At 64.6% G+C, this 55236-nt stretch carries 46 protein-coding genes; 32 read left to right on the top strand and 14 right to left on the bottom strand.

Translation table 11 applies throughout. The features are described from left to right. Window positions 1-80: 80 nt before the first annotated feature. Both N7422_RS25235 and N7422_RS25230 read right to left on the bottom strand, forming a co-directional pair. A complete protein-coding gene (locus N7422_RS25235) occupies window positions 81-815 on the bottom strand; it encodes a VacJ family lipoprotein (RefSeq protein ID WP_279809067.1) in 735 nt (244 codons plus the stop codon). Between the two features lie 73 nt (window positions 816-888). Further along, window positions 889-2187: a serine/threonine protein kinase gene (locus N7422_RS25230; RefSeq protein ID WP_279809064.1), complete on the bottom strand. Its 1299-nt coding sequence runs from the start codon at window positions 2185-2187 to the stop codon at window positions 889-891. 216 nt (window positions 2188-2403) lie between these two features. Between N7422_RS25230 and N7422_RS25225 the strand changes: the two genes are divergently transcribed. Beyond that, complete coding sequence (locus N7422_RS25225; protein WP_279809063.1) at window positions 2404-2757, top strand: hypothetical protein; 354 nt, start codon at window positions 2404-2406, stop codon at window positions 2755-2757. Between the two features lie 86 nt (window positions 2758-2843). Here N7422_RS25225 and N7422_RS25220 read toward each other — a convergent pair whose 3' ends face one another. Next, window positions 2844-4409: a beta (1-6) glucans synthase gene (locus N7422_RS25220; RefSeq protein WP_279809062.1), complete on the bottom strand. Its 1566-nt coding sequence runs from the start codon at window positions 4407-4409 to the stop codon at window positions 2844-2846. A 205-nt stretch (window positions 4410-4614) separates the two neighbouring features. Here N7422_RS25220 and N7422_RS25215 point away from each other — a divergent pair, with 205 nt between their 5' ends. The 10 genes from N7422_RS25215 (at window position 4615) to N7422_RS25170 (ending at window position 17082) form a co-directional block, all read left to right on the top strand. Beyond that, window positions 4615-5475: a glycine betaine ABC transporter substrate-binding protein gene (locus tag N7422_RS25215; RefSeq protein WP_279809061.1), complete on the top strand. Its 861-nt coding sequence runs from the start codon at window positions 4615-4617 to the stop codon at window positions 5473-5475. Window positions 5476-5690: 215 nt separating this feature from the next. Continuing rightward, complete coding sequence (locus N7422_RS25210) at window positions 5691-6002, top strand: DUF485 domain-containing protein (RefSeq protein ID WP_279809060.1); 312 nt, start codon at window positions 5691-5693, stop codon at window positions 6000-6002. After that, window positions 5999-7663 carry a cation acetate symporter gene (locus tag N7422_RS25205; protein ID WP_279809059.1) on the top strand — a complete coding sequence of 555 codons (1665 nt, stop codon included), beginning with the start codon at window positions 5999-6001 and terminating at the stop codon, window positions 7661-7663. Before N7422_RS25210 ends, N7422_RS25205 begins: the two co-directional genes overlap by 4 nt. 197 nt (window positions 7664-7860) lie before the next feature. Then, window positions 7861-8346, top strand: a complete 486-nt coding sequence (locus tag N7422_RS25200) for a CS1 type fimbrial major subunit (RefSeq protein WP_279809058.1) — start codon at window positions 7861-7863, stop codon at window positions 8344-8346. Window positions 8347-8437: 91 nt separating this feature from the next. Continuing rightward, window positions 8438-10939, top strand: coding sequence for a TcfC E-set like domain-containing protein (locus N7422_RS25195; RefSeq protein WP_279809057.1), 2502 nt, complete (start codon window positions 8438-8440; stop codon window positions 10937-10939). 173 nt (window positions 10940-11112) lie between these two features. Continuing rightward, window positions 11113-12216, top strand: coding sequence for a hypothetical protein (locus tag N7422_RS25190; RefSeq protein WP_279809056.1), 1104 nt, complete (start codon window positions 11113-11115; stop codon window positions 12214-12216). A gap of 122 nt (window positions 12217-12338) precedes the next feature. Beyond that, window positions 12339-13073 (top strand): molecular chaperone, encoded by a 735-nt coding sequence (locus N7422_RS25185; protein WP_279809055.1) that lies wholly within the window; start codon window positions 12339-12341, stop codon window positions 13071-13073. Window positions 13074-13087: 14 nt separating this feature from the next. Continuing rightward, complete coding sequence (locus tag N7422_RS25180; RefSeq protein WP_279809066.1) at window positions 13088-13714, top strand: response regulator transcription factor; 627 nt, start codon at window positions 13088-13090, stop codon at window positions 13712-13714. A gap of 313 nt (window positions 13715-14027) precedes the next feature. Further along, a complete protein-coding gene (locus N7422_RS25175) occupies window positions 14028-15803 on the top strand; it encodes a response regulator (protein ID WP_279809054.1) in 1776 nt (591 codons plus the stop codon). 97 nt (window positions 15804-15900) lie between these two features. Next, window positions 15901-17082: an EAL domain-containing protein gene (locus N7422_RS25170; RefSeq protein ID WP_279809065.1), complete on the top strand. Its 1182-nt coding sequence runs from the start codon at window positions 15901-15903 to the stop codon at window positions 17080-17082. A 14-nt stretch (window positions 17083-17096) separates the two neighbouring features. Here N7422_RS25170 and N7422_RS25165 read toward each other — a convergent pair whose 3' ends face one another. Further along, window positions 17097-17249 (bottom strand): DUF3309 family protein, encoded by a 153-nt coding sequence (locus N7422_RS25165; protein WP_110736482.1) that lies wholly within the window; start codon window positions 17247-17249, stop codon window positions 17097-17099. 203 nt (window positions 17250-17452) lie between these two features. Between N7422_RS25165 and N7422_RS25160 the strand changes: the two genes are divergently transcribed. Continuing rightward, window positions 17453-18268 carry an SDR family oxidoreductase gene (locus N7422_RS25160; protein ID WP_279809053.1) on the top strand — a complete coding sequence of 272 codons (816 nt, stop codon included), beginning with the start codon at window positions 17453-17455 and terminating at the stop codon, window positions 18266-18268. Between the two features lie 125 nt (window positions 18269-18393). Next, on the top strand, window positions 18394-18579 hold the full coding sequence (locus tag N7422_RS25155; protein ID WP_279809052.1) for a carbon storage regulator: 186 nt from the start codon (window positions 18394-18396) through the stop codon (window positions 18577-18579). Between the two features lie 14 nt (window positions 18580-18593). On the opposite strand, the gene N7422_RS25150 is transcribed toward N7422_RS25155, so the two are convergent. The 5 genes from N7422_RS25150 to mnmC form a co-directional block, all read right to left on the bottom strand. Further along, window positions 18594-18821, bottom strand: coding sequence for a YheU family protein (locus N7422_RS25150; RefSeq protein WP_279809051.1), 228 nt, complete (start codon window positions 18819-18821; stop codon window positions 18594-18596). A gap of 79 nt (window positions 18822-18900) precedes the next feature. Then, window positions 18901-20085 carry an osmoprotectant NAGGN system M42 family peptidase gene (locus N7422_RS25145; protein ID WP_279809050.1) on the bottom strand — a complete coding sequence of 395 codons (1185 nt, stop codon included), beginning with the start codon at window positions 20083-20085 and terminating at the stop codon, window positions 18901-18903. 124 nt (window positions 20086-20209) lie between these two features. After that, complete coding sequence (ngg, locus tag N7422_RS25140; RefSeq protein ID WP_279809049.1) at window positions 20210-21955, bottom strand: N-acetylglutaminylglutamine synthetase; 1746 nt, start codon at window positions 21953-21955, stop codon at window positions 20210-20212. Between the two features lie 3 nt (window positions 21956-21958). Further along, complete coding sequence (locus tag N7422_RS25135; protein ID WP_279809048.1) at window positions 21959-23746, bottom strand: N-acetylglutaminylglutamine amidotransferase; 1788 nt, start codon at window positions 23744-23746, stop codon at window positions 21959-21961. Between the two features lie 160 nt (window positions 23747-23906). Next, window positions 23907-25877: a bifunctional tRNA (5-methylaminomethyl-2-thiouridine)(34)-methyltransferase MnmD/FAD-dependent 5-carboxymethylaminomethyl-2-thiouridine(34) oxidoreductase MnmC gene (gene mnmC / locus N7422_RS25130; protein ID WP_279809047.1), complete on the bottom strand. Its 1971-nt coding sequence runs from the start codon at window positions 25875-25877 to the stop codon at window positions 23907-23909. A 124-nt stretch (window positions 25878-26001) separates the two neighbouring features. Between mnmC and pap the strand changes: the two genes are divergently transcribed. Beyond that, on the top strand, window positions 26002-27495 hold the full coding sequence (gene pap, locus N7422_RS25125; RefSeq protein ID WP_279809046.1) for a polyphosphate:AMP phosphotransferase: 1494 nt from the start codon (window positions 26002-26004) through the stop codon (window positions 27493-27495). A 222-nt stretch (window positions 27496-27717) separates the two neighbouring features. After that, the gene (locus N7422_RS25120) at window positions 27718-28677 is read left to right on the top strand and encodes a DMT family transporter (RefSeq protein ID WP_279809045.1); all 960 of its coding nucleotides are present in this window, start codon (window positions 27718-27720) and stop codon (window positions 28675-28677) included. 62 nt (window positions 28678-28739) lie between these two features. On the opposite strand, the gene N7422_RS25115 is transcribed toward N7422_RS25120, so the two are convergent. Next, window positions 28740-30134 carry a class II fumarate hydratase gene (locus N7422_RS25115; RefSeq protein ID WP_279809044.1) on the bottom strand — a complete coding sequence of 465 codons (1395 nt, stop codon included), beginning with the start codon at window positions 30132-30134 and terminating at the stop codon, window positions 28740-28742. Between the two features lie 154 nt (window positions 30135-30288). Between N7422_RS25115 and N7422_RS25110 the strand changes: the two genes are divergently transcribed. The 7 genes from N7422_RS25110 (at window position 30289) to N7422_RS25080 (ending at window position 38068) form a co-directional block, all read left to right on the top strand. Next, on the top strand, window positions 30289-30813 hold the full coding sequence (locus N7422_RS25110) for a DUF2059 domain-containing protein (RefSeq protein WP_279809043.1): 525 nt from the start codon (window positions 30289-30291) through the stop codon (window positions 30811-30813). A 10-nt stretch (window positions 30814-30823) separates the two neighbouring features. Continuing rightward, window positions 30824-31120 carry a BolA family transcriptional regulator gene (locus N7422_RS25105; protein WP_279809042.1) on the top strand — a complete coding sequence of 99 codons (297 nt, stop codon included), beginning with the start codon at window positions 30824-30826 and terminating at the stop codon, window positions 31118-31120. 119 nt (window positions 31121-31239) lie between these two features. After that, window positions 31240-32172, top strand: coding sequence for a rhodanese-related sulfurtransferase (locus N7422_RS25100; RefSeq protein WP_279809041.1), 933 nt, complete (start codon window positions 31240-31242; stop codon window positions 32170-32172). A 3-nt stretch (window positions 32173-32175) separates the two neighbouring features. Continuing rightward, the gene (locus N7422_RS25095; protein ID WP_279809040.1) at window positions 32176-32808 is read left to right on the top strand and encodes a DsbA family protein; all 633 of its coding nucleotides are present in this window, start codon (window positions 32176-32178) and stop codon (window positions 32806-32808) included. Further along, on the top strand, window positions 32801-34633 hold the full coding sequence (locus N7422_RS25090) for an ABC transporter ATP-binding protein (RefSeq protein ID WP_279809039.1): 1833 nt from the start codon (window positions 32801-32803) through the stop codon (window positions 34631-34633). Before N7422_RS25095 ends, N7422_RS25090 begins: the two co-directional genes overlap by 8 nt. 154 nt (window positions 34634-34787) lie before the next feature. Further along, the gene (locus N7422_RS25085) at window positions 34788-37244 is read left to right on the top strand and encodes an EAL domain-containing protein (protein WP_279809038.1); all 2457 of its coding nucleotides are present in this window, start codon (window positions 34788-34790) and stop codon (window positions 37242-37244) included. A 38-nt stretch (window positions 37245-37282) separates the two neighbouring features. Beyond that, window positions 37283-38068, top strand: a complete 786-nt coding sequence (locus N7422_RS25080; protein WP_279809037.1) for an iron-containing redox enzyme family protein — start codon at window positions 37283-37285, stop codon at window positions 38066-38068. An 83-nt stretch (window positions 38069-38151) separates the two neighbouring features. Here N7422_RS25080 and N7422_RS25075 read toward each other — a convergent pair whose 3' ends face one another. The 4 genes from N7422_RS25075 to N7422_RS25060 form a co-directional block, all read right to left on the bottom strand. After that, complete coding sequence (locus tag N7422_RS25075; protein ID WP_279809036.1) at window positions 38152-38892, bottom strand: YciK family oxidoreductase; 741 nt, start codon at window positions 38890-38892, stop codon at window positions 38152-38154. A 132-nt stretch (window positions 38893-39024) separates the two neighbouring features. Continuing rightward, window positions 39025-39696: an N-acetylmuramic acid 6-phosphate phosphatase MupP gene (gene mupP / locus N7422_RS25070; RefSeq protein ID WP_279809035.1), complete on the bottom strand. Its 672-nt coding sequence runs from the start codon at window positions 39694-39696 to the stop codon at window positions 39025-39027. A 2-nt stretch (window positions 39697-39698) separates the two neighbouring features. Further along, window positions 39699-40397 carry a bifunctional 2-polyprenyl-6-hydroxyphenol methylase/3-demethylubiquinol 3-O-methyltransferase UbiG gene (ubiG, locus tag N7422_RS25065; protein WP_023630595.1) on the bottom strand — a complete coding sequence of 233 codons (699 nt, stop codon included), beginning with the start codon at window positions 40395-40397 and terminating at the stop codon, window positions 39699-39701. Between the two features lie 63 nt (window positions 40398-40460). Further along, complete coding sequence (locus N7422_RS25060) at window positions 40461-41795, bottom strand: TRZ/ATZ family hydrolase (RefSeq protein ID WP_279809034.1); 1335 nt, start codon at window positions 41793-41795, stop codon at window positions 40461-40463. A 102-nt stretch (window positions 41796-41897) separates the two neighbouring features. Here N7422_RS25060 and mtnA point away from each other — a divergent pair, with 102 nt between their 5' ends. The 10 genes from mtnA to N7422_RS25010 form a co-directional block, all read left to right on the top strand. After that, the gene (gene mtnA / locus N7422_RS25055; protein ID WP_279809033.1) at window positions 41898-42974 is read left to right on the top strand and encodes an S-methyl-5-thioribose-1-phosphate isomerase; all 1077 of its coding nucleotides are present in this window, start codon (window positions 41898-41900) and stop codon (window positions 42972-42974) included. 247 nt (window positions 42975-43221) lie between these two features. Further along, the gene (gyrA, locus tag N7422_RS25050; protein ID WP_279809032.1) at window positions 43222-45984 is read left to right on the top strand and encodes a DNA gyrase subunit A; all 2763 of its coding nucleotides are present in this window, start codon (window positions 43222-43224) and stop codon (window positions 45982-45984) included. Between the two features lie 257 nt (window positions 45985-46241). Beyond that, window positions 46242-47327, top strand: coding sequence for a 3-phosphoserine/phosphohydroxythreonine transaminase (gene serC, locus N7422_RS25045; protein ID WP_279809031.1), 1086 nt, complete (start codon window positions 46242-46244; stop codon window positions 47325-47327). Then, the gene (pheA, locus tag N7422_RS25040) at window positions 47327-48421 is read left to right on the top strand and encodes a prephenate dehydratase (protein ID WP_279809030.1); all 1095 of its coding nucleotides are present in this window, start codon (window positions 47327-47329) and stop codon (window positions 48419-48421) included. Before serC ends, pheA begins: the two co-directional genes overlap by 1 nt. A gap of 177 nt (window positions 48422-48598) precedes the next feature. Next, window positions 48599-50839 carry a bifunctional prephenate dehydrogenase/3-phosphoshikimate 1-carboxyvinyltransferase gene (locus N7422_RS25035; RefSeq protein WP_279809029.1) on the top strand — a complete coding sequence of 747 codons (2241 nt, stop codon included), beginning with the start codon at window positions 48599-48601 and terminating at the stop codon, window positions 50837-50839. Continuing rightward, window positions 50836-51522: a (d)CMP kinase gene (gene cmk / locus N7422_RS25030; RefSeq protein ID WP_279809028.1), complete on the top strand. Its 687-nt coding sequence runs from the start codon at window positions 50836-50838 to the stop codon at window positions 51520-51522. The genes N7422_RS25035 and cmk overlap by 4 nt, the downstream gene beginning before the upstream one ends. A 124-nt stretch (window positions 51523-51646) precedes the next feature. Beyond that, complete coding sequence (rpsA, locus tag N7422_RS25025; RefSeq protein WP_028690822.1) at window positions 51647-53323, top strand: 30S ribosomal protein S1; 1677 nt, start codon at window positions 51647-51649, stop codon at window positions 53321-53323. 239 nt (window positions 53324-53562) lie between these two features. Beyond that, window positions 53563-53859: an integration host factor subunit beta gene (gene ihfB / locus N7422_RS25020; protein WP_279809027.1), complete on the top strand. Its 297-nt coding sequence runs from the start codon at window positions 53563-53565 to the stop codon at window positions 53857-53859. A gap of 16 nt (window positions 53860-53875) precedes the next feature. After that, complete coding sequence (locus tag N7422_RS25015; protein WP_279809026.1) at window positions 53876-54118, top strand: lipopolysaccharide assembly protein LapA domain-containing protein; 243 nt, start codon at window positions 53876-53878, stop codon at window positions 54116-54118. Between the two features lie 693 nt (window positions 54119-54811). Continuing rightward, a partial coding sequence (locus tag N7422_RS25010) for a Wzz/FepE/Etk N-terminal domain-containing protein (RefSeq protein WP_279809025.1) occupies window positions 54812-55236 on the top strand: 425 nt, incomplete at its 3' end.

Genomic DNA, 55236 nt, shown 5'->3' with positions numbered 1-55236 from the left:
TGAGGTGGGCACACATCCTGGGGCTGCTCTGCAGCCCTTTCGCGACACAAGGCCGCTCCTACAGGGGATCGGGGTTGCCGTTATTCGGCGATCTGCAGCTTGCGCGCCTGGGTGTACACGTACCGCACCTTCTCGTACTCGAATGGCGAGTTGGTCTGGCCATAACGGAAGTTGGTGGTGTAGCGCTTGTCCACCGCCCGCAGCACGGTGATTTCCGGGTGATCGCTGGCGGTGTCGGGCACATCCAGGTAGTTGATCTCCTTCTCCCCCACGTAGTCCACCACCAGCCCGGTGGTGTCACGCAGGTTCGACGGCCCGAGGATCGGCAGCATCAGGTATGGCCCGTCCGGCACCCCGTAGAAGCCCAGGGTCTGGCCGAAGTCCTCGCTCTGGCGCGGCAGGCCCATTTTCGTCGCCGGGTCCCACAGGCCGCCGACACCGATGATCGTGTTGAACATCAGCCGTGCGGTGATTTGCGCCGAGCGCTTGGCCTTGAGCTGCAGCACGCTGTTGAACAGGTTGGGCACGTCGCCCAGGTTGTTGAAGAAGTTGCTCACCCCGGTGCGCACGAAGCCGGGCGTGATGTAGCGGTAGCCATCGACCACCGGCAGGAACACCCACTGGTCGAAGCGGTAGTTGAAGTGATAGATGCGCCGGTTCATCGACTCCAGCGGGTCGTAGATGTTGAGCGCGGCCAAGGTCGAGCGTTCGAACTCGCGCTGGTCCAGGCCAGGGTTGAACTTGAGCTCGCGCAGCGGATCGAGGAAGCCGTCGGACTCCACGGTGAGCGTTTCGGTCTTGTCGGCCTCGACCACGCTGGCACGCGGTGCGACTTCCTCGGCCAGGGCGTGGCCACTGGCGAGCAGGGCGGTGACGAGCAGCAGTCGATTAACCACGGAAGAACTCCAGCATGGCGTCGCTGTTGACGCGGTAATTGAGGTTGCCGCAGTGGCCGCCATGGGGGTAGAGCGTCAGGCGCTCGCCGAACACCCGGCGCAGGAAACCGATGTCGCCGGGGCCGAGGATCACGTCGTCGGCGTTGTGCATCACGGCGATCTTCGGACTGCCGCGCAGGTAGTCCTCCAGGGCGTACAGGCTCACCTGGTCGACCAGTTGCAGCAGGCTGTTGCCATCGGTGCGCGCCCGCCACATGGGGATCACCTGCTCGGTCAGGTAGCAGTCGAAGTCGCATTGCAGGGCACGTTTGAAGAAGGGCTCCAGGCTGCTGCCCTCGGTGATCGGGAACTTCGGCGGAATGATCAGGCCGCGGCGGTTGATCAGGTCGGAGGTAAAGGCGATGTCGGCGGCCGAAAAGCGGAACGAGGTACCGATGAGCATGGCCATCTGTTCGTTGGACAGGTGCTGGCGGGACTTCTGGAAGTCGTACAGCAGTGCTTCGTTGAGGTCGATGTAGCCCTTGTCCTGGAAGTAGCGGGTGAGTTTCTCCAGCATCAGCTCGTAGAACGTGGTGCTGCGGTCGATACCCTTGACCCGGGTCTGCACCAGTTTGTCCAGGTTGGTGATCGAGGTGTACAGGTTGACCGGCGGGTTGAGCAGCAGCACGCGCTTGAAGTTGAAGCTCTTGCGGGTCTCGTCCAGCTTGCTGACGAACGCGGCGTCCAGCGCCCCCAGGCTGTAGCCGGTGAGGTAGAACTCGCTGACCGGCAGGCGGGCCTGTTGGGCGCGCACCGCCTGCATGACCCGATACAGGTCCTTGGCGTCCTCGCTCGACACGCCCGGGGTGGCATAGCGCGACGCGGCGCTCATGAAGTCCCAGCTGGTGGGCGAGGACAGTTGCACCACGTGGTAGCCGGCCTGGTAGAACAGCTTCTTCAGGTATTCGTTGATGCTGCTGGAGTAGGGCGCGCCAGTGCCGGCGATCAGGAAGATCAGCGGCGCCTCATGGTCCTGCCGGGCCAGGCGGTAGCGCAGTTTCTTCACCGACCAGAAATTGTCGGGCAGGGTGAATTCGCGTTCCGGGCGCAGGTTGAGGCTGTAGTCGGCCTGGTCGATGTCATCGTCGCTGGGCAGCGTTGGGCGCTGGTCCGGCGGCGTGGTGGCGATGGTCGCCTCGAACGGGTTGGTCAGTGGATAGCCGTAGCTCGCGGCATCGATATCCCGCGCCGATGCGGCCGCAGCCAGAAACAGGCCGCCGAACAGGGCGGCGAGGCGCAAAGATCGAAGCATGTAGTCCCCCAAGGAAAACGCAAGGTCGTGCAGTACGCAGGCTAGGACCATGGCAGGCGGGACAAAGTTGCCCGGCGCCCTGTCGTTTGTCGCACCAGATGTTGCCGCGCAGGACAACGTAAGTCTTGTGCAACATAGCTGCAAGGCCATGATTTTGCCTTACCGCGGCGGCTGAGTGATCATGCTGCGTTTCGATTACCGCTCGTGGAGACCCGGATGACGCGTTGGTGGCCGGTCGTTGCCTTGCTGCTGTTGCTGCCCTTGTGGCTGGCGGCCAGTTATGGCGTGCGCTATGGATTGATGGAGGCCCCCCAGTGGGTCGGACTGTGCAGCGTGCCGGGGGGGACCTGGCAATGCCAGGCACGTTCGCTGCTGGGGTTGGGCATCCATTTCCAGGTCATTGCCTGGGGGGCATTGGCGTTGGCGCTGGTCTGCCAGCTGGTGCCTGCTCGTGGTGGGTGGTGGCTGGCGGTGCTGGCGCTGGTGTTGGGGATTCCGGCGCTGGTGCTGTATACCGCGAGCATCGCGGTGTTCGCGGTGGTGCTGGCGGGATTGCGGCTGGTGCGGTGATCGCGGGGCCGCTGTGCGCCCCATCGCCGGCAAGCCGGCTCCCACAGGGGATGACGCCAGGTCTGTGGGAGCTGGCTCGCTCGGTTTCACGCCGAGCGCATCTTCAGGCTCCTCCACAACGCGCCGACCATCATCACGCTGACCACGGCCCATCCCCACGCCTGCTGATTGCGCAGCCCTTCCTGGAACAGCTGCGGTGCGACACCCGCCCCGACGATGAAGGCGAGCAACGCCACTTCCGCCCGCCGTGCCGGTACCGGCCGCAGCAGGTAGACCACCGCCGGCAGCAACAATGCCGCGCTGGGGAAGCTGCGATAACGCGGGTCGAACACCATCGCCAGCATGCTCACCGCCGCTGCGAACCCCGCCGCCAGCAGCCACTTGCCGGCGTGCGCCTCGAGCCAGGCGAACCAGCGCTGGCGCCAGCCCTCGCGACGGGCCAGGGCCAACGCGCCATGGGCCAGCACCAGCAGGTTCAGCCCGGCCAGCGCCACTGCCCATAGCCATTCCCCGGCAAAGCGCGCGTTGGTACGCATCAGTTCACCCCACAACCCCAGGCTGCCGGCGCCCAGGGCGGCCAGCAGCGGCAGCAGCAGGGCGGCGCGGGTGTCCCGTGGGCGACCGGCCAGGGCCAGGGTCGCCAGCATCAGCATCGCACTGGCCAGCAGCCATTGCGGCCACAGCGCCAGATTGCTCACCGGCCCTTCGAGCACGCCTTTGTCCTGGCGGTCGGCGTCGTACAGCCCCCAGTAACCACCCACCGCGCCTTCGCTGGCGCGTTTCCAGGGCTGGTCGAATGCCTCGATCAGGTTGTAGTGCCAGCCGTTGGCCTCGGCCAGGGCGACGAAACCACGGATGAAGCGTGCCTCGTTGACCCGGCTCGGCACCGCGGTCTCGCGCTGTCGGCCTTCGCTGGGCCAGCCGGTTTCGCCGATCAGGATGTCCTTGGGCGCGAAGCGGTTGCCGAACACCTGGCGGACCTCGGCGACATGCGCCAGCGCCGCGTCGATGCCGCGCGGGTCATCCTCCCAGTACGGCAGCAGGTGGACGGTGAGAAAGTCCACCGCAGGCGCCACCTGCGGGTGTTGCAGCCAGAATTCCCAGACATCGGCATAGGTCACGGGCACCTTCACCTGGCTTTTCACCTTTGCGATCAGCTGCGTCAGGCGCTCGCCGGTGACCTCCTTGCGCAGCAGGGCCTCGTTGCCGACGATCACCGCGCTGACCACGTCGGGGTTGGCGTTGGCCGCGGCGATCAGCAGGTCGACTTCCTGGTCGGTGTCGACGGGGTTGGCATTGACCCAGGCGCCGAGCATCACTTTCAGGCCATGCTTGCGGGCCAGCGCCGGGATCGCCTCAAGGCCGGTCATCGAATAGGTGCGGATGCACTGGAATCGCTCGCTCAGCAGCGCCAGGTCGGCGTCCATGCGCGCCGGACGCAGACGGAAAGGCTGGTCGAACGGCGACTGGTCCTTGTCGAAGGGCGTGTAGGAAGCGCACTGCAGCTTGTGCGTCGGGCTCGCCGCATCGGGCAGGTGTACCGGCTTGCCGAGGCCGTACCAGAGCGTCCATAACCCAGCCAGGGCCAACAGGCAGGCGAGCAGGTAGAGGGGCAGCAGCTGGCGGGCGGTACGGGGCATCGGGCGGTCCATCGTCGGGCACAAAGGGCTAGATGATAGCCGCAAATGGCCGGCGCCAAGCCTTTGGCATGCAAGGATCGCGCAGGCCGGCGCCCCTCGATGGCGCTAATGGCACGGTGCTGTCGCTGATCGTTCGCTGAAGGTCGCTGACAGAGCAGGTCGCAGGGTGAGGCAGGCCGATGATGCAATCTCCAAGACCTGACGAGGGAATGCTTTGATGGCTACTTTTACAAGAATGCGACGTTTCCTGGGGGTGGGCGCCGCCTTGGTACTGGGCATGAGCGCTGCGCAGGCAATGGCCAAAGAAGTGAGCATCGGCTATGTCGATGGCTGGTCCGATAGCGTGGCCACCACCAACGTGGCCGCCGAAGTGATCAGGCAGAAACTCGGCTACGACGTGAAACTGCAGGCCGTGGCCACCGGCATCATGTGGCAGGGCGTGGCCACCGGCAAGCTCGACGCCATGCTCTCGGCCTGGTTGCCGGTGACCCATGGCGACTACTGGACCAAGAACAAGGATCAAGTGGTCGACTATGGCCCCAACTTCAAGGACGCCAAGATCGGCCTGATCGTCCCCGAGTACGTCAAGGCCAGCAGCATCGCCGACCTCAAGAGCGACGACAGCTTCAAGAAGAAGATCGTCGGTATCGACGCCGGCTCCGGGGTCATGCTCAAGACCGATCAGGCCATCAAGGACTACGACCTGACCGGCTACAAGCTCACCGCCAGTTCCGGCGCGGCGATGACCGCCGAACTGGGCCGCTCCTATGCCAAGCAGCAGTCCATCGCCGTCACCGGCTGGGTGCCGCACTGGATGTTCGCCAAGTGGAAGCTCAAGTTCCTCGAAGATCCCAAAGGCGTGTATGGCGCCGCCGAGACGGTCAACAGCATCGGCAGCAAGGACTTGGCGACGAAGGCGCCGGAAGTGGCCGCGTTCCTCAAGAAGTTCCAGTGGCAGTCCAAGGATGAGATCGGCGAGGTGATGCTGGCGATCCAGGAAGGCGCCAAGCCTGAGGCTGCGGCCAAGGACTGGGTGTCCAAGCACCCGGAGCGGGTCAAGGAGTGGACCGGCAAGTAATCGGCCGTCGAGCCCTTCGCGGGTAAACCCGCTCTCACAGGTCGTGGTGATCCTGCGGGAGCGGGTTTACCCGCGACGGGCCCATGGCGGATTCTGGTTGTTACGAAATCTGCAAAACACCGTTGCATCTAAGACTAAGGTCGTCTGGTTGGCGTTCAACGGCAGCATAAAGTGGAGTCGGGTTCTCCCTAATCTGTGCTGCTAGGACAAAAACAATGAACGACAGCATTTACCTCTCGATACAGAACAGCCCGCGCTTCAAGGAGCTGGTCACCAAGCGCGAACGCTTCGCCTGGATACTCTCGGCGATCATGCTCGGCCTCTACTGCGCCTTCATCCTCCTCATCGCCTATGGCCCGCACGTGCTCGGCAGCAAGCTCAGCCCGGACTCGTCGATCACCTGGGGCATTCCCCTGGGCGTCGGCCTGATCGTCTCGGCATTCGTGCTCACCGCCATCTACGTGCGCCGTGCCAACGGCGAGTTCGATGAACTGAACAAGGCGATCCTCGAGGAGGCCAAGCAATGATCCGTCACGCCAAAGCCCTGGCCGTCCTGGCCTGCGGCGCTTTCGCACCCGCCGTGTGGGCCGCCGATGCCCTGACCGGCGAGGTGCGCAAGCAGCCGCTGAACGTCTCGGCGATCGCCATGTTCCTGGCCTTCGTCGTCTTCACCCTGGGGATTACCTACTGGGCCTCCAAACGCAACAAGTCGGCATCGGACTACTACGCTGCCGGTGGCCGCATCACCGGTTTCCAGAACGGCCTGGCGATCGCCGGCGACTACATGTCGGCCGCCTCGTTCCTGGGGATTTCCGCACTGGTGTTCACCTCGGGCTATGACGGCCTGATCTACTCCATCGGCTTCCTGGTCGGCTGGCCGATCATCCTGTTCCTGATCGCCGAACGCCTGCGCAACCTGGGCAAGTACACCTTCGCCGACGTGGCTTCGTACCGCCTCGGGCAGAAAGAAATCCGCACCCTGTCGGCCTCGGGCTCGCTGGTGGTGGTGGCCTTCTACCTGATCGCGCAGATGGTCGGCGCCGGCAAGCTGATCCAGCTGTTGTTCGGCCTGGACTACCACATCGCGGTGATCCTGGTCGGCATCCTGATGTGCCTGTACGTGCTGTTCGGCGGCATGCTCGCCACCACCTGGGTGCAGATCATCAAGGCGGTGCTGCTGCTGTCCGGTGCCAGCTTCATGGCGCTGATGGTGATGAAGCATGTCGGCTTCGACTTCAACACCCTGTTCTCCGAGGCGATCAAGGTACATGCCAAGGGCGAGGCGATCATGAGCCCAGGCGGCCTGGTCAAGGACCCGATCTCGGCGTTCTCGCTGGGCCTGGCGCTGATGTTCGGTACCGCCGGCCTGCCGCATATCCTGATGCGCTTCTTCACCGTCAGCGACGCCAAGGAAGCGCGCAAGAGCGTGCTCTATGCCACCGGCTTCATCGGTTACTTCTACATCCTGACCTTCATCATCGGCTTCGGCGCGATCCTGCTGGTCAGCACCAACCCTGACTTCAAGGACGCCGCCGGCGCCCTGATCGGCGGCAACAACATGGCGGCGGTGCACCTGGCCGATGCCGTGGGTGGCAGCGTGTTCCTCGGCTTCATCTCGGCGGTGGCCTTCGCCACCATCCTGGCGGTGGTCGCCGGCCTGACCCTGGCCGGTGCCTCGGCGGTGTCCCACGACCTGTACGCCAGCGTCTGGCGCAAGGGCAAGGCCAACGACAAGGACGAGATCCGCGTGTCTAAGATCACCACCATCGCCCTGGGCGTGCTGGCGATCGGCCTGGGGATCTCGTTCGAGAACCAGAACATCGCCTTCATGGTCGGCCTGGCCTTCTCCATCGCCGCCAGCTGCAACTTCCCGGTGCTGCTGCTCTCGATGTACTGGAAGAAGCTGACCACCCGCGGCGCCATGATCGGCGGCTGGATGGGCCTGGTCAGCGCGGTGGGCCTGATGATTCTCGGCCCGACCATCTGGGTGCAGATCCTTGGCCATGAGAAAGCCATCTACCCGTACGAGTACCCAGCGCTGTTCTCGATGATCATCGCCTTCGCCGGCATCTGGTTCTTCTCGGTCACCGACAAGTCCAAGGCAGCCGAAGACGAACGTGCGCTGTTCTTCCCGCAGTTCGTGCGTTCGCAGACCGGCCTGGGGGCCAGCGGCGCCGTCTCTCACTAAGTTGTTGAACTGAAACGCCAACGCCCCGGTTCGCCGGGGCGTTGGCGTTTCTGACACTTCACCGCTGCAAATCGCTGGGAAATTTCTCACGTCCGTTGGGAACGGTCTTACTCAGCCTGCCCGCCATGCTCACTAATAATCCTTCTTGCCAACTGCACTAACGCCGTAAGGCACGACACCCTCAAGGAGATTTATTCGTGAAACGTCTTTTCATGGCCCTTCCCCTGGCATTGCTCACCACCGCCGTGGCGCATGCCGCTGATCCCATCGAAAAGCAGGTTCAGGTGACCGCCACGGTGCCGACCGATGCCTTCTATGTGGAGCCGGTGGGCGGTAACTGGATGAACGACCCGCAAGAGCTGGGCTGGAACTCGTTCCGCGGCGAACTGCAGGCGATCACCAAGCAGCTGCAGGTCAAGTCCACCGTCGGCCCGATCTCGGCCTATCTGCTGTCGCCCGCCGCCATCACCAGCGGCACCAACAGCATCGGCCTGGACATCAAGGTGGCCGATACCGTGCTGAGCACCACCTCGACCGAAGTGGTGTCCCAGGCCCAGGCCGCGCCAGGCGCGGTGGTCGGCTTCGAAATCGCGGCCCAGGCCGCGCCTTCGACCGGTTATGTGCCAGGCAACTACCAGGGGCTGGTCAGCATGATGTTCGAAACCGCCGCGCCGACCCCGTAAAGCACTGCCCACCCTACCTTTCCGTTGTTCCCTGTCCTTCATCTCCGGGGTTTCGACCCCGGTGGTGAGGGAAGCCTACCTGCATAAGAAAATGATCAAGCATTCTTTCATTGCTACGCTGCGCGGCTTGCTCGGCGTGGGCGTCTTGTTCGTGCCTTTGCCGACCTGGGCGGATAGTGCCCGTGGCGTGCTGCCAGGTCTGGGTCAGGCCCAGGGACTGCCACGGGAGTTCGAAGCGCATTTCTTCGACGTGCCACTGGCCGTACGCGTCGACCTCGACGGTCGCTACCTGGGCGATGCGATGGTGGTGCTGTCGCGGGACCAGCGCGTGCAGTTGCTCGAGTTCACCGAAACCCTGGAAAGCCAGGAGCCGGAAAGCGTGCGTCGGCGCTGGCAGGAACGCCTGGCCGATGGCCGCGCGCTGGGCGACTGCCGCAGCCAGTGTGCCGATGGGCTGCTGGCCGTGCACTACAGCCTGGTCAACTCGCAGCTTTCGTTGCTGACCAGCCAGGCCGAGGCAAGTGCCGGCGAAAGCCGCTATCACCGCCTGCCCGAGCACGGCAGCCGGGGCCTGTTGCTGCGCAACCAGCTCAACCTGGTGGGTGATGGGCGCGAGACCAGTGGCCGCTATGCCCTGCAGGGGCAGACCAGCCTGGGCAACTGGACCGGTTTCGCCGATGCCCAGCTCGATCGCGGCAGTGACAGCCAGCAGAGCACCCGCTACCGCCTCGATCAACCCTACGGTGAGCGTCTGCATGACGACCTGTTCTTCCGCCTGGGCTACTTCACCCCAGGCGTTCAAGGGCTGGTGCGCCAGCCGCGAGTGTTCGGCAGCAGCCCGGACACCACCCTGGGCCTGATGCTGGGCAGCAGCGACAGCCTGGCCATCGACAGCGCGGCGCCCAGCGCCACCCCCATCTATGTCACGCCCGATCGCCCGGGTGTGGTGGAGATCTATCGCAACGGCGTGCTGATCAACAGCCAGCCGGTACAGCCTGGCCTGCAGACCCTCGATACCCGGGTGCTGCCAGGCGGCATCTATGAGGTCGAAGTGCGTCTGGTGGAAGACGGCCAGGTCACTTCGCGTACCCAGGAATTCATCTACAAGCCCAGCAACTGGGGGGCCTCCGACTCCCGCTGGCGCTACAACGTTTATGTCGGCCGCCAGGACAGCCTGCTGAACAACTGGCAGGAAGAGCACGAGGACAGCCTCAGTGCCGGGGTCATGGCCAACTACCTGCTGCACCCGCGTGCCGTGCTGGGCCTGTCGAGCCAGCGCATCGACGAACGCATGCAGTACAGCACCTCGCTGGACTGGACCGTGCGCGAGCGCGCCAACCTTTACCTGAATCTGTTCCAGACCCAGGGGCACGGCACCGGTTACGACGTGCAGGGGGTCTACAGCTACGACCTCGGCTCGCTGGTGTTCAGCCACAACCGTTCGTGGATCGAGACCGCCCGCGGTTTCGACGACGGCCCGGTGCGCCAGCAGAACAGCCAGACCTCGCTGTCGCTCAATCACCGTCTCGACCAGCGCAACACTGCGACCGTGCGGGTCACCCGCAGCAGTGGCGAGTCCAGTGGCATGTCCTACGACCTGGGGTGGTCCTACTTCGGCAAGCTGGGTGGTTCCGACGCCACCTGGCGCCTGTCGCTGTTCGACCGGCCGGGCACCCGCGCCACCGACGAGGCGCGCAGCCGGGGCGTCAACCTGAGCCTGAGCATGAGCCTCGGCGAGCCTGGCAAGCGCCTGTCGGCAAGCCTCGGCAGCCGGACCTCGCGCGATGGCGGGCGTGACCGCAACGCCTCGGTGTCGTACCAGCAGGATGTCGACCTGGGCGCCGTGCGCACCCTCACCGGCACCGCCACGGTGGACCGCTATGGCGCCGGCTTCACCGGGCACGCCAACTTCGAGAACCGCTGGTTGCATGGTGACGGTTATGTCCAGCAATCCTCCTACAACGGCGAGGTCAGCGGTGGCCTGAACCTGGAAAGCATGGTGGCCGTGGGCGGTGGAAAGATGGCCATGAGCGGCCAGTACCTGCCGCACCAGGCCGGCCTGATCATCGATGTCGATACCGACCTCGACGGGCTGCGCCTGCGCGCCGATGACCACCATGGCGCCAGCGCGGTGCTGCGTGCCGGGCGCAACATCGTGCCGGTCAGCGCCTTCAAGTCCGGCCATGTGCAGTTCGACTTCGAGGATGGCGGCAGCGCCGCGGCGGTGATCCAGCCGTCGAGCGTCGACTATCACCTCAATCGTGGCGGCGTGGAGTACCGACAGTTGCATGTGCTGCGCACGGTCACGGTGCTGGGCCGGCTGCTCGATGCCCAGGGACAGCCGATGCGCGGAGCGCTGGTGATCAACCACGCCAGCCGTGGGGTCAGCGAGGCCGACGGACATTTCGCGGTGGAGATGAGCGAGTCGACGCCGACCCTGGAGATCCGCAGCGCGGGGGCGGTCGCCTGTCTGCTGACACTCGACCCCGCACACTTGTCCAGAGAGGAGGACGTGCTGTTGGCCGGTGACGTGCGCTGCCTGCCCAAGGGCCTCGCGGGAGCCGATGGCGCGAGCCAGGGGAGGGACAGCTGATGGCGCCTTTGCCGGTGATGCAACCACGATTTGAGCCGGCGCCGCGGCGTCTGACTGTTGAACAGAGAAGGAGCACGTCGATGCTGGCTGTACGTGAGTGGGTCGCGAAGCGATCTTGCCGATTCACGGGATTGATACTGGGGATGATGGCGCTGGGGGCACAGGCGGCCGAAGTGACATTCACAGCACAGTATCGTGGCGAAGCCAGTGGTCGCTTCGAGAACACCACGCGCCAGGCGGGATTCTGCGGGCGTTGGCCGACCCACTGCTCTGGCGTGCAGACGGTCGGACTGCCACTGTCCTACATGAAGAGTTCCACGGCCTATGCCAGCGACCCGCGGGATGAGTTCTACGTCAAGCTACCGGAGCGCCGTACGATCTATGTGCGTGGGCCCATCTCGGGTGAAAGCTACCCGATGACCTTCGAGCTCCTCGGCGTGAGCCAGCGCGTGCATGAGCCAAGCAACAGCAACCCTGTTTTCACGCGTTACCCCAGGGGAGGGTGTACGTACGCGATCACCTATTCGATTGGCCAATGGACCATGTACCTGTGGAACGTGACGAACCCACAGCAACCTCAGCCGTGCTATTCCCGTGGGCAGGAAGCCAACCCCGGCGATGTGCTCACCAGTTATGTGGAAAACATGGCCGTGTCCTATCAATTGAGCATGCCTTCGCCATTGGCCATGAAGCCTGGCATTTATGTCGGCAGCGAGACCTATACGGTCGGCCCTGGCATGGACTTCGACTTCGGCAATGGCGTTACCGGGCTTAACGCCAACAGCCTGACCCTGAACTTCGAACTGGATGTCCAGCATGCCTTCGTCATCGATTTCCCCCCCGGGTCGGAGCGTGCCGTGCTCGAACCGCCGGGAGGGTGGATGGGCTGGTTGTCCCGTGGCCAGCCACCGCAACGCTTGTACCGTGACTTGCTGTTCCGGATCTGGTCGAGCGGGCCGTTCACGGCCTACAAGCTGTGCCAGTACCCCGTCGGCGATCACTGCGGGATTCGCAACGCCGCCAACCATGAAGTGCCGGTTAGGGTCGGCGTCAGCCTGCCGGGAGGCATCCGGGCGCAAGGCAACAAAGAGGTGAACCAGCTCGAACTGCCTACCGGGCAGGACGCGGCATTGCCGTTCGAGGCCATGAGCACGGTGTTCAACCGCAGCGGGCAGCTGCATTTCGAAGTGCAGCGAGAGCACGCCAAGGAGATGCTCGAGCATCCAGGCAGTACCTACCGGGGCGACGTGACGGTGGTGTTCGATGCGGATATGTGACAAGGGAAGACTAAAAATGGCGTTTCGGAAATATCCCACGAGCTATTCGGCTGCTTCCTCGGGCGGCGTTGGCGAACAATGTCACTTTGACAGCACTCATCACTTCTCGCAGGAGGCTTGAAATGAATGTCCGATGGCTGATCACCCTGGTATTGCTGTTGACTCCCTTGCCGCTGCTGGCGGCCCCCGAAATCAACGTCGGCGCCCTGTACGACTACCTGGAGGGCGGCAAGAGCACCTTGCTCAAGCGGGTGCGCAATGGTGGCGACACCACTGCATTCGTCAAGATCAGCCTGGCCGAGCTGGTCTATGACGGTGACGGCGCCCCACGGGAGGTCGACCAGGACAGCCTGGTGCTGGCCGAGCGTGGCGTGGTGGCGAGCCCGGCACGCCTGATCGTGCCGGCCAAGGGCATGCAGGCGGTGCGCTTGCTGTATCGCGGCGAGCGCGAACGCGAGCGCTACTTCCGGGTACGCTTCGTGCCGGTACTGCCCGAAACCCAGGATGGTTTCGGCGTCAGTGCGGCCGAAGCCGAGGAGTACCGCGAAGGGCTCACGGCGGGCGTCAACCTGTTGGCCGGCTATGGCTCATTGCTGTTCATCCGCCCACTCGAACCCCGCTACGGCACCGCCATCGACGAGCAACCCGGCGAGCTCAAGGTCAGCAATGCCGGCAACGCCACGGTGATCCTCGATCGCTTCCGCCATTGCAGCGCCGACGGCCTCCAGTGCGAAACCATGACCAAGCATCACCTGTTGCCCGGCCACGCCAGGCGTTTCCCGCGACAGGCGGGCTGGACCTACCAGTTCGACCTGCTCGAAGGAGACAGTCGGCGCGAGCTGACGATAGGCGGTTGATCATGGGCGTTCCCGTGCACAAAGCGCTGGTCGTCGACGACCATCCCTTCATTCGTGCCAGTGTCAGCATGCAGTTGCGCATGGATCAGCTCGATGTGGTCGGCCAGGCCGACAATGGCATCGAAGCCATCCGGCTGGCGCGCGAGCACAATCCTGACGTGGTGATCCTCGACCTGCTGATTCCCGGGCTCGACGGCCTGGAGGTGATCAGCCGGATCAAGTCCATGGAGCGTCCGGCCAAGATCGTCGTGCTCACCTCGCAACTGGCGGAGAGTTTCTCGCTGCGTTGCATGAAGGCAGGCGCGGCGGGTTTCGTGTCCAAGACCGAGGACCTGCAAGCCCTGAGCAAGGCCGTGCTGGCCGTTCTTTCCGGCTACACCTATTTTCCGGACGTGGCGCTGAGTTCGGTGAACCGCCGCGAGCTGGAGGACAGTGAAGCGCAAAACATCGCCAGCCTCAGCGATCGTGAACTGGTCATCCTGCAACAACTGGCCCGCGGCTTGAGCAACAAAGCGATCGGCGAAGCCATGCTGCTGAGCAACAAGACCATCAGCACGTACAAGGCGCGTTTGATCGAGAAGCTGAAGGTCAGCTCGGTGATCGACATGGCGGATATCGCGCGCCGCAATGGGCTGATATAGCACCTTGCGCGGCTTTTTCCTGTTGTGGGCGATGTTCTGTTGCTTGCTGTTGCCATCTGCGGCGCTGGCCGCGGAGCAGTGCCTGGCGGCGTGCGACGGGGGAGGGCCGCAAGGCCTGGGAAAGCCCTCCGCCGTGCCGCCTGAGCGCTCCCTGTCAGGCAGCACGGCCCGCAACACCGGGGCTGATGGCTGGTCTGGGTCAGTGCTCGGCTCAATGCGGCGCTGGTACGAACATGCCGCGTTGTCGATGGCGTTGCTGTGCGGGGTGGGTTGGCTGCGTCAGTGGCGCAGGTCCGCAGCCCAGGAGCGGGTGTTGAACCATCGGCTGCTGACGTTGCGAGCCTTGCTCGATGGCGTGCCCCATCCTGTGTATCTCTGTGATCGTCAGGGGCGCTTGGTCGACTGCAACAGCAGCTTCCTGCAGGCCGAAGATGCCAGTCGCGAGCAACTGCTGGGGCGTCCTCCCGGCATGGTTGCGGCTCAGGTCTGGCGGCAGGCGCGGGACCAGGTGCTGGGTAGCGGTCAGGCCTGGGAGCGGGAGTGCTGCGCGGTGCTTGCCGATGGCCGCCATTGCCGGCTCTCGCACTGGCTGCGGCCAGCGCCAGGCGGGCAGTGGGTCGCCGCAGGTTGGGTCGATACCACCGAGCGCCCGCGCGGTGGCCGGCGTACCGCCGAGACTGCCGAGCGCCTGCTTGACCATCTGTGCCAGGAGGCGCGTGGGTCCCTTGGGAACGTGCTTGGCATGCTCGAGCGCGCTTTACCGCAGCTTGCCCAACGCGCGCTGGAATACCAGTCGATCGACCAGGCCGCGCGCGCGGCCCGCGACCTTTCGGCCCAGCTGTCCTGTGCTCACGACGCCTGGCTGCTGCAGGCCGGCAAGCGCGTACTGGCCATGCAGCCGGTATCGTTGCGCGAGCACTTCAGCATGCTGGTCGAGGTCTGCGAGCAACGCTGGCGCAGCAGGGGGTGGCAGCTACCCCTGGATTACCAGGGGCCTTCGCGGGTCATTGCGCAGCTCGACCCGGTACGGGTGCAGCAACTGGTGTCGTGCGTGCTGGCGCATGTCTTCAGGTTCACCCATCAGGGGCGCGTGCGGCTGGGTTTGAAAGTGATGGTGGTCGGCGCAGGGGTGCGACTGCGGTTGCGCATCGAGTCGGCGGCCAAAGGCATGAACGAAGAGGACCTGGCCCTGTCCATCGGGCGCGCCCTGTGTGCATCGATGGGGGGGCAGTTGCGTGCTGGCCGGCGGCGCATCGATATCCGCATGCGCTTGCCCGCAGCGTCGGTCGGCGCGGCCCCCGCGCGATCGCGGTCCACCGTGCCGGCCAGCAGCCCCCGGCTGCGCGTCCTGGTAGTGGACGATCATCCTGCCAACCGTCTGTTGCTGTGCCTGCAGCTCAGGCGCCTGGGTCACCTGGTCGAGGCGGCGGAGGATGGCGGCCAGGCAATCCGCGCCTGCGTGGGGCGGCCATTCGACGTGGTGATCAGCGACTGCGGCATGCCGGTGATGGATGGCTATGCGCTGGCAAGGGCGATCCGTCTCTACGAGTCGCGCCAGGGCCTTCGCCCCTGCCTGCTGGTCGGGGTCAGCGGGCGCTCCACGCCGTTCGGCATGGAGCGCTGCCTGGCGGCGGGCATGGACCAATGCCTGCTCAAGCCGATGACCCTGGCGCAACTGCACGAAGTGCTGTTGTGGCATGAGCGCGGTCCGGATGCGGAGGAAGGGGGCGCGATCGACCTTGGCGAACTCGAGCGGTTGACCGCGGGCAATTCGCAGGCGTTGACCGGCCTGCTGGAGGATTTGCTGCAGGCCAATCGCGATGACCTGCGGCGCTTGCGCCACCATGCGCAGCGCTGCGACCTGGGGGCGCTGGCCAATCTTGCGCATCGGATCAAGGGCGGCGTGCGCATCATCAAGGCATGGGGCCTGGTCGAGGCCTGCGAGCGCCTGGAGCACTGCTGCGGCCATGCCTCGACGGATGATCCTGAAGTGAAGGCCCGGCTGATGGTACTGATGCGCGAAGTACTGTGGCTGGAGGTCCGACTGCGACGCTATCGGGCCCATCATCTGTTGGGAAATTCTGTCTGAATGCCAAGGAAATTTCCTCGTTCATTGACGGGCGCCTTCGCTGCAGGATGGCTGCTCTACCAGGCGATGCCAAGGGAGGTCGGGGGCTGTGCGGGAGATGCGCGTGCTGGTGCTGGAAGACCATGGTTTTCAGCGCACGATGGCGGTAAGAGGTTTTGTCACCCTGGGCTGTGGCCAGGTCCTGGAGGCGGCCTGTGCCAGCGAGGCACTGGCCCTGCTGCAGCACGTCGGTGCGGTGGACCTGGTGGTATGCGACCTGCGCGAGCGGGGTAGCGACGGCATGGACGGCCTGGAGTTCATCCATCGCGCCGGTCTGGCGGGCCTGGCCAGGGCGGTGCTGATCAGCGATGAACTGCCGGCGGACCTGCGCCGCAGCGTGCGTCAGGTGATCGAGCGGTTGGGCATGGGATTTATCGGTGACCTCGCCAAGCCATTGCTGGCGGAGCCCCTGGAGCGCATCCTCGCCCAGGGCACCACGGATTCGTTGCTCAGTGGACACGCGCCGCAGCCGCAACCTGCCCGGGCCGACGTGCTTGGCGCCTTGCGTGACGAGGCGTTCCTGACACGTTACCTGCCGAGTTTCGATCTGCGCAGCAACAAGGTCGAGAGCGTGCATGTCGTGGCGGCCTGGCAGCATCCGCGCTTTGGCAGGGTCGGGCCCGAAACGTTCATGAGCATGGTCGAGCATGTCGGGCTGCATGACGAGCTGCTGTTGATGCTGCTGCGCCAGGCGCTGGTGTTCGTACGTACCTCGGGCGAGCCGAACCTGCGCCTGATCTTGCGTCTGACGGCCGACCAACTGGCCTCGAACAGGCTGTTCGCGCGCCTGCTCGAACTGCTGCATGACTTTCCCTCCCGCCCTCACTCGTTGTGTTTCGAATTATCGGGTCGAGGGTTGTACCGTCTGCCTGTGCAAGGACTGGAAAACCTGTTGCGCCTGAACATGCTGGGCTGTGAGCTCGGGCTGGCGGAATTCGGCAGCGACCAGGCCGGCAGTTCGCTGCTGTGCGAGCTGCCGATCACCCGCCTGCGCTTGAGTGCGCGTCTGGCCCAGGGGCTGCCCGAGCAGGCGCGCTGTCGCAGCGTCATCCAGCATTGCCAGAACCTCGCCCGGGCATTGCAGGTGACCATGGCAGTGAGCGGTGTCGGTACCGCGCGACAATGCCTGGCGCTGCAACGCCTGGGTTGCGAGATTGCCCAGGGCGACTATTTCACCGGGCCGGTGGAAGGCAGCGCGCTGTTACGGCGCCTGCGCCAGGAGCAGCAAGCGCCTGCCTGAGCGCGTGCCGCAGGTCAGATCCGCCCGAGCAGCAGCAGGATCAGCAGCACCACCAGCACCACGCCGACGATACCGGACGGGCCGTAGCCCCAGCTGCGCGAGTGCGGGAAGACCGGCAGGCCACCGATCAGCAGCAGGATGAGAATGATGATGAGGATGGTGGTCATGGCGGAGTCCTTGCGTGGTTGAAGGGCGAGGGGCTCGGAATGCTGGCCGCTTACATGTCCGACTGTGCCGTGTGCGCAAAGATTCAATCGGGTTCGGCCACGGATGCACGGATACTCGCTTATTCAGCATCCTGATGCCGCACCGCCCGGGCCGTCGTTCTGGCTAGACTCCAGCGCATTCCCACTGTTCAAGGCGCAGCACCATGCACAACCGAATGATGATCACCGGAGCCGGTTCCGGCCTGGGTCGCGAGATTGCCCTGCGCTGGGCCCGTGATGGCTGGCAGCTGGCCTTGGCCGATGTCAACGAGGCAGGTCTGCGCGAGACGCTGGCGCTGGTGCGCGAGGCCGGCGGCGACGGTTTCACCCAGCGCTGCGATGTACGCGACTACAGCCAGCTGACGGCGCTGGCGCAGGCCTGTGAAGAAAAGCTGGGCGGTGTGGACGTGATCGTCAACAACGCCGGTGTCGCTTCGGGCGGCTTCTTCGCCGACTTGTCGCTGGAGGACTGGGACTGGCAGATCGCGGTCAACCTGATGGGCGTGGTCAAGGGCTGCAAGGCCTTCCTGCCGCTGCTCGAGCGCAGCCGTGGGCGGATCATCAACATCGCCTCCATGGCCGCGCTGATGCAAGGTCCGGGCATGAGCAACTACAACGTGGCCAAGGCCGGGGTGCTGGCGTTGTCCGAGAGCCTGCTGGTCGAATTGCGCCAGGTCGAGGTGGCGGTGCACGTGGTCTGTCCATCGTTCTTCCAGACCAACCTGCTCGACTCGTTCCGTGGGCCGGATCCGGCGATGAAGGCACAGGTCGGCAAGTTGCTGGAGGGCTCGCCGATCAGCGCCGCCGACATCGCCGAACACATCCATGCCCGGGTCGCCGCCGGCGAGTTCCTCATTCTGCCGCACGAGGCCGGGCGCCAGGCCTGGCAGCTCAAGTGCCAGGCGCCACAGCGCCTCTACGATGAAATGGCGGACATGGCGGTGAAGATGAGGGCGAAGGCGCGCAAGGCGGGAAATTGAAAGAAACTTCTGTAGGTTTTTTTACCGTTCGCGGTCGGTCATGTCTATTTCTGTGGTGAACGATTGAGTAGGCAAAAGCCGACAAGGCAGTCTCCGATTTTCCCTTGAGCTGTGAGGATCGGAGCATGCTGGTAATCGGACGGGAAGTGGGCCAGGTCATCGTCATCGCCGAGAACATCAGGATCCAGGTGATGGCCGTGGAAAACGGTCAGGTGCGTTTCGGCATCGTCGCGCCACGTGACGTGGATGTGCACCGGGTCGAGGTGTACCAGAGAATCAAGGCACTGGCGCGGGAAAAGGAGCAGGCCTGAGCCGCGTCACGCGCTCAGTCGAACAGTTCCGGTGGAACGTCGTGCCTGGCCAGCAGTTGGCACTGCTGGCTTTCCAGGTCGAACAGGATGAACGCCTGCCCCTTGGGCAGGGCCTGGCGCACGCGCAGCACCCGGGTTTCCAGGGGGGTGTCGTCGCCATTGTCGGTGCCGTCGCGGGTGACGAAGTCTTCGATCAGGCGGGTCAGGGTTTCGGCTTCGAGTTGGTCGTAGGGGATCAGCATGGCCTGGGCGAGGGTGGTGAGCGTGTGCGCATGCTACGTGAAATTTCCGGTCATGCGCAGGGGGCCCCACAGGTCGGCATCAGCCCTTGTTCCCCAGCAGGCTGTCGACCGCCGGTACCCGGGTGTCGCTTTCCATCTGCGTGTCGTGCTCCAGCTGGTGGCTGAAGCGCTCCAGCGAGGCGCTGGCCGGCTGCGAATCGCTGGCGAACACCGGCGGGCTGAGCAGGTAGGCGCCGAGCAGGCGACTGAGCGCCGCCAGGCTGTCGATGTGGGTGCGCTCGTAGCCATGGGTGGCGTCGCAACCGAACGCCACCAGCGCGGTGCGGATATCGTGCCCGGCGGTCACCGCAGAGTGGGCGTCGCTGAAGTAGTAGCGGAACAGGTCGCGGCGCACCGGCAGGTCCTGGTCGCCGGCCAGTTTCAGCAGATGGCGTGACAGGTGGTAGTCGTAGGGGCCGGACGAGTCCTGCATGGCCACGCTCACCGCATGCTCGCTGGAGGCCTGGCCAGGCGCGACCGGGGCGATATCGATACCGACGAATTCGCTGACATCCCAGGGCAGGGCGCCCGCGGCGCCCGAGCCGGTCTCCTCGGTGATGGTGAACAGTGGGTGGCAGTCGATCAGAGGTTGGCGGCCGCTTTCCACCACGGCCTTGAGCGCGGCCAGCAACGCCGCGACCCCTGCCTTGTCGTCCAGGTGACGGGCGCTGATATGACCGCTTTCGGTGAATTCCGGCAGTGGATCGAAGGCGACGAAATCGCCGATGGCGATGCCCAGTGCTTCGCAATCGGCGCGGGTGGCGCAGTAGGCGTCCAGGCGCACTTCGACGTGGTCCCAACTGATCGGCATCTGGTCGATGGCGGTGTTGAAGGCATGTCCGCTGGCCATCAAGGGCAGCACGCTGCCGCGGTACACGCCGGTGTCGGTGAATACGCTGACCCGGCTACCCTCGGCGAAGCGGCTCGACCAGCAACCCACTGGGGCCAGGGCCAGGCGGCCGTTGTCCTGAAGCTGGCGCACGCTGGCGCCGATGGTGTCCAGGTGCGCCGACACGGCGCGGTCGGGCGAGCTCTGGCGTCCCTTGAGGGTGGCGCGGATGGTGCCGCGCCGGGTCAACTCGAAAGGGATGCCCAGCTCGTCCAGGCGTTCGGCGACGTAACGCACGATGGTATCGGTGAAACCGGTGGGGCTGGGGATGGCGAGCATCTCCAGGAGGACTTTCTTGAGGTAGTCGAGATCGGGTTCGAGGTGTTGTTCGAGCATGGGTACTCCTCGGTTCTTGCATTGGTTTCTCGGCGGGCGAGCGGCTCCACAGGTCGATCACCGCCCTTGATGTCGGTGCGGCACCGGTGGGAGCGGGCTTGCCCGCGAAGCGGCCTTGATGGATTTACGCCAGGGCCCGGCTATGGGGAAACAGCAGGTCGACGAAGCGCTCGGCGGTAGGCTGCGGTTCATGGTTGGCCAGCCCCGCGCGTTCGTTGGCTTCGATGATCACGTAGTCCGGGTGTTCGGCATCACGGACCATGAAGTCCAGGCCGACCACCGCGATCTCCAGGGCGCGGGCCGCGCGCACCGCGGCGTCGGCCAGCACCGGGTGCAGGCGTTCGGTGACATCCTCCAGGGTGCCTCCGGTGTGCAGGTTGGCCGTGCGTCGCACGGCCAGGCGCTGACCGGCCGCAAGCACATGGTGGTAGCCCAGTCCCGCGGCCTTGAGGGTGCGCTCGGTCTCTTCGTCGAGCGGAATTCGGCTTTCCCCGCCCGTGGCGGCCTGGCGCCGCCGGCTCTGGGCTTCGATCAGCGCATGGATGTTGTGCCGGCCATCGCCGATCACCTGCGCCGGGTGGCGAATGGCGGCGGCCACCACCTCGTAGCCGATGACCACGATGCGCAGGTCGCTGCCGGGATGGAAGCTTTCCAGCAGCACGCGGCTGTCGAAGCGCCGGGCCTGCTCGACCGCGTGGCTGACCTCTTCGATGCCGCTCAGGTTCACCGCCACGCCCTGGCCCTGTTCGCCATCGACTGGCTTGACCACCACCGCGCCATGCTCCTCGAGGAAGGCCAGGTTGTCGTCGGCGTTGCCCGCCAGCTGCTGCGCCGGCACCTGCAGGCCGGCGTTGTGCAGGGCCTGGCGGGTCAACCGCTTGTCCTGGCAGAGGGTCATGGTGACGGCACTGGTCAGGTCGCTGAGCGATTCACGGCAGCGGATACGGCGCCCGCCCAGGCTGAGGGTGAACAGCCCGGCACTGGCATCGTCCACTTGCACGTCGATGCCACGGCGCAAGGCTTCGTCGACGATGATCCGGGCGTAGGGATTGAGGTCGGCTTCCGGCCCGGGCCCGAGGAACAAGGGCTGGTTGATGCCGTTCTTGCGCTTGACGGCGAAGGTCGGCAGGTTGCGAAACCCTAGTTTGGTGTACAGCCGCTTGGCCTGGCGGTTGTCGTGCAGCACCGACAGGTCGAGGCAGGCGAGCCCGCGGCTCATGAAGTGCTCGACCAGGTGGCGCACCAGCACTTCGCCGACGCCCGGCCGCGTGCAGTGCGGGTCCACCGCCAGGCACCACAGGCTGCAACCGTGCTCGGGGTCGTCGAAGGCCTTGTGATGATCCAGGCCCATGACACTGCCGATCACCGCGTTGCTGTCTTCGTCCTCGGCCAGCCAGTACACCGGCCCGCCGAGGTGGCGTGGGGTCAGCAGCTCGGGATCGACCGGCAGCATGCCGCGTGCCTGGTACAGGGTATTGATCGCCTGCCAGTCCGCCGGGCTCTGCGCCCGGCGGATGCGAAAGCCGCGGAACACCCGTTGCGCCGGCCGGTAGTCGGTGAACCACAGGCGCAGGGTGTCGGAGGGATCGAGGAACAGTTGCTGCGGCGCCTGGGCCAGCACCTGCTGCGGCGCGGCCACGTACAGGGCAATGTCGCGTTCGCCGGCCTGCTCCTCCAGCAAGGCCTCGGCCAGGCACACCGGGTCGGGGTAGGTATGCCCGATCAGCAGCCGCCCCCAGCCACAGTGCACCGCGCGCGGCTGGTCGTGGGGCTCGCTGCCGTCGCCGGCCAGGCGCGCCTGCAGACGCTCGTAGGACGGTGCCTGACCGCGCAGCAGGCGCTGACCGTAGGCGGTTTCGTGGGCTTTCATCGGTCAGATTCCTTGTTCGCTGAGCCACAGGTTCAGGGCCGCCAGCTGCCACAGTTTCGAGCCGCGCAGCGGCGTGAGCTGGCCCTGCGGGTTGCTCAGCAGGCGGTCGAGCATCGCCGGCTCGAACAGGCCCCGGTCCTGGCTGGGGTCGGTCAGCAGTTCGCGCACCCAGTCCAGGGTGGCGCCCTGCAGGTGCTTGAGGCCGGGTACCGGGAAGTAGCCTTTCTTGCGGTCGATCACCTCGTGGGGGATCACCCGACGCGCCGCATGCTTGAGCACCTGTTTGCCGCCGTCGGGCAGCTTGAAGCGGGCCGGGATGCGCGCGGAGAGCTCCACCAGGCGGTAGTCGAGGAACGGCGTGCGCGCCTCCAGGCCCCAGGCCATGGTCATGTTGTCCACGCGCTTGACCGGGTCGTCCACCAGCATCACCGTGCTGTCCAGGCGCAGGGCCTTGTCCACCGCGTCCGGCGCGCCGGGGCGGGCGAAGTGCTCACGGACGAAGTCGCCGGCCACATCGCTTTCCAGGCGCCACGGCGCTTGCACGGTGTCGCGGTACTCGGCGTGGCTGCGGTCGAAGAAGGCGTCGCGGTAGGCGCCGAAGGCATCCTCGGCGCCATCCACCTGCGGGTACCAGTGGTAGCCGGCGAACAGCTCGTCGGCGCCCTGGCCGCTCTGCACCCCCTTGCAGTGCTTCGCCACCTCGCGCGACAGCAGGTAGAAGGCGATGCAGTCGTGGCTGACCATCGGCTCGCTCATGGCGCGGAAGGCGGCCGGCAGCTGCTCGATGATCTCGCGTTCGGCGATGCGCAACTGGTGGTGGCGGGTGCCGTAGTGGCGGGCGATCAGGTCGGAGTACTGGAACTCGTCGCCGCGTTCGCCGCCGGCATCCTCGAAACCGATGGAGAAGGTCGACAGGTCGTCCACGCCGGCTTCGCGCAGCAGGCCCACCAGCAGGCTGGAGTCGACGCCGCCCGAGAGCAGCACGCCGACGTCCACGGCGGCGCGCTGGCGGATCGCCACGGCGTCGCGGGTGGCATCGAGCACGCGAGTGGTCCAGCCTTCAAGATCGAGTTCGCGTTCATCCGGATTCGGCCCGTAGTGCAGTTGCCACCAGGTCTGGCGCTCGACTTCGCCGTGGCGGTCGACACGCATCCAGGTGCCGGGCTCGAGCTTCTGCACGTTGGCCAGCAGGGTGCGCGGCGCGGGCACCACGGCGTGGAAGTTCAGGTAGTGGTTGAGGGCGACGGGGTCGATCAGCGGGTCGATGTCTCCACCCTTGAGCAGCGCCGGCAGGGTCGAGGCGAAGCGCAGGCGCTCGCCGTTGCGCGACAGGTACAGCGGCTTGACGCCGAGACGGTCGCGGGCCAGGAACAGGCGCTGGCTGTCGCGTTCCCAGATGGCCAGGGCGAACATGCCGTTGAGCTTGGGCAGCAGCGCCGCGCCCCAGGCGTGGTAGCCCTTGAGCAGCACTTCGGTGTCGCCTTCGGAGCAGAAGCTGTAGCCCAGGTCCTGCAGCTCCTGGCGCAGCTCGGGGAAGTTGTAGATGGCGCCGTTGAACGCCAGCGAAAGGCCCAGACCGTTGTCGACCATGGGCTGGGCCGAGCCGTCGGACAGGTCCATGATCTTCAGGCGCCGGTGACCGAGGGCGATCGGGCCCTGGCTATGGAAGCCCCAGGCGTCCGGGCCGCGAGGGGCCAGGTGATGGGTGATGCGCTCCACCGCGGCGAGGTCCGCCGGGCGGGGGGCTTGGTCGATGGGGGTGAAACGTAACTCTCCTGCTAATCCGCACATAAGTCCTTACCGGTTTTGCCGTTGGGGAGGTGTGCCCTTGAGGTGGGCACTTAGGTAGGGACCGGGGTGGGTTGTGAGAGTTTTAGATCATTCTGTTATATGGGATGAGTGGCCTTCGGGGCTCGTCGCGGTCTTTTCGCCGGTGCTACTGGCGATCTCGCTATTTGCCGCGAATCAGCCGACGCAGCGCAAAGCGGTTGGGATGACAGGCCTCGGCCACCGCTCTGGGCACCGGCAACGGCTCACCGCTGACCCATGCGGCAATCAACTCACCGGACAGCAGCGCGGTGATCAACCCCCGCGAGCCATGCCCACTGTTCACATACAACCCCTCCAGCCAGGGGCATGCCACGTCCGGTACCTGCCGCGCATCCTTGCCCAGCAGCGCGTAGCGTTCGGCGAACGCCTCGGCGTCCGCCAGCGGCCCGACGATGGGCAGGTAGTCGGGGCTGGTGCAACGGAACGCCGCCCGGCCCTGCAACCCTGCCGGGTCGAGGCCGGCGCTACCCAGGCGTGCGGCCAGGTCGAGGGAAATTTCATCGAGCAGCGCCAGGTTGCCCTGGTGTTCGGCGACCGTGGGCGCAAGGTCCTGGTTATGGAAGTCGAAACTGGCGCCGAGGGTGTGCTCGTCGTCGCGCGGTGGCGCCACGTAGCCCTCGGCGCAAACCACCGTGCGCAGCGTGCGGCTGGCCTCGGTGGCCGGCAGGCGGGTGATCTGCCCGCGAATGCGCTTGAGCGGCAGCCCGGCGCAGGCCGGGAACTGGCGTACTTCGGCGGCACCGGCCAGCACCACCAGTGGCGCGCTGGCCAGCAGGTGCTCGCCATCCCAGGCTTGCCAGAGGCCGTCGGCCTTGCGTAGCTCGAGCACGTTGGCATGGCTGAGCAGGCGGATGCGCGGGTGGTCCAGCTGCGCCTTGCACAGTGCGGGCGGATGGACCCAGCCACCTTCGGGGTAGAACAGGCCGCCGCTGGCCAGCGCGACGCCGGCCACGGTTTCGGCCTGCTCGCGGTCCAGGCTGCGCAGCAGGCTGTGGTCGAAGGCGCTGGCCAGCTTGGCCTGGCGCTTGCCTTCCTGGTCGTCGAAGGCCAGTTGCAGCACGCCGCAGGCGTCCCAGTCACGGCCGCGCTGCAAGTGTTCGAGCCAGCGTCGGGTGTAACCGAAGCCGGCCAGGATCATTTGCGAAAGCGCGGTGCCATGGGCGGAGAGCTTGAGGTACAGCACGCCCTGTGGATTGCCCGAGGCTTCTCGCGCCGGGCCATCGTGGCGCTCCAGTACATCGACCTGCCACCCTCGGCTGGCCAGGCTGCGCGCCGTGGCGCTGCCGGCCAGGCCGGCGCCGATCACCAGCGCTTCGCGCGGGCCGGGCAAGGGCGCGGGACGTGCGTACCAAGGCACGGCGGGCGCTGTTTCGGCGGCGCGGTACACACCGTGCATCACCTCCCATTTCTTGCCGATGCCCGGCACCTTTTTCATGCTGAAACCGGCCTCGATCAGCGATCGACGCACCCAGCCGGTGGTGGTGAAGGTGCCCAGCGTCGTGCCGGGCCGGGACAGGCGCGCTAGCTGGGCGAACAGCTCGGGTGTCCACATGTCGGGGTTCTTCGCTGGGGCGAAGCCATCGAGGAACCAGGCATCGATCGGTGCGTCGAGCTGCGGCAGCTGCGCCAGCGCGTCGCCGATCATCAGGGTAAGGGTGATGCGGCCGCCGTCCAGGCTGAACTGCTGAAAGCCCGGGTGAATCGCCACGTACTGTTCCAGCAGTGGTCCGCTGAAAGCGGCCAGCTCAGGCCATAGCTGCGCGGCGCGGCGCAGGTCGGCGTGGGTCAGCGGATATTTTTCGACGCTGACGAAGTGCAGGCGTGCCTCGGCGTGAGCCACTTCGGCGAACAGCTGCCAGGCGCAGAAAAAGTTCATGCCGGTGCCGAACCCGGTCTCCCCGATCACCAGGCAGGCGTGCGGCGCCAGTTCGGCAAAGCGCTGGCGCAGGTGGTTCTGTTCGATGAACACATGCAGCGTTTCGTCGATGCCTTCGTTCTTGGCGAAGTAGACATCGTCGTAGTGCCGCGAGTAGGGACGGCCTTGGTCGTCCCAGTCGATCTGGGCGTGCGGGGGGAGGGGCGTGTCGGACATGGTCATATACGAGCTGCAGGTTGCGCGCTTCGAGCTGCAAGAAAAAAGCGAATAGTGGCACGACCTGCTATTTCTTGCAGCTCGAAGCTTGTAGCTTGTAGCCGATCCATTGAAGGAGCCCTCCATGTTCGAATCCGCCGAAATCGGTCACAGCATCGACAAGGACACCTACGAAGCCGAAGTTCCCGCCCTGCGCGAGGCTTTGCTCGAAGCCCAGTACGAACTCAAGCAGCAGGCGCGTTTTCCGGTGATCGTGCTGATCAACGGCATCGAGGGCGCCGGCAAGGGCGAGACGGTCAAGCTGCTCAACGAGTGGATGGACCCGCGCCTGATCGAGGTGCGCACGTTCGACCAGCAGACCGACGAGGAACTCGCCCGCCCACCGGCCTGGCGCTACTGGCGGGCGCTGCCGCCGAAGGGGCGGATGGGCGTGTTCTTCGGCAACTGGTACAGCCAGATGATCGAAGGCCGGGTGCATGGTCAGTTCAAGGATGCCGTGCTCGACCAGGCCATCGCCGGCGCCGAGCGCCTGGAGCAGATGCTGTGCGACGAGGGCGCGCTGATCATCAAGTTCTGGTTCCACCTGTCGAAGAAGCAGATGAAGGCGCGACTCAAGGCGCTCAAGGACGACCCGTTGCGCAAGTGGCGCATCAGCCCGCTGGACTGGCAGCAATCGGAAACCTACGACCGCTTCGTGCGCTTCGGCGAGCGCGTGCTGCGCCGCACCAGCCGCGACTACGCCCCCTGGCATGTGATCGAGGGTGTCGATCCGCACTACCGCAGCCTGGCGGTGGGGCGCATCCTGCTGGAGAGTCTGCAGGCGGCGCTGGCCAGCAATCCCAAGGGCAAGCACCAGGGCAATGTCGCGCCATTGGGGCGCAGCATCGACCAGAAGAGCCTGATCGGTGCCCTGGACATGACCCTGCGCCTGGACAAGCACGACTACCAGGAGCAACTGGTGACCGAACAGGCGCGCCTGGCCGGCCTGCTGCGCGACAAGCACATGCGCCGGCATGCGCTGGTGGCGGTGTTCGAGGGCAACGACGCGGCCGGCAAGGGCGGCGCGATCCGCCGTGTGGCGGCGGCGCTGGACCCGCGCCAGTACCGCATCGTGCCGATCGCCGCGCCCACTGAAGAAGAGCGTGCCCAACCTTATCTGTGGCGGTTCTGGCGGCATATTCCGGCGCGGGGCAAGTTCACCATCTTCGACCGCTCCTGGTACGGCCGGGTGCTGGTGGAGCGGGTCGAGGGCTTCTGCAGCCCGGCGGACTGGATGCGTGCCTATGGCGAGATCAACGATTTCGAGGAGCAGTTGAGCAACGCCGGTGTGGTGCTGGTCAAGTTCTGGCTGGCCATCGACCAGCAGACCCAGCTGGAGCGCTTCGAGGAGCGCGAGCAGATCCCGTTCAAACGCTACAAGATCACCGAGGAAGACTGGCGCAACCGCGACAAGTGGGACCTCTACACCGAGGCGGTGGGCGACATGGTCGATCGCACCAGCACCGAGATCGCGCCGTGGACGCTGGTGGAGGCCAACGACAAGCGCTGGGCACGGGTGAAGGTGCTGCGCACCATCAACCAGGCGCTGGAAGCTGCGTTCGCCAAGGATAAAAAGTAGTCCGTGGAGGCATCTTCGCGGGCAGGCCCGCTCCCACAGGTATGGCGCATGGCTCGAGATCAGTGGGGTCGCTGTGGGAGCGGGTTTACCCGCGAAAAAGCCAGCTCGGCGGTCAAGGGCATGCCCGCAAGGAATGACCTGATGAAAACATTTCCCGCCACTTTCTCTGCGCCAAGCCCTTAGACTGCAGCTTCCCCCACCACGGGCCTGATCGAGGACACCATGCACATTTCTTCCGGACGCTGGGTCCATGGCCTGTCGCTGGCCCTGTTGACAGCGTTTCTCTGGGGCATCCTGCCGATCAAGCTCAAGCAGGTGCTGCAGGTGATGGACCCGGTGACGGTCACCTGGTTCCGCCTGAGCGTCTCCGGCGGGCTGCTGTTCGCCTGGCTGGCGGCCAACCGTCGGCTGCCGTCGTTCACCGGGCTGGGCATCAAGGGCAAGGGGCTGGTAGCCCTGGCGGTGGGCGGACTGGTTGGCAACTACGTGCTGTACCTGGTCGGGCTCAACCTGCTCAGCCCCGGTACCGCCCAGCTGGTGGTGCAGTTGGGGCCGGTGCTGTTGCTGGTGGCCAGTGTGTTCGTGTTCAAGGAGCGTTTCAGCCTGGGGCAGGGGCTGGGCTTGCTGGTGCTGCTGGCGGGGTTCGGGCTGTTCTTCAATCAGCGCCTGGAGGAGCTGTTCACGTCGTTGGGCAGTTACACCACCGGGGTGTTGACCATTCTCCTCGCCACCAGCATCTGGGTGTTCTACGCCCTGAGCCAGAAACAGTTGCTGACGGTGTGGCATTCACAGCAGGTGATGATGGTGATCTATCTGTGCTGTGCGCTGTTGCTGACGCCGTGGGTGCATCCGCTGGAGGCGTTGCAGCTGAGCCCGTTGCAGGGCTGGCTGCTGCTGGCCTGCTGCCTGAATACCCTGGTCGCCTATGGCGCGTTCGCCGAGGCGCTGGCGCACTGGGAGGCGTCACGGGTGAGCGCGACCCTGGCGTTGACGCCACTGGTCACCTTCATCGCGGTGGCGCTGGCCGCCTGGATGTGGCCGGACTACGTGCAGGCCGAGCAGATCAACGGCCTGGGTTATGTCGGGGCGGTGACGGTGGTGCTGGGGTCGGCGCTGGTGGCGTTGGGGCCCTCGCTGGTGGCGGGATGGCGAGCGAAGAGGGCGCGCCTCCAGGCCCAATAACCCGACGCGATACCTGTAGGAGCGGCTTTTCGCGACAAAAGGCCGCTCCCACAGGCGATGAGTCAGCCCTTGGCCCCGGGCGCCAGCATGTTCTGCGGCCTTACCCACTGATCGAACTGCTCGTTGGTCAGGTACTTGAGCTCCAGCGCCGCTTCGCGCAACGTCTTGCCTTCGCTGTAGGCCTTCTTGGCGATTTCCGCCGCCTTGTCGTAGCCAATGTGCGGGTTCAACGCCGTCACCAGCATCAGCCCTCGCTCCAGGTGGGCCGCCATTTGTTCGGCATCCGGTTCGATGCCGGCCACGCAGTGCTGCTGGAAGTTGCGGCAGCCATCGGCCAGCAGTTCGATCGATTGCAGCAGGTTGTGGATGATCACCGGCTTGAACACGTTCAGCTGCAGGTGCCCCTGGCTGGCGGCAAAGCCGATCGCCGCGTCGTTGCCCAGCACCTGGCAGGCCAGCATCGACAGCGCCTCGCACTGGGTCGGATTGACCTTGCCCGGCATGATCGAGCTGCCCGGCTCGTTGGCCGGCAGGCGCACTTCGGCAATCCCGGCGCGGGGGCCGGAGCCCAGCAGGCGCAGGTCGTTGGCGATCTTCATCAGTGCCACGGCCAGGGTCTTGAGCGCCCCGGCCAGGCTGGTCAGCGGTTCGTGGCCGGCGAGGGCGGCGAACTTGTTCGGCGCGGTGACGAACGGCAGTCCGGACAGCGCGGCGAGTTCCGCGGCGATGGCTTCGGCGAAGCCCTGCGGGGCATTGAGCCCGGTGCCCACTGCAGTACCGCCCTGGGCCAGCTCGCAGACCGCCGGCAGCGTCGCGCGGATGGCGCGCTGGGCATAGTCGAGCTGGGCGACGAACGCCGAGACTTCCTGGCCGAAAGTGATCGGCGTGGCATCCATCATGTGCGTGCGGCCGGTCTTGACCAGGTGCGTGTGGCGTGCCGACAGCTCGGCGAGCCCGGCGGACAGCTCGGCGATCGCCGGCAGCAATTGCTCATGCACGGCCTGGGCGGCGGCGATGTGCATGGCGGTGGGGAAACAGTCGTTGGAGCTCTGCGAGCGATTGACGTGGTCGTTGGGGTGCACCGGTACCTTGCCGCCACGCCCCTTGCCGGCCAGCTCGTTGGCGCGTCCGGCGATCACCTCGTTGACGTTCATGTTGCTCTGGGTGCCGCTGCCGGTCTGCCAGACCACCAGTGGGAACTGGTCGTCGTGCTCGCCTTCGAGCACTTCGTCGGCGGCCTGCTCGATCAGGCGGGCGATGTCGGCGGGCAGATCCCCGTTACGGTCGTTGACCCTTGCAGCGGCTTTCTTGACCAGTGCCAGGGCGTGCAGGACGGCGAGCGGCATGCGCTCCTTGCCAATGGCGAAGTTGATCAGCGAGCGCTGGGTCTGCGCGCCCCAGTAGGCATCGTCTGGAACTTCGACCGGGCCCAGGCTGTCTGTCTCGATACGGCTCATGCTGCGCTCACTCCTTATGTAGTTCGAAATCGCAGTTTAGGCCCTGATTCGACAGCGCGGTTCCCTCGCTCGTCGTGCCACTTGAGCACTTCGCCATCACGGCGCAGAATGCTCTACCCTGAGGTATCCGCCTCCCTCTCTTGAAGGAAATGCAATGACCCGTCTCCGTGCCCTCTGTGCCGCCGTCGCCCTGGTCTGCGCCAGCGGCCAGGTACTCGCTGCCACCGCCAGTCACAACGCTGCCGCCGAGAAATTCCTGACCCTGGCCAACGCCGACAAGCTGGGCACCCCGGTGTACATGCAGGTCCAGCAGATGTTCGCCCAGCGCTTCGAGCAGACCAAGGCGCCGGCCTCCAAGAAATCCGTGCTCGACAGCTACCAGGCCAAGGCCAATGCCGCCCTGGACAACGCCATCGGCTGGAAGAAGCTCAAGCCACAGATGGTCAATCTCTACACCACGACCTTCACCGAGGCCGAGCTGAACGACCTGGTCAAGTTCTACGAGTCGCCGCTGGGCAAGAAGGTCCTGCGCGAGATGCCCAAGGTCACCCAGCAGTCGGCCCAGCTGACCCAGCAGAGCCTCGAGCCAGCGGTGCCGGTGGTCAACAAGCTGCTTGAGGACATGACCAAGGAACTCGACCCGAACGCCGGCAAGGCTGGCGCTCCGGCGAAAAAGTGAGCCTGACGCGATGAACATGCAGCAACGCATCGAACGGCAGCTGGCCCCGCTTGGCACGCAACACCTCGAAGTGCACAACGAGAGCCACATGCACAGCCGTGGTCAGGAGACGCACTACAAGGCGGTGCTGGTCAGCGAGCAGTTCGCCGGGTTGAACAGCGTCAAGCGCCACCAGAAGGTCTACGCCACCATGGGTGAGCTGATGGGCGAGATCCATGCCCTGGCGATCCACACCTACACGCCCGAAGAATGGGCGGCGGTCGGCGCGGCGCCGGCCTCGCCGGTGTGCGCCGGCGGCGGGCACTGAATCCTTTCCGTCGTTCTGGTACACTTCGCGACATTCCCTGGGGGCCGCTTTGCGGCCCCCTTGCTTTTGTCAAATCCGGTCCGCCCCTTACGAGGGCGACCACCTGGAGATTCAACGCAATGACCCAACCGATCGTCGTGGCGGCGCTGTACAAGTTCGTCACCCTGCAAGACTACGTCGAGCTGCGCGAGCCGCTGCTCAAGGCCATGCTCGACAACGGCGTCAAAGGCACGCTGTTGCTGGCCAACGAAGGCATCAACGGCACCGTCTCGGCCACCCGCGAAGGCATCGACGCGCTGCTGGCCTGGCTGCGCAACGACCCACGCCTGGTGGATGTCGATCATAAAGAGTCGTACTGCGACGAGCAGCCGTTCTACCGCACCAAGGTCAAGCTCAAGAAAGAGATCGTCACCCTCGGCGTGCCGGGCGTGGACCCGAACAAGGCGGTCGGCACCTACGTCGACCCGAAAGACTGGAACGCCCTGATCAGCGACCCGCAAGTGCTGCTGATCGACACCCGCAACGACTACGAAGTGGCCATCGGCACCTTCAAGGGCGCCATCGACCCGAAGACCGAGACCTTCCGCGAGTTCCCCGACTACATCAAGGCCAACTTCGACCCGAGCAAGCACAAGAAGGTCGCCATGTTCTGCACCGGCGGCATCCGTTGCGAAAAGGCCTCCAGCTACATGCTCGGTGAGGGCTATGAAGCCGTCTATCATCTTAAGGGCGGCATCCTGAAATACTTCGAGGAAGTACCGCAGGAAGAAAGCCTCTGGGACGGCGACTGTTTCGTCTTCGACAACCGGGTCACGGTGCGTCACGACCTGAGCGAGGGCGAGTACGACCAGTGCCATGCCTGCCGCCACCCGATCGATGCGAAGGACCGTGAGTCGGAGCACTATTCGCCAGGTGTCAGCTGCCCGCATTGCTGGGACACCTTGAGCGAGAAGACCCGGCGCAGCGCCATCGACCGCCAGAAGCAGATCGAGCTGGCCAAGGCGCGCAACCAGCCGCATCCGATCGGTCACAACTACAAAGCCGAGACTTGATGCATGTCCGCACGCCTGCTCTATGTGATGGACCCGATGTGCTCCTGGTGCTGGGGGTTCGCCCCGGTGGCCGAGGCGCTGATCGCCCAGGCGCGCGAGGCCGGTATCGCCACTCGCCTGGTGCCCGGTGGCCTGCGCAGCGGTGGCAGTGCCCTGGACGCCTCGACCCGCAAGTACATCCTCGAACACTGGCAGGCGGTGCATGACGCCACCGGACAGCCGTTCCGCTTCGATGGCGCGATGCCCGATGGCTTCGTCTACGACACCGAGCCTGCGTGCCGGGCCCTGGTCGCGGCGCGCGAGGTGGACGAGCAGCGGACCTGGCGCCTGCTCAAGCTGATCCAGGCGTCCTTCTACGAGCAGGGCGTGGATGTCACCCGTGCCCCGCAACTGGTGGAACTGGCCGAGCAGGCGGGTTTCGATCGCGAGCAGTTCTCGCAACGCTTCACCAGCCCGGATACCCGCACTGCCACCAGCGCCGACTTCGGTTGGGTGCAGGATCTGGGAATCGCCGGCTTCCCCACGCTGCTGGCCGAGCGTAATGGCCAACTGGCGCTGCTGACCAACGGCTACCAGCCCCTGGAAAGCCTGCAACCCTTGCTCGGCCGCTGGCTGCAGCAGGCCGCCTGTGCTTGATCTGCCAGGGTCGCCAGACCCTGTGCCAGGGAAGTCCCCTGCTGCGCCTGATCGCCTGAGCTGGGCGGAGATCCGCCGCTTGGCCCTGCATCACAGGAAAGCCCTGTGGACCGCCAACCTGGTGGCCGTGCTCGCCGCGCTGTGCAGTGTGCCCATCCCCTTGCTGCTGCCGCTGCTGGTGGATGAGGTGCTGCTGGGCAACGGTAACGCCGCGCTGAAATGGATGAACAACTTCCTGCCGGCGAACTGGCAGGTGGCGGCGGGCTACATCGGCTTGATGCTGGTCGCCACCCTTGGCCTGCGCCTGGCGGCGCTGGCGTTCAACGTGGTCCAGGCCAAACTGTTCGCCGGTCTGGCCAAGGACATCGTCTACCGCCTGCGCATCCGCCTGATCGAGCGGCTCAAGCGTATCTCGCTCAAAGAGTACGAAAGCCTGGGTAGCGGCACGGTGACGACGCACCTGGTCACCGACCTGGACACCCTCGACAAATTCGTCGGTGAAACCCTGAGCCGCTTCCTGGTCGCGGTGCTCACGCTGACCGGCACCGCCGCCATCCTGATCTGGATGCACTGGCAGCTGGCGTTGCTGATCCTGCTGTTCAACCCATTGGTGATCTACTTCACCGTGCAGCTGGGCAAGCGGGTCAAGCATCTGAAGAAGCTGGAGAACGACAGCACCGCGCGCTTCACCCAGGCGCTGACCGAAACCCTGGATGCCATCCAGGAGGTTCGTGCCGGCAATCGTCAGGGCTACTTCCTGGGACGCCTGGGCCTGCGTGCCCGGGAAGTGCGCGACTACGCGGTGGCCTCGCAATGGAAAAGCGATGCCAGTGGACGGGCCAGCGGCCTGCTGTTCCAGTTCGGCATCGATATCTTCCGGGCCGCCGCCATGCTTACCGTGCTGTTCTCCGACCTGTCCATCGGTCAGATGCTCGCGGTGTTCAGCTACCTGTGGTTCATGATCGGGCCGGTCGAGCAGCTGTTGAATCTGCAGTACGCCTATTACGCCGCCGGGGGCGCGCTGAGCCGGCTCAACGAATTGCTCGCGCGAGCCGACGAGCCGCAGTACCCGGCTGCCAGCGACCCGTTTGCCGGGCGCGAGACGGTGGGCATCGAGGTGCGCGATCTGCGCTTCGCCTATGCCGACGAGCCGGTGCTCGACCAGCTGAACCTGTCCATCGCCCCGGGTGAGAAGGTCGCCATCGTTGGCGCCAGCGGCGGCGGCAAGAGCACCTTGGTGCAGCTGCTGCTGGGGCTGTACGGCGCCCAGGCCGGCACCATCCGCTTCGGTGGCGCCAGCCTCCAGGAGATTGGCCTGGAAACGTTGCGCGAAAACGTCGCCGTGGTCCTGCAGCACCCGTCGCTGTTCAACGACAGCGTGCGGGCCAACCTGACCATGGGCCGCGAGTGCAGTGACGAGGCTTGCTGGCAGGCACTGCGCATCGCCCAGCTGGACGCCACCATTGCCGCGTTGCCGCAGGGGCTCGACAGCATCGTCGGGCGCTCCGGGGTGCGTCTGTCTGGCGGCCAGCGCCAGCGCCTGGCGATCGCCCGCATGGTGCTGGCCGAGCCCAAGGTGGTCATCCTCGACGAGGCGACCTCGGCGCTGGACGCCGCCACCGAGTACAACCTGCACCTGGCCCTGGCGCGCTTTCTGGTTGGCCGTACCACACTGATCATTGCCCACCGCTTGTCGGCGGTGAAGCAGGCGGATCGGGTGCTGGTGTTCGACGGCGGGCATGTCGCCGAAGATGGCGGACACCAGCAGCTGATCGCCGAGGGGGGCTTGTACGCCAAGTTGTACGGTCATCTGCAGCAGACCTGAGGCAAACCGCCGCAGGCTTCAGACGGCAAGCAGGCACCGATCGGTTTTTCTTGCAGCCTGAGGCCCGTGGCTGGTCGCTCCTTCATGGCAAATGGCCTACGCTGTGCTTGTCTAGGTCGATTCGCGCCTTATCTGCCGCCATGACAGGGATTACATGAAGGGAAAACGGACTCTCGAAGCGCCGAAGCTGCTGGGTATCATCTGGCCATTCGTCGCCGTTGTGGTTTTCCAGGTGCTGCTGGGCAGCCTCAGCCTTTACGCCCTGTCTGCCATGCGTGCCTACGTGGCGGGCGAAAGCCTGTGGTCCAAGGCGCAGAAAGACGCCATCTATTACCTCAATCTGTACGTGGCCGATCGCGATCCGCTGACTTACGAGCGTTATCGCCGGGCCATCCTCGTGCCCCAGGGCGACCATGACCTGCGCCTGGCCCTTGACCGGCCCGTTCCCGATCTCGAAGCCGCGCGTCGGGGCATTCTGCAGGGAGGCAACCATCCCGACGACGTTGCCCGGATCATCTGGTTCTATCGCAACTTCCGCCATGTCAGCTACATGGAGACCGCCATCGACTACTGGAACATCGGCGACGATTACCTGCGCCAGCTGGATGTGCTGGCCGGCCAGATGCGCGAGGGGTTTGCCGCCGGCAACGTCGACGCGCGACAGATGGCCAGCTGGAGGGCGCGCATCGTCGCCATCAACGATGGCGTGACGCCGGCGGCCAAGGCTTTCAGCGATGCCCTGGGCGAAGGCTCGCGCATGTTGCTGAAAGTGCTGATGCTCACCAACCTGGCCACCGCGCTGTTCCTCATCGCCATGGCCTGGCGTCGCTCGAGCAAGTTGCTGGCCCAGCGCCAGGCGTTCGCCAGTGCGCTGCAAGAGGAGAAGGAGCGGGCGCAGATCACCCTGGCATCGATCGGTGACGCGGTGATCACCGCCGATGTCGACGGTTGCATCACCTACATGAATCCGGCTGCCGAACAGCTGACTCATTGGCAGGCCGCCCAGGCCCAAGGGCTGCCCCTGGCGGCGTTGTTCAGTGTGCTCGACGAAAATGCCCAGGCCGACAGCCGCACGTTGGTCGAGCAGGTGTTCAGCGGCAGCCTCAAAGGTGGCGCCGAGCATGCGCGGCTCATCCAGCGTCTGGACGGCAGTACGGTTTCGGTCAACCTGGTGGGCTCGCCGATCCTCACCGAAGGGCAGGTCAGCGGTATCGTCGTGGTGCTCCACGACATGACCCAGGAACGCCAGTACATCGCCAACCTGTCCTGGCAGGCGACCCACGACGCGCTGACGGGGCTGGCCAACCGCCGCGAGTTCGAATACCGCCTCGAGCAGGCCCTCAACGGCCTGGCCCGCCAGGCCGGGCGGCACTCGCTGATGTTCCTCGACCTGGACCAGTTCAAGTTGGTCAACGATACCTGCGGGCATGCGGCTGGCGATGAGCTGCTGCGGCATATCTGCGCCGTGTTGCAATCTGGCTTGCGTGAAGGAGACACGCTTGCCCGACTGGGCGGCGACGAGTTCGGCGTGCTGCTGGAGAACTGCCCCGCGGAGCAGGCCGAACGCATCGCCGAGCAGCTGCGCCAGGCTGTGCAAAGCCTGCACTTCGTGTGGAAGGGGCGGCCCTTCGTCACCACGGTGAGCATTGGCCTGGTGCATATCACCCAGGCCCACAACACCTTGGAGGCTTCCCTGCGGGCCGCGGACATGGCGTGCTACATGGCCAAGGAGAAAGGCCGTAATCGCGTCCAGGTGTACCACGCCGACGACAGCGAATTGTCGATGCGATTCGGCGAGATGGCCTGGATCCAGCGGCTGCATGTGGCGCTGGAGGAAAACCGCTTCTGCCTCTATGCCCAGGAAATTGCACCGTTGCAGCCCCACGAAGGGCCTGGGTACATCGAAATCCTGCTGCGCCTGCATGACGAGAGCGGCCGCACCATCCTGCCCGACAGCTTCATCCCCGCAGCGGAGCGCTATGGCCTGATGACCGCCCTCGACCGTTGGGTGGTGCGCAGTGTCTTTCAGGTCATCCGCCAGTGCCTGGACGAGGGACGGGAAGGTCCCCTGGCGATGTGCGCGATCAATCTTTCCGGTTCCAGCATCGGCGATGACAAGTTCCTGGAATACCTCCAACGGCTGTTTGGCGAGTTCGATATCCCACCGCGGCTGATTTGTTTTGAAATTACCGAAACCAGCGCGATCGCCAACCTGGGCAGTGCCATCCGATTCATCAATGAATTGAAAGGGCTGGGTTGCAGATTCTCCCTGGACGACTTCTGCGCCGGAATGTCGTCATTCGCCTATTTGAAGCATTTGCCTGTAGACTTCCTGAAGATCGACGGAAGTTTCGTCAAAGACATGCTCGATGATCCGATCAACCGGGCGATGGTCGAGGTGATCAATCACATTGGCCATGTCATGGGCAAGCGGACCATTGCCGAGTTCGTCGAAACGCCATTGATCGAGCAGGCCTTGCAGGAGATCGGCGTGGATTACGCCCAGGGCTATCTCATCGAGCGCCCGCAGGTATTCACCTGCGACAGCCTGCAGCGTCAACGGATTGCCGCGAGGCCCCTCTTGCACCGGGCGCCGGGGACCTTTCGCTGAACAACGCCCGGAAATCACAGGGAATCAAGGAGCTGACAGTGATCGACGCGTTCGTAAGGATCGGACCATTGATGGATCCGGCCAGTTATCCGGAGTGGGCCCAACAACTGATAGAGGATTGCCGCGAAAGCAAGCGCCGGGTGGTGGAGCATGAGTTCTACCAACGCCTGCGCGACGGCCAGCTCAAGCAGTCGACCATCCGCCAGTACCTGATCGGTGGCTGGCCGGTGGTCGAGCAGTTCTCCCTCTACATGGCTCACAACCTCACCAAGACCCGGTATGCCCGCCACCCCGGCGAGGACATGGCGCGACGCTGGCTGATGCGCAACATCCGCGTCGAGCTCAACCATGCCGACTACTGGGTGCACTGGTGCCAGGCCCACGGCGTCCACCTGCATGAATTGCAGTCCCAGGAGGTGCCGCCGGAACTCAATGGTCTCAACGACTGGTGCTGGCGAGTGTGCGCCACCGAGTCGCTGGCCATCGCCATGGCGGCCACCAACTACGCCATCGAGGGCGCGACCGGCGAGTGGTCGGCGGTGGTCTGTTCGACCGACACCTACGCCCAGGGCTTCCCCGAGGAGACCCGCAAGCGGGCGATGAAGTGGTTGAAGATGCACGCGCAGTACGACGATGCCCATCCGTGGGAGGCGCTGGAGATCATCTGCACCCTGGCAGGCGAGAACCCCACCCTGGGGTTGCGCACCGAGCTGCGCAGGGCGATCTGCAAGAGCTACGACTGCATGTTCCTGTTCCTGGAGCGCTGCATGCAGCTCGAAGGGCGCCAGCAAGGGCGCGCGCGCCCGGCGTTGGCGGCGGGCTGAAAACATCGCGAGGCAAGGCCGCTCTCGCGCCAGCCATGCTGGCGCTGCGCCGGAGCGGGCTTGCCCCGCGATGGTCAAACGCCTTACTGGGCGTTCAGCGCCTGCCCGTTCACATCCTTGCTGTCGGGTCCCATCAGGTACAGGTAGACCGGCATGATTTCCTCCGGCAGCGGATTGTTTTGCGGGTTCTCGCTCGGATAGGCCTGCGCGCGCATCGCTGTTCGGGTGGCCCCCGGGTTGATGCTGTTCGAGCGCACCGGCGCCACGCCTTCCAGTTCATCCGCGAGGGTCTGCATCAGCCCCTCGGTGGCGAACTTCGAAACGCCGTACGCCCCCCAGTAGGCTCGGCCCTTGCGTCCGACGCTGCTGGAGGTGAATACCACCGAGGCATCCTCCGACAGCTTCAGCAGCGGCAGCAGCGTGCTGGTGAGCATGAACGTGGCGTTGACGTTGATATGCATCACACGCATGAAGTTGTCGCCCGACAGCTGCTCCAGTGGCGTGCGTGGGCCGATGATCGAGGCATTGTTGAGCAGACCGTCGAGGCGGCCGAACTGCTCTTCGATCATGACTGCCAGCTCGTCGTACTGGTGTGGCAGGGCGGTTTCCAGGTTGAACGGAATCACCACCGGCTGCGGGTGGCCGGCGGCCTCGATCTGGTCGTAGACCTCGTTCAGGTTGGCCTCGGTCTTGCCCAGCAGCAGCACGGTGGCGCCCAGGCCGGCGTAGGCCTTGGCGGCGGCGGCGCCGATGCCGCGGCCAGCGCCGGTGACCAGGATGACCCGGCCTTTGAGCAGGTCGGGGCGGGCGGTGTAGTCGAACATCGGTCTGTCCTTAAATCGGTTGCGATCAATTGGGGCTGCTACGCAAGGCCGCTCCCACAGGCGACGGGTGCTCCTTGTAGGAGCGGCCTTGTGTCGCGATGGAGGGCGCAGCCCTCCCTGGTGCGCGAAGGTTCAGCAGCCGCACAGCGCGCTGTCGATCACCTTGCGCAGCTCCAGCGGGTGGTCCACCACCACGTCGGCGCCCCAGTTGTTGGGATTGTCCTGTGGATGAATATAGCCATAGCGCACCGCCGCGGTGCGGGTGCCGGCGTCGCGGCCGGACTCGATGTCGCGCAGGTCGTCGCCGACGAACAGCACGCTGGCCGGGTCCAGGTTCAGCGTCTTGCACGCCAGGATCAGCGGCTCGGGGTCGGGCTTGCTGTTCTTCACGTGGTCCGGGCAGATCAGCAGGGCCGAGCGTTCGGCCAGGCCCAGGCGCTGCATGATCGGTTCGGCGAAGCGCACCGGTTTATTGGTGACCACGCCCCACAGCAGGTTGCCTTTTTCGATGTCGGCCAGCAGTTCCGGCATGCCGTCGAACAGTTTGCTGTGCACCGCGCAGTCGCGCTGGTAGCGCTCGAGGAACTCCAGGCGCAGGGCTTCGAAGCCGTCGGCCTCGGGGTCCATGGCGAACGTCGCGGCGACCATGGCGCGGGCGCCGCCGGAGATCACTTCGCGGATGCGCGCGTCGTCGATGGCCGGCAGGCCGCGGTCGGCGAGCATCGCCTGGCAGATGGCGATGAAGTCCGGCGCCGTGTCCAGCAGGGTGCCGTCCATGTCGAAGAGTACTGCTCGCAGGCGCATGCTCATTCCTCGCGCAGGGTTTGGATCATGTAGTTGACGTCGACGTCGTTGCACAGCTTGTAGTGCTTGGTCAGCGGGTTGTAGGTCAGGCCGATGATGTCCTTCACCTCGAGACCGGCGGCGCGGCTCCAGGCGCCCAGCTCGGATGGGCGGATGAACTTCTTGAAGTCGTGGGTGCCGCGCGGCAGCATCTTGAGGACGTACTCGGCGCCGATGATGGCCAGCAGGTAGGCCTTCGGGTTGCGGTTGATGGTGGAGAAGAACACCTGGCCGCCCGGCTTGACCATGCGGTAGCAGGCGCGGATCACCGACGACGGGTCGGGAACGTGCTCGAGCATTTCCAGGCAGGTGACCACGTCGAACTGCCCGGGCATCTCTTCGGCCAGGGCCTCGGCGGTGATCTGTCGGTATTCCACCGCCACGCCGGACTCCAGTTGGTGCAGCTGGGCCACCGCCAGCGGCGCCTCGCCCATGTCGATACCGGTGACGGTGGCGCCGCGCTGGGCCATCGCCTCGCTGAGGATGCCGCCGCCGCAACCGACGTCCAGCACCTTCTTGCCGGCGAGGCCGACGCGCTCGTCGATCCAGTTGACCCGCAGCGGGTTGATGTCGTGCAGCGGCTTGAACTCGCTCTCGCGGTCCCACCAGCGGTGGGCCAGGGCTTCGAACTTGGCGATTTCGGCGTGGTCGACGTTGCTCATCTGAACAGTCCTCTGAAGCTTCTATGAAAAGGTCACGGGCCGGCAGCCACGGCTGCCGGCCGGTTATTCGTTGCGCCCGGCGATGCGGGCTCCCCAGGCGCGGGCGGTGCTGGCCAGGGCCTGTTCGTCCATTCGCGTCAGGCGGTGGTCCTGCACCAGGGCGTGACCGGCGACCCAGGCATCCTTCACGCAGTCGCGGCCAGTGGCGTAGATCAGCTGCGAGACCGGGTCGTGCACCGGTTGTTGCATCAGGCCCGACAGGTCGAAGGCGACCAGGTCGGCCGCCTTGCCCACTTCGAGCGAGCCGGTGATCGCCGCCAGGCCGAGCGCCCGGGCGCCATTGAGCGTGGCCATGCGCAGCGCCCGGTGGGCGTCCAGGGCCGTGGCCGAGCCGGCAACGGCCTTGGCCAGCAGCGCCGCGGTGCGGGTTTCGCCGAGCAGATCGAGGTCATTGTTGCTGGCCGCGCCATCGGTGCCGATCGCCACGTTGACCCCAGCCTGCCACAGGCGCTCCACGGGGCAGAAGCCGCTGGCCAGCTTGAGGTTGGATTCGGGGCAGTGGATCACGCTGGTGTTGCTTTCTACCAGCAGCGCCAGATCGTCGTCGCTGACCTGGGTCATGTGCACGGCCTGCAGATTGGGGCCCAGCAGGCCAAGGCGCGCGAGGCGGGCCAGTGGCCGCTCGCCATTGTCCTTGAGCGCCTGCTCGACTTCACCGGCGGTCTCGTGGATGTGCATGTGCAGCGGCGCGTCCAGTTGGTTGGCGATCACCCGGATCTTCTCCAGGTTGGCATCGCCGACCGTGTAAGGCGCGTGCGGACCGAGGGCGATGGTGATGCGCGGGTGGTGGCGCAGGTCGCCGAACAGCTCGATGGCCAGGTGCAGCCCTTCCTCCGGCGTGCGCGCGCCGGGGATGGGGAAGTCCAGCAGTGGCACGGCGATCTGTGCGCGAATGCCGCTGCGGTGCACGCGGTCGCAGGCCTCGCGAGGGTAGAAGTACATGTCGGCGAAGCAGGTGATGCCGCCCTTGAGCTGCTCGGCGATGGCCAGATCCGTGCCGTCGCGCACGAATGCCTCGTCCACCCAGCGGCCCTCGGCTGGCCAGATGTGCTCCTCTAGCCAGTTCATCAGTGGCAGGTCGTCGGCCAGGCCACGGAACAGGGTCATGGCGGCATGGCCGTGGGCGTTGATCAGGCCGGGCGTCAGCACGCAGTCGGGCAGGTCTTTCACTTCCCGGGCCTGTGGCGCCCTTTCGCGGGGGCCGAGCCAGACGATCTGGCCGTCGCGGATGCCCAGGGCATGGCCCTCCAGCACCACACCGGCCGGCTCCACGGGGACGAGCCAGTCCGGCACAAGCAGCAGGTCGAGGAGGGGAGTGGCGGTGGACATGCGCGGCATATACCTGGGTTGGTTCGGCGAAACCCGCAGTATACCCGAGCGTCCGCGGCTGAGGGTCGCTATAATCGCCGGCTTTTGATGCCAGGGCGACAGGGAGAGGCGATGCGCGAGCAACTGATGGCGGCGGAAACGGTGACGGGCATCGAGTGGCGCGATGGTGCGCTGCACCTGCTCGACCAGCGCCTGCTGCCGCTCGAACAGTGCTGGCTGAGCTGCACCGAGGTGGCCGAGGTGGCCGAGGCGATCAGCGAAATGGTGGTGCGCGGCGCCTCGGCGATCGGCATCTGCGCCGCTTATGGGCTGGTTCTCGCGTTACGTCAGCGCCTGGCCGAAGGCGATGCCTGGGAAGAGGCGCTGGAGGAGGATTTCCTGTTGCTGGGCGAGGCGCGCCCCACGCCGGCCAATCTGTTCTGGGCGCTGAATCGCATGCGTGAGCGCCTGCAGCGCGTGCGCCCGGGCGAAGATGTGCTGGCGGTGATGGAGGCCGAGGCGGTGGCCATCCATGAAAGCGACCGTGAGGCCAACCTGACCATGGCCCAGTTCGGCGTGGAGCAGATCCGTCGGCATCAGGGCAGCGAGCAGGCCCTGCTCACCCATGGCAACGCCGGCGCCTTGGCAACCGGTGGTTTTGGCACCGCCCTGGGGGTGATCCGTGCCGCGACGCTGGAGGGCATGGTCGAGCAGGTCTATGCCTGCGAGTCCCGCCCCTGGTTGCAGGGCTCGCGCCTGACCGCGTGGGAGCTGGCCGCCGACGGCGTGCCGGTGACCGTGGTCGCCGACGCGGCGATGGGCCATCTGATGAAGACCAAGGGCATCACCTGGGTGGTGGTCGGCGCCGACTGCGTCGCCGCCAATGGCGATGTGGCGGCGAAGATCGGTACCTACCAGATGGCGGTGGCGGCCATGCACCACGGTCTGCGCTTCATGGTCGTGGCGCCGAGCACCAGCATCGACCTGAACCTGGCCACCGGCGAGGACATTCCGCTGGAGGTCCGGGGCGAGGAGGAGCTGCTGGAGGTGGCCGGCATCCAGGTGACGGCCGATGTCGAGGCGTACAATCCCGTGGTCGATGTCACCCCGGCCGACCTGATCGATGTGATCGTCACCGAAAAAGGCATCGTCGAGCGCCCGGATACGGCGAAAATCGCCCAGTTGATGTGCCGCAAACGCCTCCACTGAGGCGTTTTCACATCCGAACGAATGGCGCTGGACGGCAACCTGCCATATCTCCCATGCCGCCGGCGATTGTGATACCATCCGGCAGTTTCCAAGGCCGCTCATTGCAGCGGTCTTCATTGCGCAGATCCATGGCACAACTCATTGATTTGTCGTAAGTCGTCGCACCTCTTTGCGCTGCGGCGGCGAGCTTCGTTCGTCCTTCGAGGGATCAAGCGAAGTTTCACCAGAAAAAGGAATCAGGCTTCTCATGGGCGAACTGGCCAAAGAAATCCTCCCGGTCAATATCGAAGACGAACTGAGACAGTCTTACCTCGACTACGCGATGAGCGTGATTGTCGGGCGAGCGCTGCCCGACGCGCGTGACGGCTTGAAGCCCGTGCATCGCCGCGTGCTGTACGCGATGAGCGAACTGGGCAACGACTGGAACAAGCCGTACAAGAAATCCGCCCGTGTGGTCGGTGACGTGATCGGTAAGTACCACCCGCACGGCGACATCGCCGTGTATGACACCATCGTGCGCATGGCCCAGCCATTCTCGCTGCGCTACCTGCTGGTCGATGGCCAGGGCAACTTCGGTTCGGTGGACGGCGACAACGCCGCGGCCATGCGATACACCGAAGTGCGCATGTCCAAGCTGGCCCACGAGCTGCTGGCCGACCTGCACAAGGAGACCGTCGACTGGGTGCCCAACTACGACGGCACCGAGCAGATTCCGGCGGTCATGCCGACCAAGATCCCCAACCTGCTGGTCAACGGTTCCAGCGGTATCGCCGTGGGCATGGCCACCAACATCCCGCCGCACAACCTCGGCGAAGTGATCGATGGCTGCCTGGCGCTGATCGACAACTCCGACATCACGGTCGATGAGCTGATGCAGTTCATCCCGGGGCCGGACTTCCCCACCGCCGGCCTGATCAACGGTCGCCAGGGTATCATCGAGGCCTATCGCACCGGTCGCGGCCGCATCTATATGCGTGCTCGTTCCGAGATCGAGGACATCGACAAGGTCGGTGGCCGCCAGCAGATCGTCGTCACCGAGCTGCCGTACCAGCTGAACAAGGCGCGTCTGATCGAGAAGATCGCCGAGCTGGTCAAAGAGAAGAAAATCGAGGGTATCACCGAGCTGCGCGACGAGTCCGACAAGGACGGCATGCGCATCGTCATCGAGCTGCGTCGCGGCGAGGTGCCGGAGGTGGTGCTCAACAACCTCTACCAGCAGACCCAGCTGCAGAGCGTGTTCGGCATCAACATCGTCGCCCTGATCGACGGTCGCCCGCGTCTGCTGAACCTCAAGGACCTGCTCGAGGCGTTCGTCCGTCACCGCCGCGAAGTGGTGACCCGACGTACCGTGTTCGAGCTGCGCAAGGCCCGCGAACGCGGCCACATCCTCGAAGGCCAGGCGGTCGCGCTGTCCAACATCGACCCGGTCATCGCCCTGATCAAGGCCTCGCCGACCCCGTCCGAAGCCAAGGAGGCGCTGGTCAGCACGGCCTGGGAATCCAGCGCGGTACAGGTCATGGTCGAGCGCGCCGGTGCCGAGTCCTGCCGTCCGGAAGACCTTCCGGAGCAGTACGGCCTGCGTGATGGCAAGTACTACCTGTCGCCGGAACAGGCCCAGGCGATCCTGGAACTGCGCCTGCACCGTCTGACCGGCCTGGAGCACGAGAAGCTGCTGGCCGAGTACCAGGAAATCCTGGAGCAGATCGGCGAGCTGATCCGTATCCTCAGCAGCGCCGAGCGCCTGATGGAAGTGATCCGCGAAGAGCTCGAGGCGATCCGTGCCGAGTACGGCGATGTCCGCCGCACCGAGATCCTCAACGCCAGCCACGACCTCAACTACGGCGACATGATCCCGGAAGAAGAGCGCGTGGTGACCATCTCCCACGGCGGCTACGCCAAGACCCAGCCATTGTCCGCCTACCAGGCCCAGCGCCGCGGCGGCAAGGGCAAGTCGGCGACCGGCGTCAAGGACGAGGACTACATCGAGCATCTGTTGGTCGCCAACAGCCACGCCACCTTGCTGCTGTTCTCCAGCAAGGGCAAGGTGTACTGGAAGAAGACTTACGAGATTCCCGAGGCCTCCCGCGCCGCTCGCGGTCGTCCGCTGGTCAACCTGCTGCCGCTGGAAGAAGGTGAGCGCATCACCGCCATGCTGCAGATCGACCTGGAGGCGCTGCAGCAGCATGCAGATCCCGAAGAGGAGCTGGAAGACAGCGACGACAGCGTGATCGAAGGCGAGCTGGTGGAAGCCGAAGAGATCGACGAGGAAGACGGCGACACCCCGGAGTGGGCCGCCGAACCGACCGGCGCCTACATCTTCATGGCCACCGCCTCCGGTACCGTGAAGAAGACCCCGCTGGTGCAGTTCGCCCGTCCGCGTTCCAACGGGCTGATCGCCCTGAAGCTCAAGGAAGGTGACACCCTGATCGCCGCCGCCATCACCGACGGCGCCAAGGAAGTCATGATGTTCTCCGACGCCGGCAAGGTGATCCGCTTCGCCGAGAGCGTGGTCCGCGAAATGGGCCGTAACGCCCGTGGCGTGCGCGGCATGAAACTGGGCAAGGGCCAGCAGATCATCTCCATGCTGATCCCCGAGTCCGGCGCGCAGATCCTCACCGCCTCCGAACGTGGCTTCGGCAAGCGCACCCCGCTGTCCAAGTTCCCGCGTCGCGGCCGTGGCGGCCAGGGCGTGATCGCCATGGGCACCAAGGGGCGCAACGGCTTGCTGATCGGCGCCATCCAGGTGCAGGAAGGTGAGGAAATCATGCTGATTTCCGACCAGGGCACCCTGGTGCGCACGCGGGTCGGCGAAGTGTCCAGCCTGGGGCGCAACACCCAGGGTGTGACGCTGATCAAGCTGGCCAGCGACGAGACGCTGGTAGGCCTGGAGCGTGTCCAGGAGCCATCCGAGGAAGAACTCGATGACATCATCGAGACGGACGAGGAGGGCGCCCCGCTCGATGCGGTGGACGAGGACAACGCAGGTGCCGAAGAGGCGCCTCAGGAATAACCGAAGCAACAACCCGAGCGGGGCGACCAAGGTCGCCCCGTTTGACTGATTGGAACAGGCAACGCCGACCCATTGTAGGAGCGGTCTTGCGCCGCAAAAGGGCCGCATCGCGGCCCCAGGATTTCAGCGGCGCTGCATGAGCTGGGGCTGCTGCGCAGCCCTTTCCGGCCGGTCCGACGCCTCGGCAAGGCCACTCCTACAGGGCTCGGCGAGCCCGAGAGTTACGATTTGTTCTATTTGGCAGAGCGAGAGTGGATGTGAGCAAACGAGCCTTTAACTTCTGCGCCGGCCCCGCCGCGCTTCCCGATGCTGTCCTGCAGCGTGCCCAGGCCGAAATGCTGGACTGGCGCGGCAAGGGTCTGTCGGTGATGGAGATGAGCCATCGCAGCGACGACTATGTGGCCATCGCCGAAAAGGCCGAGCAGGATCTGCGTGACCTGCTGTCCGTCCCCTCCAACTACAAGGTGCTGTTCCTGCAGGGCGGCGCCAGCCAGCAGTTCGCCGAGATTCCGCTGAACCTGCTGCCGGAAAACGGCACCGCCGACTACATCGAGACCGGCATCTGGTCGAAGAAGGCCATCGAGGAAGCGCGTCGCTTCGGCAGCGTCAATGTCGCCGCCAGCGCCAAGCCATACGACTACCTGGCCATTCCTGGCCAGAACGAATGGAACCTGACCAAGAGCGCCGCTTACGTTCATTACGCATCCAACGAGACCATTGGCGGCTTGCAGTTCGACTGGGTTCCCGAGACGGGTGACGTCCCGCTGGTGGTCGACATGTCCTCGGACATCCTCTCCCGCCCGATCGACGTGTCGCAGTTCGGCCTGATCTACGCCGGCGCGCAGAAGAACATCGGCCCCAGCGGCCTGGTGGTGGTGATCGTGCGTGAAGACCTGCTGGGGCATGCTCGCAGCAGTTGCCCGACCATGCTCGACTACAAGGTCTCGGCCGACAACGGCTCGATGTACAACACGCCGGCCACCTACTCCTGGTACCTTTCGGGGCTGGTCTTCGAGTGGCTCAAGGAGCAGGGCGGCGTCGAGGCCATGGAGCAGCGCAACCGCGCCAAGAAAGACCGCCTGTACGGTTTCATCGACGGCAGCGAGTTCTACACCAACCCGATCAGCCACAATGCCCGTTCGTGGATGAACGTGCCGTTCCGCCTTGCCGACGAGCGCCTGGACAAGGCCTTCCTGGCCGGTGCCGACGCCCGTGGCCTGTTGAATCTCAAGGGTCACCGCTCGGTCGGCGGCATGCGTGCCTCGATCTACAACGCCCTGGGGCTGGAGGCTGTCGAGGCGCTGGTGCAATACATGAGCGAATTCGAGAAGGAGCACGGTTGATGTCCGATCAGGAACTCAAGGCCCTGCGTGTGCGCATCGACAGCCTCGACGAGAAGATCCTCGAGCTGATCAGCGAGCGCGCCCGTTGTGCTCAGGAAGTGGCCAAGGCCAAGACGGCGTCGCTGGCCGAAGGCGAGGCGCCGGTGTTCTATCGTCCCGAGCGTGAAGCCGCGGTGCTCAAGCGCGTCATGGAGCGCAACAAGGGGCCGCTGGATAACGAAGAGATGGCGCGTTTGTTCCGCGAGATCATGTCTTCCTGCCTGGCGCTCGAAGAGCCGCTGAAGGTCGCCTATCTAGGCCCGGAAGGGACGTTCACCCAGGCGGCGGCCATGAAGCACTTCGGCCATGCCGTGGTCAGCCGCCCGATGGCGGCCATCGACGAGGTGTTTCGCGAAGTGGCGGCCGGCGCCGTCAACTTTGGTGTGGTGCCGGTGGAAAATTCCACCGAGGGCGCGGTCAGCCATACGCTGGACAGCTTCCTCGAGCACGACATGGTCATCTGTGGCGAGGTCGAGCTGCGTATCCACCACCACCTGCTGGTGGGCGAGAACACCAAGACCGACAGCATCACCCGCATCTACTCCCACGCCCAGTCGCTGGCCCAGTGCCGCAAGTGGCTGGACGCCCACTACCCGAACGTCGAACGTGTGGCCGTATCGAGCAACGCCGAGGCGGCCAAGCGGGTCAAGGGTGAGTGGAACTCGGCGGCGATCGCTGGCGACATGGCGGCGAACCTGTATGGTCTGACCCGCCTGGCCGAGAAAATCGAAGACCGTCCGGACAACTCCACGCGCTTCCTCATGATCGGCAGCCAGGAAGTACCGCCGACTGGTGACGACAAGACCTCGATCATTGTCTCCATGAGCAACAAGCCGGGGGCTTTGCATGAACTGCTGGTGCCGTTCCACGAGAACGGTATCGACCTGACCCGCATCGAGACCCGACCGTCGCGCAGCGGCAAATGGACCTACGTGTTCTTCATCGACTTCGTCGGCCATCACCGTGATCCGCTGATCAAGGCGGTGCTGGAGCAGATCAGCCAGGAGGCCGTGGCGCTGAAGGTGCTGGGTTCCTATCCGAAGGCGGTGCTTTGATTTGAGATTGGCGGGGCCGCTTCGCGGCCCATCGCGACACAAGGCCGCTCCCACAGGTATTGTGCAGGCCTTGAAGCTGTACGGGGGCTGTGGGAGCGGCCTTGTGTCGCGATGGGCTGCAACGCAGCCCCAATGGGTCTTGCAGATTGCCTAGATTTCTGAACAGGGTTCGCACTCGTGGTTGATGCTGTAGCAAACAAATCCGCGCCGCTGATCGGCCGCCTCGTCGTGGTCGGTCTCGGCCTGATCGGCGGTTCCTTCGCCAAGGGCCTGCGCGAAAGTGGCCTGTGTCGCGAAGTGGTCGGCGTCGATCTGGATGCCGAATCGCGCAAGCAGGCCGTAGCGCTGGGGGTGGTCGATCGCTGCGAGGCAGACCTCGCCGCCGCCTGCGTCGGCGCCGACGTCATCCAGTTGGCGGTGCCGATCCTGGCCATGGAGAAGGTCCTGGCGCGCCTGGCTCAGCTCGAGCTGGGCGATGCGGTGATCACCGATGTCGGCAGTGCCAAGGGCAATGTGGTGCGTGCCGCCCGCGAGGCGTTCGTCGAGCGCCTGCCGCGCTTCGTGCCGGGGCATCCGATCGCCGGCTCCGAGCAGAGCGGGGTGGAGGCTTCCAATGCCGCCTTGTTCCGCCGGCACAAGGTCATCCTGACGCCATTGGCGCAAACCGACCCTGCCGCGCTCGCCTTGGTAGACCGCCTGTGGCGCGCGCTCGGTGCCGACGTCGAGCACATGCCGGTGGAGCGTCATGACGAAGTCCTGGCCGCCACCAGCCACTTGCCGCACCTGCTGGCCTTCGGCCTGGTCGATTCGCTGGCAAAGCGCAATGAAAACCTGGATATCTTCCGGTACGCTGCGGGAGGCTTCCGCGATTTCACGAGAATCGCCGGCAGCGATCCGATCATGTGGCATGACATCTTCCTCGCCAATCGCGAGGCGGTCCTGCGCACTCTCGATACATTTCGCAGCGACCTCGACGCTTTGCGCGACGCGGTCGATGCAGGGGATGGGCACCAGTTGCTGGGTGTATTCACCCGCGCCCGGGTTGCCCGCGAGCATTTCAGTAAAATCCTGGCCCGCCGGGCCTATGTGGACGCTATGAACGCCAACGATCTGATTTTCCTGGCCCAACCGGGTGGCCGCGTGTCCGGACGGATCCGCGTACCTGGCGACAAATCGATTTCCCACCGTTCGATCATGCTCGGCTCGCTGGCCGAGGGCACCACCGAGGTCGAAGGCTTCCTCGAGGGCGAGGATGCCCTGGCCACGCTGCAGGCCTTCCGCGACATGGGCGTGGTCATCGAGGGCCCGCACCATGGTCGCGTGACCATCCATGGCGTGGGCCTGCACGGCCTCAAGCCGCCGCCCGGGCCGCTGTATGTCGGCAACTCCGGCACCTCGATGCGCCTGTTGTCCGGCCTGTTGGCGGCGCAGCCGTTCGACACCACCATGACCGGAGACGCTTCGCTGTCCAAGCGCCCGATGAACCGCGTGGCCAACCCGTTGCGGGAGATGGGGGCGGTGGTCGAGACGGGCCCTGAGGGCCGTCCACCGCTGACCATCCGTGGTGGGCACAAGCTCAAGGCGCTGAACTACACGCTGCCGATGGCCAGTGCCCAGGTCAAATCCTGCCTGCTGCTGGCCGGTCTGTACGCTGAAGGCACCACCACCGTCACCGAGCCTGCGCCGACCCGTGACCACACCGAGCGCATGCTGCGCGGCTTCGGCTATTCGGTCGACTCGAACGGTCCGGTCGCGTCGCTGCAGTCTGGCGGCAAGCTTGCCGCCACCCGCATCGAAGTGCCGGCTGACATTTCGTCCGCGGCATTCTTCCTGGTGGCCGCGTCCATTGCCGAAGGTTCCGAACTGGTCCTGGAGCACGTCGGCATCAACCCGACCCGTACCGGCGTGATCGACATCCTGCGCCTGATGGGGGGCGACATCACCCTGGAGAACCAGCGTGTCGTGGGTGGCGAGCCGGTGGCGGACCTGCGCGTGCGCGGGGCGAAGCTCAAAGGTATCGAGATCCCCGAGGAGCTGGTGCCGCTGGCCATCGACGAGTTCCCGGTGCTGTTCGTCGCCGCCGCCTGCGCCGAAGGACGCACCGTGCTGCGTGGCGCCGAAGAGTTGCGGGTCAAGGAGTCGGACCGCATCCAGGTCATGGCTGACGGCCTGATCGCCCTGGGCGTGAAGTGCGAGCCGACCCCGGACGGCATCATCATTGACGGTGGCCAGATCGGCGGCGGCGAAGTGCACGGCCATGGCGACCACCGCATCGCGATGGCTTTCAGCATCGCCTCGCTGCGCGCCAGTGCGCCGATCGTGATCCATGACTGCGCCAACGTCGCCACGTCGTTCCCGAACTTCCTGGCGCTGTGCAAGGAAGTCGGCATCCGCGTCGCCGAAGAGGGCAAGTCGTGAATTCGCAAGCACCGGTCATCACCATCGATGGGCCGAGCGGCTCGGGCAAGGGTACCGTGGCGGGCCTGCTGGCCCGCGAGCTGGGCTGGCGCCTGCTCGATTCCGGCGCCCTGTACCGCCTGCTGGCGTTCAACGCCAGCAACCATGGTGTCGATCTGACCAATGAAGAGCTGCTCAAGGCCCTGGCAGCCCATCTGGATGTGCAGTTCATCGCGGCGGAGCCGGGCAAACTGCAGCAGATCATTCTCGAGGGCGAGGACGTCAGCAATGTCATCCGTACGGAGACGGTCGGTGCCGGTGCGTCGATGGTCGCCTCGTTGCCTGCGGTACGTGAAGCGCTGCTGCAACGCCAGCGGGCTTTCCGCGAAGCCCCTGGCCTGATTGCCGATGGTCGGGACATGGGCACCGTGGTATTCCCCGATGCGCCTTTGAAGGTCTTCCTCACTGCCAGCGCCGAGGAGCGTGCCCGCCGTCGCTACATGCAGTTGAAGGGCAAGGGTGAAGATGTTAGTCTGTCAAGTCTGCTAGATGAGATTCGTGCGCGCGACGAGCGTGACACCCAGCGCGCAGTGGCCCCGCTCAAGCCGGCGGCCGATGCCATTCAGCTGGATTCCACGGAGCTGTCCATCGAGCAGGTGCTGCAACGCATCAGAAGCGAGCTCGCCCTGCGCGGGCTCATCTGATGGAGAGAAGAGCAGGCAGGGGCACCAGTCAACGTCCTGCCCGCTTTTCTTTACTTAAACGAAACCCACATTGTCTGGAATGTGGCTATGGGCGTCTGTTTCGCCCGAATCTACAGGAATTAAAATGAGCGAAAGCTTTGCAGAACTCTTTGAAGAAAGCCTGAAAACCCTCAATCTTCAGCCGGGTGCCATCATCACCGGTATCGTTGTCGACATCGACGGCGACTGGGTTACCGTTCACGCTGGCCTGAAGTCCGAGGGCGTCATCCCGCTCGAGCAGTTCATCAACGAAGCTGGCGAGCTGACCATCAAGGTCGGTGACGAAGTTCACGTTGCGCTGGACGCGGTCGAAGACGGCTTTGGCGAAACCAAGCTGTCCCGTGAAAAAGCCAAGCGCGCCGAGTGCTGGATTGTTCTGGAAGCTGCTTTCGCTGCCGAAGAAGTGGTCAAGGGCGTTATCAACGGTAAGGTTAAGGGCGGCTTCACTGTCGACGTTAACGGCATCCGTGCGTTCCTGCCGGGCTCCCTGGTTGATGTCCGCCCAGTGCGCGACACCACCCACCTGGAAGGCAAAGAGCTGGAATTCAAGGTCATCAAGCTGGACCAGAAGCGCAACAACGTTGTCGTTTCCCGTCGCAGCGTCCTGGAAGCCGAAAACAGCGCCGAGCGCGAAGCTCTGCTGGAATCGCTGCAGGAAGGCCAACAGGTCAAAGGTATCGTCAAGAACCTCACCGACTACGGTGCGTTCGTTGACCTGGGCGGCGTCGATGGTCTGCTGCACATCACCGACATGGCCTGGAAGCGTATCAAGCACCCGTCCGAGATCGTCAACGTTGGTGACGAGATCGACGTCAAGGTCCTGAAGTACGACCGTGAGCGCAACCGCGTTTCGCTGGGCCTGAAGCAACTGGGCGAAGACCCGTGGGTTGCCATCAAAGCCCGTTACCCAGAAAGCACTCGCGTCATGGCTCGCGTCACCAACCTGACCGACTACGGCTGCTTCGCTGAGCTGGAAGAAGGCGTTGAAGGCCTGGTGCACGTTTCCGAAATGGACTGGACCAACAAGAACATCCACCCGTCGAAAGTCGTTCAGGTTGGCGACGAAGTGGAAGTCATGGTTCTGGACATCGACGAAGAGCGTCGTCGTATCTCCCTGGGTATCAAGCAGTGCAAATCGAACCCATGGGAAGATTTCTCCGGCCAGTTCAACAAGGGTGACAAGATCACCGGTACCATCAAGTCGATCACCGACTTCGGTATCTTCATCGGTCTGGACGGCGGCATCGACGGCCTGGTTCACCTGTCCGACATCTCCTGGAACGAAGCTGGCGAAGAAGCCGTGCGTCGCTTCAAGAAGGGCGACGAGCTGGAAACCGTCATCCTGTCGGTTGACCCAGAGCGCGAGCGTATCTCCCTGGGCATCAAGCAGCTGGAAGACGATCCGTTCTCCAACTTCGTTGCTGTCAACGACAAGGGCGCTATCGTCAAGGGTATCGTCAAGGAAGTTGACGCCAAGGGCGCTATCGTGACCCTGGCCGACGACATCGAAGCTACTCTGAAGGCTTCCGAAATCAGCCGTGACCGCGTTGAAGACGCCCGTAACGTGCTGAAGGAAGGCGAAGAGATCGAAGCCAAGATCATCAGCGTCGACCGTAAGTCCCGCGTCATCAGCCTGTCCATCAAGTCGAAGGACGATGCTGAAGAGCGCGAAGCCATCCAGAGCCTGAAAAACGCTCCGGAAGCGGCTGCCGACACCACCATGGCTGCGCTGCTGCGCGAAGCAATGGCCAAGCAGAACTGAGTTCTGTTTGATCGGTGAAAAAGGGCGACCCTCGGGTCGCCCTTTTTTGTGTCTGCGATTTCTCGCAGCGGCTAAGAATCCAGTGCCTGTCCCGGTTCCAGGCGCCTTGTCACGGCTTGTGAAAAATTCCTTATCTTGAATTTTTTTGTTTAGTCAAGAACCGCCCTGTTCAAATCAGTCGGAGCGTGCTACAAACTGATTAAGCAATGATCTAGCTGCTTGATAACGAAGGGAAAAATATGACGAAGTCGGAGCTGATCGAACGTATTGTCACCCATCAGGGGCTGCTCTCGTCCAAGGACGTCGAGTTGGCCATCAAGACCATGCTTGAGCAGATGTCGCAGTGCCTGGCGACCGGGGATCGTATCGAGATCCGCGGCTTTGGCAGTTTTTCGCTGCACTACCGCGCGCCGCGGGTAGGGCGCAATCCCAAGACCGGACAGTCGGTCAGCCTCGAGGGCAAGTACGTTCCTCATTTCAAGCCCGGCAAGGAGTTGCGTGATCGGGTCAATGAGGAAGAGCACGTACCCCATTGAGTGAAGGAGCAGTCTGATGCGTAACCTCAAGCGTGCCCTGGCGGTGTTGTTCATGCTGCTGTTGGCAGCGGTGGTGCTGTTTTTCGTACTGGAGAATCAGCAGGGTGTTTCGTTGGTGTTGTTCGGTTGGGTTGCGCCGACCATGCCTGTTGCCGTGTTGGTGTTGGCAGCCTTGATCATTGGCCTGGTAGTGGGGCCGTTGCTGGGCGCCTATCGCCTTGTGCGCGGAAAGCGCAAGCTTCAGGCGGCCATCCGCTAAGCGGGACATTCTAAAAATTGAGGATTTTTCCCACGACAGTTAGGGAACATATGCCTTTGTTTGCTCTGTTAGAGGTGGCGTAATATCGCGCGTCCCATTCAGTAAGCGAAGGATAAGCGCAATGCAGTTCCTTGCGGTGACTCGTCCCGGTGGCGTCCGAGCTGTCATCGGTTCTTGTCGTCAGCGCCATCTCAATATCCTCGCTCTTTTGGAGGCTGGGTTCCTGGGGGCGATCCTCCGTAGCGAGCTGTCGGCCAGGCTCCTGCCGTTAGTGAGGGTGGATGCCTCAGGCTGACCATCAGCTGTACGCCTGATCAACTGGCCAGTTCTCTTGCATTTCTCAATAGGCACAGCGATACGCTGGCGTTTGGGTGGCGGCATGCCGTCCTCGAGCTTCCAGGGCTGGGTTGCGTGATTCGTTTGTGGTGGTCTAGCGGTGTGCTGAGGGTCTTCGGGCCATCGGGCGACCTCACCGATCTATACCTGGCCGTCAGTCGATCGCTGTTGATGGTATGGAACTTGGGGTGGTGCTTCGCGCTCTATCTGCTTCAATAGTAAAGAAGGGGGCTAGTGGCATTGTGATGTTTTTTTGCTACTGCGCTATGCAAGACTTGAACTTGCTTATCGGGAAAGAGGTTCCAGAATATTCGTTTGACGTGATTGGCGCAAAAATTAGAAAAAGGAAAGTGACACATGCGCAGTGATGGTACGAAGGTTTCAAATTTTCCTGACGATTTCGATGTGCTTCTACTGCTTGAAGGTGTCTGGCAAAGGAAGTTTTTGGTTTGCTCTGTTTTTATATTTTTTATGGTGTTGGCTGCGGCGTATTTAATGTGGCGAACCCCTGTTTATGAGGCCAGGGTCTACCTGCAGCCACCTTCGCAGGAAGACATATTTCAACTTAACTACGGCCGAGGTGGTGTCGACGATCTGGAGGTATTCAAGGTCCAAGACGTTTACCAGGTTTATCTTCAGGATTTACAGTCTCAATCCTTGCGTCGTTGGTTTTTTCGAGATCATTACTTGCCTGGGCTGTCAGCGAGTGATCGGCATAAGACACAAGACGAAATCTATTCGAAAATGAGCGAGGACTTGACCTTTAACCTGGCTGTTCAAGA

The organism is Pseudomonas sp. GD04091, assembly GCF_029836165.1.
GTDB lineage: Bacteria > Pseudomonadota > Gammaproteobacteria > Pseudomonadales > Pseudomonadaceae > Aquipseudomonas.
This window is presented reverse-complemented; position numbering and strand designations above follow the sequence as displayed.

What these genes read in the sequence shown, in the direction of transcription:
- N7422_RS25230 (WP_279809064.1), bottom strand. Translation starts at nt 2,187, where the DNA reads ATGCTTCGATCTTTGCGCCTCGCCGCCCTGTTCGGCGGCCTGTTTCTG.
- N7422_RS25225 (WP_279809063.1), top strand. Translation starts at nt 2,404, where the DNA reads ATGACGCGTTGGTGGCCGGTCGTTGCCTTGCTGCTGTTGCTGCCCTTG.
- N7422_RS25220 (WP_279809062.1), bottom strand. Translation starts at nt 4,409, where the DNA reads ATGGACCGCCCGATGCCCCGTACCGCCCGCCAGCTGCTGCCCCTCTAC.
- N7422_RS25215 (WP_279809061.1), top strand. Translation starts at nt 4,615, where the DNA reads ATGGCTACTTTTACAAGAATGCGACGTTTCCTGGGGGTGGGCGCCGCC.
- N7422_RS25210 (WP_279809060.1), top strand. Translation starts at nt 5,691, where the DNA reads ATGAACGACAGCATTTACCTCTCGATACAGAACAGCCCGCGCTTCAAG.
- N7422_RS25205 (WP_279809059.1), top strand. Translation starts at nt 5,999, where the DNA reads ATGATCCGTCACGCCAAAGCCCTGGCCGTCCTGGCCTGCGGCGCTTTC.
- N7422_RS25195 (WP_279809057.1), top strand. Translation starts at nt 8,438, where the DNA reads ATGATCAAGCATTCTTTCATTGCTACGCTGCGCGGCTTGCTCGGCGTG.
- N7422_RS25185 (WP_279809055.1), top strand. Translation starts at nt 12,339, where the DNA reads ATGAATGTCCGATGGCTGATCACCCTGGTATTGCTGTTGACTCCCTTG.
- N7422_RS25170 (WP_279809065.1), top strand. Translation starts at nt 15,901, where the DNA reads ATGCGCGTGCTGGTGCTGGAAGACCATGGTTTTCAGCGCACGATGGCG.
- N7422_RS25165 (WP_110736482.1), bottom strand. Translation starts at nt 17,249, where the DNA reads ATGACCACCATCCTCATCATCATTCTCATCCTGCTGCTGATCGGTGGC.
- N7422_RS25160 (WP_279809053.1), top strand. Translation starts at nt 17,453, where the DNA reads ATGCACAACCGAATGATGATCACCGGAGCCGGTTCCGGCCTGGGTCGC.
- N7422_RS25155 (WP_279809052.1), top strand. Translation starts at nt 18,394, where the DNA reads ATGCTGGTAATCGGACGGGAAGTGGGCCAGGTCATCGTCATCGCCGAG.
- N7422_RS25150 (WP_279809051.1), bottom strand. Translation starts at nt 18,821, where the DNA reads ATGCTGATCCCCTACGACCAACTCGAAGCCGAAACCCTGACCCGCCTG.
- N7422_RS25145 (WP_279809050.1), bottom strand. Translation starts at nt 20,085, where the DNA reads ATGCTCGAACAACACCTCGAACCCGATCTCGACTACCTCAAGAAAGTC.
- ngg (WP_279809049.1), bottom strand. Translation starts at nt 21,955, where the DNA reads ATGAAAGCCCACGAAACCGCCTACGGTCAGCGCCTGCTGCGCGGTCAG.
- N7422_RS25135 (WP_279809048.1), bottom strand. Translation starts at nt 23,746, where the DNA reads ATGTGCGGATTAGCAGGAGAGTTACGTTTCACCCCCATCGACCAAGCC.
- mnmC (WP_279809047.1), bottom strand. Translation starts at nt 25,877, where the DNA reads ATGTCCGACACGCCCCTCCCCCCGCACGCCCAGATCGACTGGGACGAC.
- pap (WP_279809046.1), top strand. Translation starts at nt 26,002, where the DNA reads ATGTTCGAATCCGCCGAAATCGGTCACAGCATCGACAAGGACACCTAC.
- N7422_RS25120 (WP_279809045.1), top strand. Translation starts at nt 27,718, where the DNA reads ATGCACATTTCTTCCGGACGCTGGGTCCATGGCCTGTCGCTGGCCCTG.
- N7422_RS25115 (WP_279809044.1), bottom strand. Translation starts at nt 30,134, where the DNA reads ATGAGCCGTATCGAGACAGACAGCCTGGGCCCGGTCGAAGTTCCAGAC.
- N7422_RS25110 (WP_279809043.1), top strand. Translation starts at nt 30,289, where the DNA reads ATGACCCGTCTCCGTGCCCTCTGTGCCGCCGTCGCCCTGGTCTGCGCC.
- N7422_RS25105 (WP_279809042.1), top strand. Translation starts at nt 30,824, where the DNA reads ATGAACATGCAGCAACGCATCGAACGGCAGCTGGCCCCGCTTGGCACG.
- N7422_RS25100 (WP_279809041.1), top strand. Translation starts at nt 31,240, where the DNA reads ATGACCCAACCGATCGTCGTGGCGGCGCTGTACAAGTTCGTCACCCTG.
- N7422_RS25095 (WP_279809040.1), top strand. Translation starts at nt 32,176, where the DNA reads ATGTCCGCACGCCTGCTCTATGTGATGGACCCGATGTGCTCCTGGTGC.
- N7422_RS25085 (WP_279809038.1), top strand. Translation starts at nt 34,788, where the DNA reads ATGAAGGGAAAACGGACTCTCGAAGCGCCGAAGCTGCTGGGTATCATC.
- N7422_RS25075 (WP_279809036.1), bottom strand. Translation starts at nt 38,892, where the DNA reads ATGTTCGACTACACCGCCCGCCCCGACCTGCTCAAAGGCCGGGTCATC.
- mupP (WP_279809035.1), bottom strand. Translation starts at nt 39,696, where the DNA reads ATGCGCCTGCGAGCAGTACTCTTCGACATGGACGGCACCCTGCTGGAC.
- ubiG (WP_023630595.1), bottom strand. Translation starts at nt 40,397, where the DNA reads ATGAGCAACGTCGACCACGCCGAAATCGCCAAGTTCGAAGCCCTGGCC.
- N7422_RS25060 (WP_279809034.1), bottom strand. Translation starts at nt 41,795, where the DNA reads ATGCCGCGCATGTCCACCGCCACTCCCCTCCTCGACCTGCTGCTTGTG.
- mtnA (WP_279809033.1), top strand. Translation starts at nt 41,898, where the DNA reads ATGCGCGAGCAACTGATGGCGGCGGAAACGGTGACGGGCATCGAGTGG.
- gyrA (WP_279809032.1), top strand. Translation starts at nt 43,222, where the DNA reads ATGGGCGAACTGGCCAAAGAAATCCTCCCGGTCAATATCGAAGACGAA.
- pheA (WP_279809030.1), top strand. Translation starts at nt 47,327, where the DNA reads ATGTCCGATCAGGAACTCAAGGCCCTGCGTGTGCGCATCGACAGCCTC.
- rpsA (WP_028690822.1), top strand. Translation starts at nt 51,647, where the DNA reads ATGAGCGAAAGCTTTGCAGAACTCTTTGAAGAAAGCCTGAAAACCCTC.
- ihfB (WP_279809027.1), top strand. Translation starts at nt 53,563, where the DNA reads ATGACGAAGTCGGAGCTGATCGAACGTATTGTCACCCATCAGGGGCTG.
- N7422_RS25015 (WP_279809026.1), top strand. Translation starts at nt 53,876, where the DNA reads ATGCGTAACCTCAAGCGTGCCCTGGCGGTGTTGTTCATGCTGCTGTTG.